Origin of the sequence: Streptomyces sp. NPDC058662, assembly GCF_042716255.1 — a bacterium.
Taxonomy (GTDB): domain Bacteria; phylum Actinomycetota; class Actinomycetes; order Streptomycetales; family Streptomycetaceae; genus Streptomyces.
In genome coordinates, this window is record NZ_JBHXRU010000027.1 from 1 (window position 1) to 57,671 (window position 57,671).

Sequence of the window (57,671 nt, forward strand, 5' to 3'; positions counted from 1 at the left end):
GTCCCTTGAGGGGGCCGCGGCCGCCCTGTCGTGCGCCCCGGGGCGGGCGGCCGCGTGCGTAGGGCCGGCCCCCGGGCGGGCGGCGCGCGGAGCCGGGTCCCACGCCGACGACCGCGCGGCGCACGGATCGGCGCTCCCAGCGGACACAATGGACGGGTGAGTACCACCAGCCTTCCCTCGTCCGCCCGCGCCGCCGAGCTCCGCACCGCTCTGCTCGCCGCCGGGTTCACCGCCGACGGACTGCTCGACCTGCTCGGCGCCCCCGCCTACGCGGCCCTGGCCCGCAGTGAGACGGTGCCCGCCCTGCGGGCCACCCGCGCCGCGGGCGACGCCCCCCTCGCGAGCCTGGTCCGGCTGTTCCTGCTCCAGCAGCCCGTGGCGTACGCGCACGCCGCCGCCGCGCTGCCCGTCGAGACCGCCCTGGCCGACGGCTGGTTGCGGCGCGAGGGCGACGAGGTGCGCGCCACCGTCGATGTGCGGCCCTACGGCGGCCCGGACGGCGAGGACTGGTTCATCGCGTCCGACCTCGGCTGCGCCGTCGGCGGGGCCGGCGGGATCGGCAGCCGCGAGGAGGCCGTGGTCCTCGGCGTCGGCGGCGCGTCCACCACCCTGGCCGGGATCACCGTGCGCACGCCGGTCGGCTCCGCCCTCGACCTCGGGACCGGCTCGGGCATCCAGGCGCTGCACGCCGGCCGGCACGCCACCCGGGTCACCGCCACCGACGTCAACCCCCGCGCCCTGGAGTTCACCCGCCTGACCCTCGCCCTGTCGGGAGCCCCCGAGGCCGAGCTGCTCACCGGCTCGCTCTTCGAGCCGGTCGGCGACGCGACCTTCGACCTGATCGTGTCGAACCCGCCCTTCGTGATCTCCCCGGGCGCCCGGCTGACGTACCGCGACGGCGGCATGGGCGGCGACGACCTGTGCCGGACGCTGGTGCAGCAGGCCGGCGCCCATCTGCGCCCGGGCGGGTTCGCGCAGTTCCTCGGCAACTGGCAGCACGTCGAGGGCGAGGACTGGCGGGACCGGCTGCGCTCCTGGGTGCCGCGCGGCTGCGACGCGTGGATCGTGCAGCGCGACGTGCAGGACGTGACGCAGTACGCGGAGCTGTGGCTGCGCGACGGGGGCGACCACCGCACCGACCCGGCCGAGTACGTCCAGCGGTACGAGGACTGGCTGGACGAGTTCGAGGCCCGCAAGACCAAGTCCGTCGGTTTCGGCTGGATCACCCTGCGCCGGTCGGACGCGGACGAGCCCTCGATCGTGGTCGAGGAGTGGCCGCACCCGGTGGAGCAGCCGCTCGGCGAGACGGTGCTGGCGCACTTCGCCCGGCAGGACTACCTGCGCGACCACGACGACGCCGCGCTGCTGGAGGCGTACTTCGCACTCGCCGCGGACGTGGTCCAGGAGCAGGTCGGCGCCCCGGGCGCGGAGGACCCGGAGCACGTGGTGCTGCGGCAGCACCGCGGGATGCGGCGCGCCACCGAGGTCGACACGGTCGGGGCCGGGTTCGCCGGAGTGTGTGACGGCTCACTCAGCGCGGGCCGCATCCTCGACGCGATCGCGCAGCTGGTGCAGGAGGATCCGGTCGTTCTGCGGGACCGTACTCCGGAGGCCATCCGGCTGCTGGTCGAGCAGGGGTTCCTGGAGCCCGCGGCCGACCCGGCGCCGTAGCCGCAGCGGTCCGGAAAGCGCCCGCGGGAACGTCCGGGGCGGGGGCGGCACCCGGATGTCACCGGGGGTTCGCCGCCCGTTCCCCTACGGCTGTCATGCTCCTGCTGAGCGGGATCCGGGGGGGTCCCGACGGAGCGGCTCAGGGGTATGGGGAACGGCATGGACCAGGGCCCGGCGATCTTCGCAGCGACCGTGTTCCTGCTGTTCGGAGCCGCTCTGCTGGCCTGGACGGGGGCGCGCTCGCTGCACCGCGCGCCGGTGGCAGAGGGCGCGCGCCCCGTCGTGGCCGCGGCGCTCGCCCTGCTGTCCGGCGGCGTGTCGCTGGCCCTCGGCGTGTGGTGCATCACGCGGCTCTGACGCCGCGGCGCGGAGCCGCGTACGGCGGCCCGGGCACCGCCCGCGGACCCCGGCCGGGACCGGTGCGGGGCGGCTTACGGGGCGGTCGAGGCGCGACGCGCGGGAGCGGGGCCAGGTGGCCCCGCGGCCACTCGGCCCGGTGACCGGGAACGGTCCGGCGCGGCATCCGGGCGGCAGAAGTGGCACTTGTCGGGTTACCGTTCGAGTGGCCGTTGCGGGCTTGTGCCGTTTGACACGGGTGCGGGTTGTACCGTCACACTCCGCAGCGTCGCCGTACCGCGACCGAGTGCCGACCGGAGAGAAGAGCCAAGTTGTCCCCGACTAGCGAGACCGCACATGGCGGCCGCCGACTCGTCATCGTCGAGTCCCCTGCCAAGGCGAAGACGATCAAGGGCTACCTCGGCCCCGGATACGTCGTCGAGGCGAGCGTCGGGCACATCCGCGACCTCCCGAACGGCGCGGCCGAGGTTCCCGACAAGTACACCGGCGAGGTCCGCCGCCTCGGAGTGGACGTCGAGCACGACTTCCAGCCGATCTACGTCGTCAACGCGGACAAGAAGGCGCAGGTCCGCAAGCTCAAGGAACTGCTGGCCGAATCCGACGAGCTCTTCCTCGCCACCGATGAGGACCGCGAGGGCGAAGCCATCGCGTGGCACCTGCAGGAAGTCCTCAAGCCCAAGGTCCCCGTCCACCGGATGGTCTTCCACGAGATCACCAAGGACGCGATCCGCGACGCCGTCGCCAACCCGCGCGAGCTCAACCAGCGCATGGTCGACGCCCAGGAGACCCGCCGCATCCTCGACCGCCTCTACGGCTACGAGGTCTCGCCGGTCCTGTGGAAGAAGGTCATGCCGCGCCTGTCGGCCGGCCGCGTCCAGTCGGTGGCCACCCGCCTCGTCGTCGAGCGGGAGCGCGAGCGCATCGCCTTCCGTTCCGCCGAGTACTGGGACCTGACCGGAACCTTCTCCACCGGCCGCGCCGGTGACGCCTCCGACCCCTCGACGCTGGTTGCCCGCCTGAACACGGTGGACGGCAAGCGCGTGGCGCAGGGCCGCGACTTCGGCTCGAACGGGCAGCTCAAGAGCGAGGTGCTGCACCTCGACGAGGCGAATGCCCGGGCGCTCGCCGCCTCGCTGGAGGGTGCCTCGTTCGCCGTCCGCTCGGTGGAGTCCAAGCCGTACCGCCGCTCCCCGTACGCCCCCTTCCGTACGACCACGCTCCAGCAGGAGGCCTCGCGCAAGCTCGGCTTCGGTGCGAAGGCGACCATGCAGGTGGCGCAGAAGCTGTACGAGAACGGCTTCATCACCTACATGCGTACGGACTCCACGACGCTCTCCGACACCGCCGTCCGGGCGGCGCGGGCCCAGGTCACGCAGTTGTACGGCGCCGACTACCTGCCGGAGAAGCCGCGGGTCTACGCGGGCAAGGTCAAGAACGCCCAGGAGGCGCACGAGGCGATCCGCCCCTCGGGTGATCGTTTCCGCACGCCGGCCGAGACGGGCCTGACCGGGGACCAGTTCCGCCTGTACGAGCTGATCTGGAAGCGGACCGTCGCCTCCCAGATGAAGGACGCGGTCGGCAACTCGGTCACCGTGAAGATCGGCGGCCGGGCGAGCGACGGGCGCGACGCCGAGTTCTCCGCCTCCGGCAAGACCATCACCTTCCACGGCTTCATGAAGGCGTACGTCGAAGGCGCGGACGACCCGAACGCCGAGCTCGACGACCGCGAGAAGCGCCTCCCGCAGGTGGCGGAGGGCGACCCGCTCGCCGCCGAGGAGATCACCGCGGACGGCCACTCGACCAAGCCGCCGGCCCGCTACACCGAGGCCTCGCTGGTCAAGGAGCTCGAAGAGCGCGAGATCGGCCGCCCGTCGACGTACGCCTCGATCATCGGCACCATCCTCGACCGGGGCTACGTCTTCAAGAAGGGCACGGCGCTCGTGCCGTCCTTCCTGTCGTTCGCCGTGGTCAACCTCCTGGAGACGCACTTCGGGCGGCTCGTCGACTACGACTTCACCGCGAAGATGGAGGACGACCTCGACCGCATCGCACGCGGTGAGGCCCAGTCCGTGCCGTGGCTCAAGCGCTTCTACTTCGGCTCGGAGGACGCCACCGAGGTCGTGCCCGCCACGGGCGACCACCTGGGCGGTCTCAAGGAACTGGTCACCGACCTGGGCGCCATCGACGCCCGGGAGATCTCCTCCTTCCCCGTCGGCGAGGGCATCGTGCTGCGCGTCGGCCGCTACGGCCCGTACGTGGAGCGGGGCGAGAAGGACGCGGAGGGCCACCAGCGGGCCGACGTACCGGACGACATGGCTCCGGACGAGCTGACGGTGGAGTACGCCGAGGAGCTGTTCGCGAAGCCGAGCGGCGAGTTCGAGCTCGGCAAGGACCCGGTCAGCGGGAACGAGATCGTCGCCAAGGACGGCCGCTACGGCCCCTACGTGACGGAGATCCTGCCCGAGGGCACGCCGAAGACCGGCAAGAACGCGGTCAAGCCGCGGACCGCCTCCCTCTTCGCGTCGATGAGCCTGGACACCGTCACCCTCGACGACGCGCTGAAACTGATGTCGCTGCCCCGCGTCGTCGGCACGGACGCGGAGGGCGTGGAGATCACGGCCCAGAACGGCCGCTACGGCCCGTACCTGAAGAAGGGCACGGACTCGCGGTCGCTGGAGACCGAGGACCAGCTGTTCTCGATCACGCTGGACGAGGCCCTCGCCATCTACGCCCAGCCGAAGCAGCGCGGCCGCGCCGCGGCCAAGCCGCCGTTGAAGGAGCTGGGTACGGACCCGGTGAGCGAGAAGCCGGTCGTCGTCAAGGACGGCCGCTTCGGCCCGTACGTGACGGACGGCGAGACGAACGCCACCCTGCGGCGCGACGACGACGTAGAGACCATCACGCCGGAGCGCGGGTACGAGCTGCTCGCGGAGAAGCGGGCCAAGGGCCCGGCGAAGAAGGTCGCGAAGAAGGCACCGGCCAAGAAGGCACCGGCCAAGAAGGCGCCCGCGAAGAAGGCGGCGGCGACCAAGACCGCCGCCGCGAAGAAGACGACGACGGCGAAGAAGGCGACGGCCGCCAAGACCGCCGTCAAGAAGACGCCTCCGAAGAAGGCGGCGGCGACCGCTTCCTCGGAGGACTAGGCCGAGGGGCTCGGGCCGGGGAGGTTCGGGTCGCGGAGGTCCGGGCCGGGGAAGTCCGGGTCGCGGAGGTGCGGGTCGGGAGTGACCGCCCGGCTGCAGATGATCGGTACGGGGCCCCGCGCGGTGCGCGGGGCCCCGCCCGTGCTCCCGGCGGACGTCCGGGCCGCAGGTGGGGGAGGGGTCACAGCGGACCTCGTCCACAGGCCTCCGCGCCCGCCAGGCACAGCGGATAGGCTGGGCGGATGACGCGAGCCGAGCAGCCGACGGTCGTGACCGCCGAGGCCAACATGACCTACGACGAAGCCCTAGCCGCGGATTCCCGCGAGAGGGCGGTGCGCGCGCTGCTGCGCACCCCCCGGCTGCGCCGGCTGTGGAGCGCCCAGGTGGTGAGCGGCATCGGCGATGCCCTCGCCCTGCTGGTCCTGGTGCTGCTGGCGCTCCAGGCCGCCCTCTCCGAAGGAGCCTTCGGCGGCGGCTACCGGGGCGCGGCCCTCACCGTCGCCGTCGTCTTCGGCGTCCGCATCCTCGCCACCGTGGTCTTCGGCGCGGCCCTCCTCGGCCCGCTCGCCGGCCTGATGGCCCCCGACGGCAAGCTGGACCGCCGCTGGACGATGATCGCCGCCGACGGGGTCCGCCTCGGGCTGTTCGTCGTCGCGCCGCTCTGGCTCGACTGGATTCCGGCCCACGCGCTCACGGCGCTGCTGGCCACCGTCTTCGTCTCCGGCGCCGCCGAACGGCTGTGGACGCTGGCCAAGGAGAGCGCCGCTCCCGCCCTGCTGCCCGCGCCGCCGCCCGAGGGGGCGACGGTCAGGCCGCTCCCGGACCACATGGACGCGCTGCGCCGGCTGACCCTGCGTACGGCTTTCGCGGCCCTGCCCGTCGCGGCGGCCGCCCTGCTCGCCGCGACCCTGGTCGGCAAGGCCCTCGGCCTCGGCGTGGACTGGTTCGCCGCGAACCAGGCGGCCCTCGGCTCGTACGTGGCCGCCGGCCTCTTCGCGGCATCGATCTCGCTGCTGCTGCCGCTGGTACTGCCCGGTGACAAGACCCCCCGCCCCCGGTCCCCGCTGGAGGGCCTGCGCGCCCCCAAGGCCGGCGACCGCCCCGACAAGGGCCGTACGGGCGCCATCCCGCTCCTCGTACTGGCCTGCGCCGCCGTCGCCGGAGCGGTGTCCTGCGCCGTCGCGGTGGCCGTGCTGCACGCCTTCGACCTGGGCGGCGGTCCGGCCTCCTTCGCACTGTTCGTCCTGGCACTGGTCGGCGGCGCCGCCGCCGGCATCCGCGCCACCCAGGCCGGCAAGGTCCTGCCCGCCCTGTCCCGGCGCCGGCTGCTGGCCCTCGCCATAGCGGTCACCGGCCTGGCGCTGCTGCTGGCCGGGCTGGTCCCGGACACCGCGACCGTGCTGTTCCTGTCGCTGCTCGCGGGCACCGCCGCGGGCGTGGCGGCCAACACCGGCCACACCCTGCTGGACCAGGAGACCGAGGAGTTCCGCCGGGCCCGCCTCACCGAGCACCTCCAGGCGGTCGTACGGGTCGCCCTGGCCGTCGGGGCCGTCGTCGCCCCGGTCCTGGCCTCGGCGATCGGCCCGCACCGGCTCACCGGCGGCGACGTGGTCTTCGCCCACGGCGGCGCCGCCTTCACGCTGATGCTGGTCGGCGCGCTGCTCCTGCCGGTCGCCGTGGTGGTGCTCACCAAGGCGGACGACCGGAGCGGCGTACCGCTGCGACGTGACCTGCGCGAGGCGCTGCGCGGCGGCGAGCCCGACCAGGCGCCGTCCGCCACGGGCTTCTTCGTCGCCCTGGAGGGCGGCGACGGCGCCGGCAAGTCCACCCAGGTGCAGGCACTCGCCGACTGGATACGGGGCAAGGGCCACGAGGTGGTCGTGACGCGCGAGCCCGGCGCCACCCCGGTGGGCAAGCGGCTGCGCTCGATCCTGCTCGACGTCTCCTCGGCGGGCCTGTCCGACCGCGCCGAGGCGCTCCTGTACGCGGCCGACCGGGCGGAGCACGTGGACACGGTCGTCCGCCCGGCGCTTGAGCGCGGCGCGGTCGTCATCTCGGACCGCTACATCGACTCCTCGGTGGCCTACCAGGGCGCCGGCCGCGACCTGTCGCCGACCGAGATCGCCCGGATCTCGCGCTGGGCCACGGACGGCCTCGTACCGAACCTGACCGTGCTGCTCGACGTGTCGCCGGAGGCGGCGCGGGAGCGGTTCACGGAGGCCCCGGACCGGCTGGAGTCGGAACCGGCGGAGTTCCACCAGCGGGTGCGGTCCGGGTTCCTGACGCTGGCCGCCTCCGACCCCGGGCGCTACCTGGTGGTCGACGCGGGCCAGGACCCCGACTCGGTGACCACCGTCGTACGGCACCGCCTGGACCGGATGCTTCCGCTCTCCGAGGCCGAGGTGGCCGCCCTGGCGGAGGCCCGGCGCCTCGCGGAGGAGGAGGCCCGGCGCAAGGCCGAGGAGGAAGCGGCGCGCAAGGCCGAGGAGGAGCGGCTGCGGGCCGAGGAGGAGGCCCGCCGGGCCCGCGAGGCCGAGGAGGCGCGCGTCAGGGCCGAGGCCGAGGCCGCCCGCAAGGCGGAGGAGGAGCGGCTGCGCGCCGAGGAGGAGGCCCGGGCACGGGCCGAGGCCGAGCGCCTGCGCGCGGAGGCCGAGGAGAAGGCACGCGCGGAGGAGCGGGAGCGGCTGCGGCGGCAGGCCGAGGAGGAGGCCCGGCTGCGGGCCGAGGCCGAGGAGCGCCGGCTGGAGAAGCAGCGGCGGGCCGAGGAGGCCCTGCTGAAGGCCGAGCAGGCACGGCGGCTGGCGGAGGCCGCGGCGGCCGAGGTGGCGGCGAAGACCGCGGCTGCGGCGGCGGCTGCAGCGGCTTCGGCTCCTGCCGCGGCGCCGGCTGCGGCTCCGGCCCCCGCTCCGGCGGCGCGTCAGGAACGGCAGGAACGGCAGGAACGGCAGGACAGCGAGGTGACGGTCGAGACGCCCGTGACCCGGCAGAACCCGCCGGACCGGCGGGTCCTGCAGCCGGACGACGTCACCGAGACGGTTCCGGTCCCCAAGGTCGACCCCGCCCGGCCGCGTACCGGCGCAGCCGACGAGACGGCCGTGCTGCCGCCCGTGCGCCTGGCCGACGAGACGGCTGTGCTGCCCCCCGTGCGCCCGGACACCGCTCCGCCGGCGGCGACCGCGCCGCCCGCGGCGAGCGCGCGGTCGGCCTCGCGGCCGACGGCCCGGCGCTCGGAGGAGAACCCGGCCGACCGGGTACCGCCCGGCATCTTCCGCGACACCGGCAACGACCGGACGCGGGAGCTCCCGCTGCTCGACGAGGACGGCCGGCAGCGCCGGACCCGCTCGGACTGGGCCGAGGAGACTCCGCTGGACGACCTCCCGACGCTGGCCGACGAGCTGCTGGGCCGCCACCGGGACGAGGGCGACGAGGACGAGGACCGTCCGCGCCGCCGCCGCTGACGGGGGCCGCACCGGATTGTCAGTGGCGCGCGCCACACTGTGAACAGGCGCGCACGGACGGGAAGCGGACGACGGCGGAGAGCGGAAGGCGGTGGGCGGCATGCCCGTATGGGACGACCTGGTGGGACAGGAGCGGGTCCAGACGCAGCTCGCCGCCGCCGCCCGCGACGCCGACGCGCTGGTCACGGCCGTGGCGGATGGCACCGCGCCGCCCGCCGCGTCCAAGATGACGCACGCCTGGCTGTTCACGGGCCCGCCCGGTTCCGGGCGGTCCACCGCCGCCCGGGCCTTCGCCGCCGCCCTCCAGTGCACCAGCCCCGACCGCGCCCTCGGCGGTGAGCCCGGCTGCGGCTTCTGCGACGGCTGCCACACCACCGTGATCGGCACGCACGCCGATGTGGAGATCGTCCGTACGGATCTGCTGTCCATCGGTGTGAAGGAGACCCGCGACCTGGTGCGCAGGGCCCAGCTCTCGCCGGCGGTGGGCCGCTGGCAGGTCATCGTCCTGGAGGACGCCGACCGGCTCACCGAGGGTGCGGGCAATGTGCTGCTCAAGGCCGTCGAGGAGCCGGCGCCCCGGACGGTGTGGCTGCTGTGCGCCCCCTCGCTGGAGGACGTGCTGCCGACGATCCGCTCCCGCTGCCGGCACCTGACCCTGCGTACCCCGCCCGTCGAGGCCGTCGCCGACGTCCTGGTCCGGCGGGACGGTATCGAGCCCGAGGTCGCCGCGGTCGCCGCGCGCGCGACCCAGGGGCACATCGGACGGGCCCGCCGTCTCGCCACCGACCCGGCCGCCCGCGCGCGCCGGACCGCGGTCCTGCGCCTCCCGCTCCGCGTCGACGACGTGGGCGGCTGCCTCAAGGCCGCGCAGGAGCTGGTCGACGCCGCCGCTGAGGACGCCAAGCAGGTCGCGGAGGAGGTCGACACCAAGGAGACCGAGGAGCTGCGGGCCGCCCTCGGCGCCGGGGCGGGCGCGGGCAGCAGGATGCCGCGCGGTACGGCGGGCGTCATGAAAGAGCTGGAGGACCGGCAGAAACGCCGCCGCACGCGCACCCAGCGCGACAGCCTCGACCTGGCCCTGACCGACCTCACCGGCTTCTACCGGGATGTGCTCGCTCTGCAGCTCGGCTCCTCCGTGGCCATCTCGAACGAGGAGATACGGCCCGACCTCGACCGGATCGCCCGCGCGTCGGGCCCCGAGCGGACGCTGCGCAGGATCGAGGCGATCATCGCCTGCCGGGACGCCCTCGACCGGAACGTGGCCCCGCTCCTCGCGGTCGAGGCGATGACCATGTCGCTGCGGTCCGGCTGAGCCCGCCGCGGCGCGACCCGGCCCGACCGGACCGACCTCACCGGCCCGACGCGACCGACTCGCCCCGACAGGCCCGGCCTGACCGCCTCGCCCCGACCGCCTCGCCCTGACCGTCCCGGCCCGACCGCTTCGCCCCGACCGTCCCCGCCCGACCGTCCCGGCCGCGGCCGTCTCGCCCCGGCGGGCCCGCCGGGCTCGGCCGCGTGCGCCCGGTTGACCGGCTCACCCGTACGAGCGGACGGTCCGCCGTGTCCGGGACGCACCCGGCCCGGGCCGGGCCCGCCCGCCCCAGGCCCGGGCCGCCGGAAGGCGGGGCGGCCGTCCGGCGGCACGGACGCCGACAGGTCGGCGCCGGCAGCGATTACGCTCCTGGAATGGACACCAGTCGCGTGCTGCGTACCACCGGGACCGTGATCGCAGCCGCCGGGCTGCTGCTCTCCGGGTGCAGCTCCGGCGGTACGGGCGGCCCCCGGGCCGCCGCCTCCGCCACCGGGACGTCCGCCACGCCGACCGCGCGGCCGGCCCCCGACGCGGCCACGCTGCGCCCGTACTACGAGCAGAAGCTGACCTGGCGCGACTGCGGCGTCGTCGGCTTCCAGTGCTCCACGATGAAGGCCCCGCTGGACTACGCCGCCGCGGGCTCCGGCCAGGATGTCGACATCGCGGTGGCCCGCCGCCCGGCCACCGGCCCCGGCAAGCGGCTCGGCTCGCTCGTGGTCAACCCGGGCGGCCCGGGCGGTTCCGGCCTCGGCTACCTGCAGGCGTACGCGGGCATCGGCTACCCCGCGCCCGTCCGCGCCCAGTACGACATGGTCTCCTTCGATCCGCGCGGCGTGGACCGGAGCAGCCCCGTCGAGTGCCTGACCGGCCCCGCCATGGACACGTACACGCAGGTGGACCAGACACCGGACGACGCGGCGGAGCGGGCGCGGCTGGTGGCGGCGTTCAAGGAGTTCGCGGCCGGCTGCCAGAAGCGCTCGCAGCGCATCCTGCCCTTCGTCTCCACCGTCGACGCCGCCCGCGACATGGACCTGCTCCGCGGGGTGCTGGGCGACCGGAAGCTCACGTACGTCGGCGCCTCCTACGGCACGTTCCTCGGCGCCACGTACGCGGACCTGTTCCCGGACCGGGTCGGCCGACTGGTCCTGGACGGCGCCATGGACCCGTCCCGCCCGGCGCTCGACCTGAACCGGGACCAGACGGCGGGCTTCGAGACCGCCTTCACGGCCTTCGCCGTGGACTGCGCGAAGCAGCCCGACTGCCCGCTCGGCAGGGGCGGTCCGGCCGCGGTGGGGGCCCGGTTGAAGGAGTTCTTCCGCAAGGTCGACGCCCAGCCGGTGCCCACGGGCGAGGCCGGACGCCCGCTGGGGGAGTCCCTGGCGACGACCGGGGTGATCGCGGCGCTGTACGACGAGAGCGCCTGGCCGCAGCTGCGCGACGCACTGGCCTCGGCCATGGACGGCGACGGGGCGGGCCTGCTGTCCCTCGCCGACAGCTACTACGAACGCGAGCCGGACGGCACCTACGCCAACCTGATGTTCGCGAACGCGGCCGTCAACTGCCTCGACCAGCCGCCCGCGTTCAACGGCCCGGAGGCGGTCGACGCGGCTTTGCCCTCCTTCGAGAAGGCGTCCCCGGTCTTCGGCGCGGGCCTCGCCTGGGCCTCACTGAACTGCGCGTACTGGCCCGTGAAGGCGAAGGGCACGGCGAAGCCGCTGACCGCCGAGGGCGCCCCGCCGATCGTGGTCGTGGGCACCACCCGCGACCCGGCCACCCCGTACAAGTGGGCCCAGGCGCTCGCCGCCCAGCTGACCTCGGGCACGCTCCTCACCTACGACGGCGACGGCCACACGGCCTACGGCCGAGGCAGCTCGTGCATCGACTCCGCAATCAACGAATACCTCCTCCAAGGCACTCCCCCTACCCCCAACACGAAGTGCTGACCCCCGCCGCTCCCGTCTTCATAAGGCTGCGACGCATACGGGGCGGGGGCGAGGAGGCGTCGGAACGGCCCTGTCGCCGTCAGCCTGTCGGACCGCCGAAGAGCGTGCTCCGGTATCCCTGCGGCATGGGAAGGCCCAGCTCCTGCAGGTAGGTCAGACGCGCGTTTATGGCGGCCGAGAAATGCCGCCAGTCCAGGCTGCGGACCGGCTCGGTCGGCTTGGGGTCATCGGCCGACGAGGTCACATAGCAGACGGCGTCATAGAGCTGCTCGGCCATGAGGCGCTCGCAGAAGATTCCGAATCGGTCCTGATAGGAGGTGCCGTGCCAGATTTCGTCAACCGGCAGGGCGCCTGCGGCGGTCCGCACGGGCCGCCGCGAACCCTCGTCGTCCTGCATGATGAAGAAGTAGCCGAGCCAAGGCTTCTCACCCGGGTACAGGCCGGCAAGTGCCGCCCTCCGCAGATCGACGGCGCTGCCGAGCGCTTCTTCGACACGGTTGTTGTAGTTGTTGCCGAACGAGGGTCCGCCGAGTGCCTTCAACTCGAAGGCCGCAACAAGGGTGTCCTCGTAGGCCACGACCACATCCCATTGCTTCTGCGGCCTGTAGTAGCCCGGTAGTTCCAAACCCTGCGGCTTCGTGATCCTGATGCTTTCGGGCGGGTATCCCGCATCGAGGAAGAACTTCGCCAGGAGCACGGCGATGGGGTCGAAGTGCTTGCCGCCCCGCACGGATCCTGCCGTACCGGCGCCGACCGCGGCTCTGATCAGAGACTGATCGATCTGGGTCTGCTTGGCGCCCCAGTACGCCGCGACGGCGTCCTCGAAGTCCTGGCGGGTGACCGTCACGGTCCGCTCCTCCTAGTCAGGCAGCTCGGCGAGGCCGTAGACGCGCAGCGCGGCCTCGGTCGCCGCCTGGACATCGCGCTTGTCGAAGGCTTCCTGGAGGGCAACCCGATCGCTCTCGTCGATCGCCTCCGGGTCGGGCACGCGGATCTTGCGGAGGTACTGCGCCTGGAAGCGAAGGGTCCCGCCGCGCATCTTGACCGCGTACGCCTCCACGAATGCCTCCGCGACCTTGGACAGCAACAGGCCACCGAGTACGCGCATGTCCCAGACGTCCGAGACGATGTAGTACAGGTTGTGATGAGGGTACAGGCGGCCCTCGTCGAGGACCGGATGAATCCTCAGCTTCATATCCGGAAACAGCAGCTTGTGACGACGCGTGAGGCGGTGGTCGACCTTGTCGATGGTCTTGTACCAGCGCGCCGGCTGCTTGACCGCGACATACCGCTTGCGCAGGACTTCGCTGTGTTCCTCGAAGTACGCGGCGAGACGGGGGTAGGCGGCGAGGTCGATTAGATCCCCCCTGGCAGTCCAGGGATTGACCAGGTGCGTACCGTCCCAGCTGAGTGTGCCGCTGGTGGTGTCGCGGACCATGGCCAGGGGCAACAGCCGTTCGTCCTCGACGAGGTCCGAGTCCTTGGTGAGGAAGACCTTGTCGGCACCGGTGGCGATGCCGATGCCCACCTTGGTACCGGTCTCGGTGTCCTCCAGCAGCCGGAAGCGCTCGGTGAGGTCTTCGAGGACGGCCAGCCTCGCGGGGGAGGCCGCCGGCCACGAGTCCTCTTCGGGGAACCAATGAGGCATGCGGGCAGCCTGGAACGAGTCTCCCGTGATCGACGCCGGCCCGTCGGCCGCGTACCAGGCGGCGAACTGCCGGGCCTGCTCGGCTCCGAAGGACCGTGCGGTGTCCGCGGCAACCGCGCGGCCCTGCGCGCTGTTCGAGATGATGGTGATCGCGGGGTAGGCCGAGACCTGGTCAGCGAACGCGTCGACGTCATGCATGACGAGGGCTAGGTCCATGCTGAACTGCTTGGTCACCAACTGCCGGAGTCGTCGGCCGTACTGGTTCCGCATCCACCGGTCGGCGCAGATGAAACCCAGGCGTCCAGCGGGGTTGAGGCTTCGGAGTGCGATCTCGTAGAAGCCGACGTAGATGTCGGCGCGGCCGCCCATGGTGGAGCAGATGCTGCGGTAGGCCGCCATGCGGTCGTCCGGTACATCCTCAAGTCGGATATAGGGGGGGTTGCCGACGACGAAGTCCGCCTGGTACCCCGGGTCCGGCTGCAGCAGGTAGTCGCCCTGCCCGATCCAGGCCTCGGCTACCTTCCGCGCCTCCTCCGGGAGTCCTCCCGCAGCAAGCAGCTCGGCCTCGACGAGGGCGCGGCTGTCCCGCACGTTCCGGTCCAGGAGGTCGTATGCGTGCACGGCGCCGAGCGCGTCCGTGATCGGCCGCTTGCGGGCACGGCATGAGGCACCGATCCGCGAGGCGATCGCACCCAGGAAGGCGCCCCCGCCGCAGGCCGGCTCCACGATCTTCAAGTTGCAGAGGTCTTTGTCGGCCGTGTAGCCGATGAGATCGAGAATGAGATCGACCACCCACCGCCGCGTGAAGACCTCGCCGTGCTCCACCGCCGCCGCTGTGAGGTCCGGGAGGTGCTGCAGGTCGTCGGGGAGCGGGGGAGTTGCCACGTGGCGACCTTACAAGGGTTCCTTCACCGGTCGCCTTTGGCGCGAGACCGCAGCTCAGCTCCCTGTTTTCGGCGGCCGCGCGTGTACTGGGCGTCGGAGCCAGGGAGCCCGTCCGCTCGCCGTGCGACGGGGTGATGCCGGCCTCTTCGTGCGGCGGGGCACCAGGCTTGGCGGGTCAGGCGCTACCGCCGCTGGAAATAGCAAAACCCCCAGGTCACGGCGAGTGAGTCCTGGGGGTTCTACAGAGCCGCCTTCGGGATTCGAACCCGAGACCTACGCATTACGAGTGCGTTGCTCTGGCCAGCTGAGCTAAGGCGGCGCCGCTGGTCAGACAAGTGTTCCCTCGGAAGGGAGCGCTCATCAGCAGCGGCGCCAAGTCTACAGGCTGTGGAGGGGTGCCCAGAACCGGGTTCTGCAGGGGTGGGATATAGACCCTTTAAGGGGAGGAAGCGGTGGGAATCGGTGCGGCGTCGGGGGTGGGTAGTGGCCCGGTCGCCGGGGGTGGGGGGTCGGGCTAGGTTGGTTTGGATGGTGTCCTCGGGGCCAGTGCGGAGGAGGCCCGGCATGACGGCACGGTTGCGCAAGGCGGCGGTGGGTGCGGCCGCGGCAGGGCTGCTCGCGGTGCCCCTGGGGTCCGGAGCCGGCCCCGCCTGGGGCGCGGCAGCGCCCGGGACCGTCCCCGCCGTGGCTCCAGCGTCCGCCCCCGGCGCGGTGGCGCCCGGGTCCGGCGCCGGTGTGGCGGCGCCTACGCCTGGGGTGGGGGAGTTTCCGCAGGTGGATGCGGAGGTGGCGCGGAAGCTGGACGACGCCGTCAAGAAGGTGATGGAGGAGGCCGAGGTGCCCGGGGTGATGGTGCACCTGTCGGCGCCCGGCAAGGGGGAGTACGTCCGGGCCTTCGGTGTCGCGGACAAGGCGACCGGCACGCCCATGACCACCGACCTGTACTCGCGGATCGGCAGCGAGACCAAGACCTTCACCGTGACCGCCCTGCTCCAGCTGGTGGACGACGGGAAGGTGGGCCTCGACGACCCGATCGGCACGTACGTCGACGGGGTCCCGAACGGTGACCGGATCACCCTGCGCGAGCTCGCCGGGATGCGGAGCGGGCTGTTCAACTACTCCGCGGACGAGGGGTTCTTCAAGGCCCTGACGAGCGACCCGTACCGGCAGTTCACCCCGCAGGAGCTGCTCGCGTTCTCCTTCGACCACCCGGTGGTCTTCGAGCCGGGCACGCAGTTCCAGTACTGCAACACCAACCTCGTCCTGCTCGGCCTCGTGGTGGAGAAGGTCTCCGGGACCCCGCTGGCCGAGTACATCAACCGCGAGGTCGTGGCCGAGGCCGGCCTGAAGCACACGCTGTTCCCCGTCGGCGCGGAGTTCCCCAGTCCGCACGCCCACGGCTACACGAACCAGACGGCCTCCGGCAGAACCGAGGACTCCACCAACTGGAACCCCTCCTGGGGCTGGGCGGCCGGAGCGATGATCTCCGACCTCGCCGACATGAAGTCCTGGGCGAAGACCCTGGCCACCGGCACCCTGCTGACGCCCGCCACGCAGGCGCAGCGGTTGAAGGTGTCCCCGGCCGGGGACCTGCCGGACACGGGCTACGGCCTGGGCATCTTCAACGTCGACGGCTGGATCGGCCACAACGGCTCCCTGCCCGGCTACCAGTCGCTCACCGTCTACCTGCCCGAGGCGCAGGCCACGCTGGTGGTGCTGCTCAACACCGACATCACCCACGAGGGCGCCGATCCCGGCACGCTGTTCGGCGAGGCCATCACGGAGATCGTCACCCCCGACCACGTGTACCGGCTGCCCGCCCAGCCCCCCGCCGGGAAGACCGGTTGAGCGGGTACCGCCCCCACGCCCCGGCCCGCACGCCCCACCCAAGGCCCGAACGCCCCCGCCCCGCACCGCCCCCACGCCCCCGGCCCGCAGGCTCAGGACCGCCCGCCGCACAATGATCTCCGTCGTGAGGGAACGGACGAGGGACAGGGGACCGGCATGACAGACAGGGCAGACGCGACCGCGGAGGTCGTGGTCCGCGTGGCGGGCGCCGCGGACGTCGAGGAGGCCGCCGCGCTGTTCCGCGGCTACCTGGACTTCTACGAGGTGCTCCCCGAGGACCCGGACCTGCCGGGCGCCTTCCTCGCCGAGCGGATCGCGAAGGACGAGTCCCTGGTGCTGCTGGCGGCGGTACCCGGCGTCGGGACGGTCGGCTTCGCGCAGGTGTACCGGACCTTCTCCTCCCTCGCCCTGCGGACGGCCTGGGTGCTCAGCGACCTGTACGTGGCGCCGGAGGGCCGCCGTACGGGGGCCGGGCGGGCGATGCTGCGCGAGGTGCTGCGCCGGGCGCGCGAATCCGGGGCGTCCGGGGTGCAGTTGGAGACGGCGTACGACAACACGGTCGCGCAGGGGCTGTACGAGGCGGAGGGCTTCGTCCGCGAGGAGTTCCACGTGTACTTCCACGGGTTCGGCTGACCGGTTCTGTCGAGGGTGAAACATTTCCGCGCCCCACCGCGTCATTGGGGTGGGACGGACGCGAGGGGGAAGCGGATGCGGCAGGGGCGCACGGACGGGTTCCGTGAGTTCGCGGCGGGCCGGTCGGGGCATCTGTACCGGTCGGCCTGCCTGCTGACGAGCGGGGACACGCACCTCGCGGAGGACCTGGTGCAGGAGACGCTCGGGCGGATGTACCTGCTCTGGGGGCGGATCTCCCGTATCGACAATCCGGCGGCGTACGCGCAGACGGTGCTGGTACGGGCCTTCCTCACCCACCAGCGCCGCCGCTCGGCGGGGGAGCGCCCGGTCGGGGAGTTCCCCGAGCCGGGCGCGGCCGCGGCCGCCGATCCGGCGCTGCGGCTGACGCTGCTGGAGGCGCTGGGGCGGCTGGCGCCGAAGGACCGGGCGGTGCTGGTGCTGCGGTACTGGGAGGACCGCAGCGTCGAGGAGACCGCCGACGCGATGAACGCCAGCTCGGCGGCCGTCCGGACCCGCACCACGCGGGCGCTGGCCCGGCTGCGTGGGGAACTCGGCGGCTCGTCGGCCGAGTTCGCTGCCACGCACTGAGCGGAGAGAGCCGCCGGGCCGCGGCGGCGGGGCCGGGGCTCTCCCCCGGGCCCGTACCGGCCGGTCCTGTCCCGTCACACCTGTCACCTCTGAACAGAAGGTCTGGTTCCCCATGTCCTTTGAAGACGAGCTCGGCGAAGCCCTCCGGCGTACGGGGGACGGGTTCACCGCCGACCGGCACGCCCTCGCGGAGGCCGGTGAACGGCGCGGGCGCAGGCTGGTGGCCCGCCGCCGGGCCGCGGTGGCCGGCGGATCGGTGCTGGCGATCGCCCTGATCGGTACGGCCGGCGCCTATACCGGCGGTCTGATCGGCCCCTCCGGCTCGGCGCAGGTCGCCGCGCCGCCGACCCCGAAGAGCACCGCCCCCCACCGCGACGGGCCGCCGGGCGCCGGCGGGGTCAGCGCCGACGACATGCTCGCCGACCTGGAAGCGCTGCTGCCCGGCGGGAAGTTGAGCGGCGGCGAGGCTCGCGGGACGGACAGTGAGCTCTACCCGATGGCCTCGGGCATCTACGACGACGGGAAGGGCAGGGCGGCCGTCAGCGTGAGCCTCTCCCAGGTCGATCCGCTGGGGAGCCACGCCCATGAACTGACCTCCTGCGGGGACAGGAAGGTCGTCGGGTACGACGACTGCACGGTCGAGAACCTGCCCGACGGTACGAGGATCCTGCTGGAGAAGGGGTACGAGTACTCCGACCGCCGGGTCGACACCAAGGCGTGGCGGGCCGTCCTCGTGAACCCGCGGGGTTTCATGGTCACCGCCACCGAGTGGAACGCCGCCTCGGAGAAGGGGTCCCCGGTCACGCGCACCGATCCGCCGCTGTCCACCGTCCAGTTGAAGGCCCTGGTCACCTCCACCGTCTGGCACAAGGCCCTGAACGCGGTGCCGGCCGCCCCCGCGGAGGCGGCGGCCCAGCGGGCCCGGTCGACCGGGGTGTCCGGGAAGGACGCCCTCGTGGAGCTGCTGGAGAAGTACGGGATCCCGCTCGCCTCCGCCAAGGGGCGCGACCAGTTCGGCCAGGCCGTGCTCCACGACGGCAAGGGCCTGTCGCTGGTCCAGCTCAGCCACACCAAGGGCGACAACCGGCCGGCCCTCACCGGCCCCGGCGTCACCACGACGGACGACGGGACAAGGATGCAGGTCATCCGCAAGGCCGCCGAGCACGGCAGGGGCGTGGTCGAGTGGACGGTGGAAGCCGTGCGTCCGAACGGGCTGCGCGTGGTGGTCACCGCGTACAACACGGGCGAGCAGTTCGGCGCGGCCACCCGTCCGGAGCCCGCGCTGTCGGTGGCGCAGCTCACTGAGATCGCCCTCGCACCGCGGTGGAGCGCGATCCCGTAGGGCGGGCGGGGATCACTTGGCGTCCGCGTAGCACTCCACGACGGCGGTGGTGAAGGGGAACCGGACCGGGGTGTCGCCGAAGGTGAGGCGCCCGGCCCGGTCCCCGGCGGCCCGGATCGCCTCCGCGACCGTCTCGGCCTCCTCGGCCGGGCAGTGCACGATCACCTCGTCGTGCTGGAAGAACACCAGCTCGGCCCGCATCCCGGCGGTCGCCTGCCGCAGCGCGGCGAGGAGCAGCAGCGCCCAGTCGGCGGCGCTTCCCTGCACGACGAAGTTGCGGGTGAACCGGCCGCGGGCCCGGGTGCTGGTGGAGGCGTGACTCGGGGTCCAGCCGTCGTCCCGGTCCTGCGGGATCCCGGCCTCGCCGCCGCCGTCCTCCCCGTCGCCGGACCCGGCGGGCGGCGGACAGGTGCGGCCGAGCCAGGTCCGTACGAGCCGGCCCTCCTCCCCGGCCCGGGCCGCCTCGTCCACGTAGGCCACGGCCAGCGGGAAGCGGCGGCGCAGGGCGGCCAGGTTCTTCAGGCCGTCCCCGGAGGTCTGCCCGTAGACGGCGCCGAGGACGGCGATCTTGGCCTTGTCCCGGTCTCCGGAGAAGCCCTCGCGGGAGACGGCGGTGTAGAGGTCCTCGGGGCGGCCGGCCACCTCCATGAAGGCGGGGTCGCGGGAGATCGCGGCGAGTACGCGCGGCTCCATCTGGTCGGCGTCGGCGACGACGAGCCGCCAGCCGGGATCGGCGACCACCGCGCGGCGGATCACCTTGGGGATCTGCAGGGCGCCGCCGCCGTTGGTGACCCAGCGGCCGGTGAGGGTGCCGCCGGGGATGAACTCCGGGCGGAAGCGGCCGTCGTGCACCCAGTCCGCGAGCCAGCCCCAGCCGTGGGCGGTGTAGATCCGGTACAGCTTCTTGTACGCGATCAGCGGCTCGACGGCGGGGTGGTCCAGCTCCTGGATCTCCCAGCGCCGGGTGGACTTGAGCTTGATCCCGGCCTCGGCGAAGGCCTTGATGACGTCGGCGGGCAGATCGGGGCGGACGCGCCGGCCGAAGGCGGCGGAGACCCGGTCGGCCAGCTCGGCGAGGCGCCGGGGCTCGCCGCCGCCCGCGTACCGCTCGCCGAGCAGGTCGGTGAGCAGGGCGCGGTGCACGTCGGCCCGCCAGGGCAGGCCCGCGCGGTTCATCTCGGCGGCGACGAGGAAGGCGGCGGACTCGGCGGTGGTGAGCAGCCGCATCCGGTCCGGGTGGGCGGTGGCGTCGATCCGCTCCGCCTGGCCGGCGTGGACGGCGAGCAGCGCGTCGAGGGGCAGTGGGGCGGGCCGCGGGTCGAAGAGCGAGGACTGTGTGCCGGGGGAGGCGGACCGCTGCGGCGGATCGGGCGGTACGGGTCCACCCGTCAGCCGGGCCCACGCGGCGGCGGCGGAGCGGGGCTCCCCGAACCGGCCCTCGTGGCCGAGCAGCAGGAGCTCGGCGTCCTCGACGTCGTAGCAGCGCTCGACGCGGACGCCGGACGCGAGGAGGCGGGGGTAGACGGCCGCGGTGGCGGACCAGATCCAGCGGGTGTCGGAGGGAGCGGCGCGGATCGCCTCGGCGGGGTCGCGGACGCGGAGCCGGGCCCCGGGGTGGGGGGTGGCGGGTGCGGGTGCGGCGTGCCACCAACCGTCGCCGTCCTCGGCGAGGGCCCACCGGGGGGTGCGGTCGCTCATGGGTGCGAGTGTCCCACCGGGGTCTGACAGTGCGGCGGCGCCGGGCCGGGGGTCGGAGGCCGGGGCCGGGGGGCGGGGCCGTGCGGTGTGCGGCGGCGCGGGCCGGCCGGGCTCAGGGATCGGGGCTCCGCCCCGGACCCCGCGCCTCAAACGCCGGCGAGGCTGGTAGTTGCCCCGGCGGGGGGAGGTGGTCCGCGGGGCATTTGCGCTGGCGGGGCGGGGGGTGGTCGCGGTGGGGTGGGAAGGTGCTGGGAGGGGGTGGGGGTGGGCGTGCCAAGCTGAGGGGGTGAGAGATCTTTCCGACGTGGTCGACCGGGCCTTTGCCGCCGCCCTGTACGCGCAGGACGACGGCGGGCTGGACACGGGCGCCTCGATGCTCGTCGCCGAGCCCGGGCAGTGGCCCGGGGTGGGGCAGGAGCTGCTGGCGCGCGGGGAGACGTACGTACGGCAGGGCTGGGAGCGGGGCTGGCGGCCGGCCGACGTGCTCCGGCTGGTCCGGCGGGACCTCGACGAGCGGCACCTGCGGATCGCCGGCGACCTGATCGCCGCCGAGGCGCGCCGCTACGCCCGGCTCCCCGAGCGGTGGACCGGGGCCGAAGCCTGGTGGGGCGAGGACACCGCGTACGCCGAGCGGGTCGCGGAGCGCGAGCGGACGGACCGGTTCACGCTGGTCACCGCGTTCCTGGAGGTGTTCCGGCTGCTGGTCCGGCTGCCCTCGATCGAACCGGTGGGCCCGCTGCCGGGCGACCCGGTGGACCCGGTCGAGCACGCGCACATCGAGCCGCGGATGCTGGGCCGCATCCGGGCCCTGCTGGCGAAGGCGGAGGCGACGACCTTCCCGGAGGAGGCGGAGGTCCTCAGCGCCAAGGCGCAGGAGCTGATGGCCCGGCACACCGTGGACGAAGCGCTGCTGGCGGTGCGGACGGGGTCCTCGCGGACGCCCGGGGCGTGCCGGATCGGCGTGGAGCCGCCGTACGAGGAGGCCAAGGCGGTGCTGCTCGACGCGGTGGCGACGGCCAACCGCTGCCGGGCGGTGTGGAACAGCGCGTTCGAGTTCTCCACGGTCGTGGGCTTCGAGAGCGACCTGGAGGCGGTGGAGCTGCTGTACACCTCGCTGCTCGTGCAGGGCACGGCGGCGATGACCCGCGCGGAGGCCGCGCAGCGCTCGGGCGGGCGCAAGCGGACGAAGACCTTCCGGCAGTCGTTCCTGCTCGCGTACGCCAGTCGGCTGGGCCAGCGCCTCGCACGGACGGCCGAGCACACGGCCGCGCAGGCCCCGGACTACCTGCCGGCGCTGGTCGCGCGGGACGTGGCGGTCACCTCGCGGGCGGAGGAGATGTTCCCCCGGACCACGACGACGCGGCTGCGCGGGGCGACCGACCACGCGGGGTGGGAGGACGGGACCGCCGCCGCCGACCGCGCCCACATGGGCGGGCGGCGCAAACCGCTGACGTGAAGACCCCGTTACCCTCCGCCCCAGTAGATCCCCCCTCTGTGGCTCCCGCCCATGCCCCGTGACCGACCGCCCCCGCCGACCGCCCCCGCCGACCGTCGCCACTGACCGGCTGACCGGCTGACCGGCTGACCGGCCGACCGGCCGCGCGCGGCCCCCTCCCGAGCGCAGCGCGACCCGCGGCCGTCTGCGCCGACCGTCGCCCCTGACCGGCCGACTGGTCGCGCGCGGCCCCGCGCCTGACCGCAGCGCGACCCCCGACCGCAGCGCGGCCCCCGACCGTCCCCGCCGACCGTCGCCCCTGACCGGCCGACCGGCCGCGTGCGGCCCCGCCCGACCGCAGCGCGACCCGCGGCCCGCCCGACGAGCCGCCCCCACCGGCCGCAGGGTAAACCGGGCGAAGCGGCGGAAACCCTACCGAAGACCCCCAGCGGATACGCTCGGCGCCATGAGCTGGCTGCGGGCCCTGAAGGACTCCGTCCGGTCGGGCCTGGCGGTCGAGCGGGCCTCCCTGGAGCCGCTCGTCGCGTTGCGCGCCACGGTCGGCCTCGCGATCGTCATCGGCGCGGGGCTGGCCCTCCTCGGGCCCGGGGCGGCGGTCAGTTCCGCTTTCGGGGCCTTCATGGCGGCCGTCGCCACCTTCCAGAAGAGCTGGCGCCCGCGCCCCGCCCTCGCCCTCTCCTCCGGTCTGACCCTGGCCGTGTCCACCTTCACCGGGTATCTCGTCGGGTCCTCGCACACGGTGCTCTTCCTGGCCCTGCTCGCCGTGTGGACCTTCGCGGCGGGGATGATGTGGGCGGCCGGACCCACCGCCGGGGTCATCGCCTCCAGCAACGTCGCGATCATGCTGGTCACCGTCACCCTGCCGGCCTCGGTGCCGCAGGCCGCCGGGCACGCCGCGATGATCGCCGCGGGCGGGATGGTCCAGGCCCTGCTCATCGTGCTCTTCCCGGTCCGCCGCTGGGGCGCCCGGCGCGACGCCCTCGCCGACGCGCTGGCCGCCGAGGCCGACTACGCCCGCCGGCTGCGCCACGACCCCGTCGCCCCCTTCGACCCGCAGCCGCTGATGCGGGCCCGCGCGGCGGCCGCGGTGACCCCGCGCGAGGCCCGCCGCCGTCCCGCCGAGCTGCACGGGGCCCGGGGGTCCGCGGAGCGGATCCGGCCGGTGCTGGCCTCGCTCGCCGACCCGGCGGTCGGCGCCCCGGCCGAGGGCCCGGCCCGGGACCGGGTACGGGAACTGCTGGCCGCCGCGGCCGCGGTGCTGGACGCCGCCGCGCGGGCGATCCGGCGCGGGGAGCCGGTGCGGGCGCCCGCCCCCGCCCTCGCGGTCCTGAGGTCCCCCGACACGGCGGGCCTCCTGGACGGCGCCCCGCTGCGGGCCGCCCACCGCCTCGCCGCCCTGCTGGACGACGTACGGGAGACGGCGGAGCCGGTGTCCGGCCGCACCGCCGACCCGGGTGAGTCCCTGCTGCGGCCCACCCTGCCGGGATCGGTGCCGCCCGCGCTGAAGGCCGTACGGGCCGAGTTGCGCCCGGGGTCCCCGGTGCTGCGGCACGCCGTGCGGGTCACGGCCGTGGCCTGCGCGGGGTACTTCCTCGGGCACGCGCTGCCGTTCGGGCACGCCTACTGGGCCCCGATGGCCTCCGTCATGGTCATGCGGCCGGACTTCAGCCAGACCTACGCGCGCGCCGTGGCCCGCTTCTCCGGCACCCTCGTCGGGGTCGCCGTCGCCACGGCCGTCGTGCAGAGCGCCCAGCCCGGCATGTACCTGTCCGGCCTGCTCGCCGTGGTCAGCGCGGGCCTGATGTACGCGCTGATGCGCACCGGGTACGCCGTGACGCAGGTGTTCGTCTCCGCGTACGTGGTCTTCCTGCTCGGCATGGGAGGGGCGCGCTGGGACCAGACCGTGCCCGACCGGGTCGCGCTCACGCTGGTCGGCGGCCTCCTCGCGATGGTCGGCTACGCCGTCTACCCGGCCTGGGAGACGCCGAGGCTGCGGGCCCGGCTGGCGGACTGGCTCGCCGCCGTCGGGGGGTACGCGGCCGCCGTGCTCGGGCAGTACGCGGATCCGGCCGGGGCCCGGAGGGCCGACGTGCGGGAGGCGCTGCTGGCGGCCCGCGACGCCCGGATCGCCTGGCAGGAGGCGCTGGCACGGGCCGCCGGGGAACCCGTGCGCCACCGGGGGCTGTCCCGAACCGCGGCGGAGGGGGCGGGCGACGCCCTGGCCGCGCTGGGGCGCAACGCCATGCTCCTGGAGGCCCACCTGCCGGACCGCGCGCACCCCCCGGTCCCGGGCGCGGCCGCCCTGGCGCGGGCCCTGCGCGAGGCCACGGAGGCGGGGGCGAAGGCGGTGCGGGAGCGCCGGGTGCCGCGGTGGGACGGGGTCCGGGCCCTGCTCGCCGACGGGAACGCCCCCGCCCCCGCAGCCACGCCCCGGCCGCACCCCGCCCCGGCCGCGCACCCCGCACCCGACGCGCACCCCGACCCCGCCCCCGACCCCGGCGCGCCCGCGCGGGACGTGCTGCGCGGTGCGGCCGGGCAGATCCTGGACTCCCTCGACGAGGTGTCACGGGCCCTGCGGCCCTGATCCGTCCGGCGGATGACCCGTGAGTGATCAATGGACCACCGCGCGTGCACGTGCATCTGCCCATGCATGCGCTTATGAACACAGCTATGATCCGGTGCAGTTGACATCTGCACTATCGGGGGCTTCCTGTGGACCACGCGTACAACGGGATAGCAGCTGCAGAACTCGCTTCCTTGTATCAGCTGACCTGGCAGAAGAGCCGACACAGCAACTCGCAGGGTTCCTGCGTGGAGTTCGCGAGGCTGCCGGGCGGCGACGTCGCCATGCGCAATTCGCGCTTTCCCGACGGCCCGGCGCTCGTCTACACGCCGGCCGAGATCGAGGCCCTGCTCCTGGGCGTCAAGGACGGGGAGTTCGACCACCTGATCAGCTGACGGGCGAGCGCATCGATCGCGCCGTGCACGTGCACCGGCCGGAACCGATCCATGGATCGGTCCCGGCCGGTCGTCGTGGGCGTCGTGGTCGCCGCGGTCGTCGTGGTCGCGGAGGTCGGCCCCGCTCAGTCCTGGAGCAGGAACAGCGCCCAGACCACCTTGCCGGTCAGCCGCCCCGCGAGCGGGTGCCAGCCCCAGCTGTCGCTGTACGAGTCGACCAGGAACAGGCCGCGCCCGGACTCCAGGTCGACGTTCTCCTCCGTGCACTCCGGCGAGAACGCGCCGCCCGGCCGGTCCTCGCTCGGATCGCGCACCGCGCACACGAGCCGGGTGCTCCACCGCATCAGGTGCAGCCGCACCGGCGGCTCAGGCTCGGCGCCCGGACCCCGCGCGTCCTCGGGCAGGGCATGGCGCAGCGCGTTCGTGACGAGCTCGGACACGACCAGGGCCACGTCGTCGAAGCGTTGGTCGAGACCCCACTGGGAGAGCGTGGACCGGGTGAACGTACGTGCGCCGCGCACCGCCTCGAAGCGGGCGGGCAGAGCGCAGGACGCGGACCCGGAGACAGCCGTGGGGTCGACCGGGGGAAGCCCCTGCCGTAACGGCTCCAGCATGGTCGATCCATTCGTCCCCATGCGAGGCACTCCCGGGATTCGCGGACGGAGCGGCGGCTTCCGTCCAAAGAGAACTGCGGGGTGGGTCCGGCGCCGGCGCGAGAAGCACGCAGGTGCGCGGCACCATCGTTCCGAATGGCAGAGCCGGATGCAAGGGCAGATGCACGTGCACGCGCCGGACGTGTCCGCTCCCGTGATGGTTCTTGCTCATTTCTCCCTACGCATCCTTACGGACTTCTTTCCCCGTGCGCGGGATTCCGTTACAGAACGAGTACGGGCCGATGCGTTTTGGTGGCAGACTGCGGCCTCTGGGGTGCGGGGGCCCCGCGACGCACGCGTACGCCATGGCGATGGGGAGGGCAGTACTAGTGACCGCAGAAGCGAGCGGTTCTGTGGTGCGCCGCATCCTCCTGGGCTCACAGCTCAGGCGACTCCGTGAATCCCGCGGCATCACCCGTGAGGCGGCCGGTTACTCGATCCGCGCGTCCGAGTCGAAGATCAGCCGCTTGGAGTTGGGAAGGGTGAGTTTCAAGGCACGGGACGTCGAGGACCTCCTCACGCTCTACGGAGTCACGGACAGCGCGGAGCGCGAGTCGCTCCTCGGGCTGGTCCGGGAGGCCAACGCGACGGGCTGGTGGCACAGTTACGGCGATGTGCTGCCCGGCTGGTTCCAGACCTACATCGGCCTGGAGGGCGCGGCGTCGCTCATCAGGATCTACGAAGTGCAGTTCGTGCACGGCCTGCTGCAGACGGAGGCCTACGCCCACGCCGTGGTCAGCCGCGGTATGCCGGGGGCCACCGCCGCCGAGATCGACCGCCGCGTCGCGCTCCGCCTGGAGCGGCAGAAGGTCCTCGTCTCCGAGAACGCCCCGGTCTTCCACGCGGTCCTCGACGAGGCCGCGCTGCGCCGGCCGTACGGCGACCGCGACGTGATGCGCGGGCAGTTGGAGCACCTCATCGAGATCTCCCAGCGGCCCAACGTCCACCTCCAGGTGATGCCCTTCTCCTTCGGCGGCCACGCGGGCGAGAGCGGAGCCTTCACCCTGCTGCGCTTCCCTGAGTCCGATCTGCAGGACATCGTCTATCTGGAACAGCTGACCAGCGCCCTCTACCTGGACAAGGAAGAGGAAGTGGGGCAGTACGGGCGGGCGATGGAACGGCTCCAGGCGGACAGCCCCGAACCCGACCGGACCCGGGATCTTCTCCGTGGTCTGCTCCAACTGTCTTGATTCGCACGTAGTATGACGCCTGATCAGTGCATGACGACCGATCGGTCTCCGGTGCAGCGCACGGGTGCGCGCTCGCAGTAAGGGATGGCATGTCCATATTCAGCGACCTGGCTCACCAGTACATCGACGGCGAATGGCTGGCCGGTACCGGTTCGTGGGACATCATCGACGTCAACCCCTACAACGGCGAGAAGCTCGCGGCCATCACCGTGGCCACCGTCGAGCAGGTGGACCGGGCGTACCGGGCCGCCGAGCGGGCGCAGAAGGAGTGGGCCGCCACCGGCCCCTACACCAGACGCGCCGTCATGGAGCGCGCCCTGCGGATCACCGAGGAGCGCGAGAAGGAGATCGTCGAGGCGATGATCGACGAGCTCGGCGGGACCCGTCCCAAGGCCGAGTACGAGATCCACCTCGCCAAGGAGTTCCTCCGCGAGGCGATGCAGCTCGCCGTCCGACCCGAGGGCCGCATCCTGCCCTCGCCGGTCGAGGGCAAGGAGAACCGGGTCCAGCGCCTGCCCGTCGGCGTGGTCGCGGTGATCAGCCCCTTCAACTTCCCCTTCCTGGTCACGATGAAGTCGGTCGCCCCGGCGCTCGCGCTCGGCAACGCCGTCGTGATCAAGCCGAACCAGAACGCCCCGGTCGTCGGCGGCGGTGTCATCGCCAAGATCTTCGAGGAGGCGGGCCTCCCGGTCGGCCTGCTGAACGTCCTGGTCACCGACATAGCCGAGATCGGCGACGCACTCCTGACCCACCCCGTGCCCAAGGTGATCTCCTTCGCCGGATCGGACCGGGTGGGCCGGCATGTGGGCGCGGTCGCCGCCCGCCACTTCAAGCGGACGGTCCTTGAGCTCAGCGGCAACAGCGCGCTCGTCGTCCTCGACGACGCCGACCTCGACTACGCGGTGGACGCGGCCGTCTTCAGCCGCTTCGTCTACCAGGGCCAGGTCTGCATGGCCGCCAACCGGATCCTCGTCGACGCCTCCGTGGCGGAGGAGTTCACCGAGAAGTTCACCGCCCGCGTGCGCGCCCTGCGCACCGGCGACCCGCACGAGGCCGACACCCACATCGGCCCGCTGATCAACTCCTTCCAGGCCGACGCCCTGACCGCGCTCGTGGACCGGGCCGTGGAAGAGGGGGCCCGCGCCCTCGTCCGGGGTTCTACGCGCGGCAACCTGGTCGAGCCGACCGTGCTGGCCGGGATCCCCGAGGACTCCCCGCTCCTGGGGCAGGAGATCTTCGGTCCGGTCGCCCTGCTGGTGGTCTTCGACGGCGAGGACGAGGCCGTGCGGCTGACCAACGCCACCCCGTACGGGCTGAGCGGCGCCGTGCACACCCGGGACGTCGAGCGGGGGGTGCGGTTCGCGCAGCGGATCGAGACGGGGATGATCCACGTCAACGACTCGACGATCGGCGACGAGCCGCTGGCCGCCTTCGGCGGCGAGAAGGCCTCGGGCCTCGGCCGGCTGAACGGCGAGGCCACGATCGAGGCGTTCACCACCCAGAAATGGATCTCCGTGCAGCACGGGCGGACGCGCTTCCCGTTCTAGGCCGCGACCGCTCTAGACTCGACCGGGCGTAGCGCAGCCGCCGCCCGGGGGAGATTCAGAGTTTGAGCAACATACCGGAGACCGGCCGGACCCCTCGGGTCCAGAACCGTCTCGTCGTGATCCAGATCGTGGTCTTCTCGCTGCTCCTCACCCTGGGCGGGCGTCTCTGGTACCTCCAGATACGCAACGGCCAGGAGTACACCGACGAGGCCAAGAACAACCATGTGCAGCGGGTGGTCCAGCCCGCCGTGCGCGGCTCGATCCTGGACGCGCGCGGGGTGCCGCTCGCGGACAACGCCACGCACCTCGTCGTCTCCGCCAGCCGTACCGAGCTCCTCAAGATGAGCGACAAGGGCAAGGGCGTCCTGACCCGCCTGGCCGGAGTCCTGGGGATGAACCCGCAGGACGTCATCGACAAGGTGCGGCTGTGCGACGACAAGACCCCGCAGCCGTGCTGGAACGGTTCCCCTTACCAGCCCATCCCGGTCAGTGACGAGGCCACCACCGAGCAGGCCCTCCAGCTGCGCGAGCACGCGGAGGACTTCCCCGGCATCACCGCCGAACCCACCGCCCTGCGCCGCTACGCCGGGCCGGACGGGGCCAACACCTCCCAGGTGCTCGGCTACCTCTCGCCGGTCACGGACGAGGAGATCACCAAGGCGAAGAACTCCGACTCGCCCTACCTGCGCTCCGACCAGGTGGGCCGCTCCGGCCTGGAGCGCACGTACGACAAGGAGCTGCGCGGCAAGGCCGGGATCACCCGCTACGAGGTGGACAACCTCGGCCGGGTCACCGGGCAGGGCCAGACGGACCGGGCGCAGGCCGGTTCGAACGTCGTGACCTCGATCGACTCCCGGGTGCAGGCGGTCGCCGAGCGCGAGCTGAACAACGCGATGATCGAGGCCCGCCGCACGATCGACAAGAACAACACCCGCCGCGCCTACGAGGCCGACTCGGGCGCGGTGGTGGTCATGGAGAACAAGACGGGCCGCGTCGTGGCGATGGCCTCGAACCCGACCTACGACCCCAACGCCTGGGTGGGCGGCATCTCGGGCAAGGACTACGCCCGGCTCACCGACAAGGAGTCGAACTACCCGCTGCTGAACCGGGCGATCCAGGGCCAGGCGGCCCCGGGCTCCATCTTCAAGGTGGTCACCTCCACGGCCGCGGTGAACGCGGGCTACCCCTTCAACCGGCGCTACCCCTGCCCCAGCGCCTACTCGGTCGGGAACCAGACCTTCACGAACTTCGAGTCGCAGGGCTACGGCGACATCACCATCGGCCGGGCCCTGGAGGTCTCCTGCGACACGGTCTACTACGCGATCGCCGACCAGGAGTGGAAGAAGGACGGCGGGATCAACCCGAAGAAGACCCCGAACGACTGGTTCCTCAAGACGGCGCACGAGTTCGGCCTCGGCAAGCGAACGGGGATCGACCTGCCGAACGAGGTCCCCGGCCGGGTGCCCGACCGCAAGTGGAAGCAGGACTTCTTCGAGGCGAACAAGGCCGCCTGGTGCCGGGACGGCAAGAAGAACGGCACCTTCGCCGAGAAGATCGCCTACGAGAACTGCCGCCAGGGCAACCAGCTGCGCGAGGGCGACGCCATCAACTACTCCATCGGCCAGGGCGACACCTTGGTGACGCCGGTCCAGATGGCCTCCGTGTACGCGGCCATCGCCAACGGCGGAACGCTCCACCAGCCCAGCGTCGGCAAGGCGGTGGTCAGCGCCGACGGCGCCACCGTGCGCCGGATCGAGCCGAAGGTGCTGGGCAAGCTGCCGATGGACGCGAAGACGCGCGACGACATCGACGGCGCGCTGGCCTCCGTCGCCACCACGGGCAGCGCGGCGTGGCGCTTCGTCGGCTGGCCGCACAAGCAGATCCCGATGCACGCCAAGACCGGTACGGCGGAGGTCCAGGGCAAGCAGACCACCTCGTGGTTCGCCTCGTACACCGAGGACTACTCGATCGTCATGACGATCTCCCAGGGCGGCACCGGCTCGGGCGCCTCGGGTCCGGCCGTCCGCAAGATCTACGAGGCGATGTACGGGCTGGACGAGACGGGCAGGCAGGACCTGGCCAAGGCCCTGCTGCCGAAGCCGGCGACGGAGCTGCCGGCGGTCCGTCCGGACGGGGAGATCGCCGCGCAGTGAGGAGCGCGGGAGGCGCGGGCGAGAGCCGGGGGAGCTGAGGACGGAAGCCGGGGGAGTTGAGGACGGAAGCTGACCGCAAGCCTCCGTAGTGTCCTTCCTGTCGGCGGGGAGAGGGACGGACCCCGCTGCGCATCCCACACCACGGAAGAGGCGGTCGGACATGGCTCAGGCAAGCACAGAGGTCCCCGGTGACGAGCGCGGCACGCTCCTCGCCTTCGTGGAGGCCCAGCGCACGGCGATCCGAGAGTCGCTCCTCGGGCTGACCGAGGAGCAGGCCGCGAGCAGCCCGAGTGCCAGCGAGCTGTCGCTGTCCGGGCTGCTCAAGCACGTGGCCGAGTGCGAACTCAGCTGGCTGCGGATGGCCCAGCAGCAGCCGAACGAGCGGGTGCGCGACGAGAAGAGCTGGGGGGAGATGTTCCGCCTCGTCGAGGGCGAGAGCATCCCCGGCCTCCTGGCCTTCTGGGACGGGGTCGCGGAGCAGACGGCCGCCTTCATCGCCGAGGTCCCGAGCCTGGACGACAGCTTCCCGCTCCCTCCGGCGCCCTGGTTCCCGCAGGACGCCAAGGTGTCGATGCGCTGGATGCTGCTGCACCTGGTGGAGGAGTTCGCCCGGCACGCCGGTCACGCGGACATCATCCGCGAGACCGTCGACGGCACCCGCGCCATGGGGTAGGGGCCCCGGCCTTAGTACCGTGGCCCCATGTCAGCGATCCGGCTTCTCGTCCTCGGCGCGGTCCGTCAGCACGGGCGGGCGCACGGGTACCAGGTGCGCAACGACCTGGAGTACTGGGGCGCGCACGAGTGGTCCAACACCAAACCCGGGTCGATCTACCACGCGCTCAAGCAGATGGCGAAGCAGGGCGTCCTGCACGCCCACGAGGTGGCCCCCAGCGCCGCCGGCGGGCCGCCGCGCACCGAGTACGAGGTGACGGACGCGGGCCGGGCCGAGTACTTCAAGCTGCTGCGCGAGGCCCTCGCGGCGTACGACCAGAAGTCGGACCTGCTCTCGGCGGCGATCGGCTTCATGGTCGACCTGCCGAGGGCCGAGGTGCTGGCCCTGCTGCGGGAGCGGCTGGGCAAGCTGTCGCTCTGGCGGTCCTCGGTGACGGACTACTACACGCCGGAGGGCGGCCCGGGGCAGCTGGGCCACATCGGCGAGATCATGCACCGGTGGGTCCACTCCGCGGACGCCGAGGCGGAGTGGACGCGGGGCCTGATCGCCCGGATCGAGGGGGGCGCGTACTCCTTCGCGGGCGAGGGCGGCGCGCCGTTCGTCGGCGTGCTGGCGGAGGGCGAGGAGAACCCGTACGCGACCCGGTGACCCCGCCGGGCACGGGGAGCGGGCCGATTCCGCGCGCACGTATTCAAGTTTGACTACCTGATGGTCCGGTTGTACCGTGGCCGCCTCAGCTAATCAAACTTGACTACGCGAGGAGCGGGTGTGGTGGCGATATCCGTCGAAGGCGTCCACAAGCGGTACGGCGACAAGCACGTCCTGGCCGGGCTCGACCTGGAAGTCGCCCGCGGCACCGTCCACGCGGTGCTCGGCCCCAACGGCGCCGGCAAGACCACGGCGGTCCGCGTCATGAGCACCCTGCTGCGCCACGACGAGGGAACGGTCCGCGTCGCGGGCCACGACGTACGTACGGAGCCGGCGGCCGTCCGCGCCCGGATCGGGCTGCTCGGCCAGCACGCGGCCCTCGACGAGGAGCTGGACGGCCGGCAGAACCTGGAGATGTTCGGCCGCCTCCACCACCTCGGCGCCCGGCGGGCCGGAGCGCGGGCGGCCGAGCTGCTGGAGCGCTTCGGCCTCGGCGACACCGGGCGCAAGCCCGTACGCCGCTACAGCGGCGGCATGCGGCGCCGGCTCGACCTGGCCGCCTCCCTGATCACGGACCCGGAGGTGCTGTTCCTGGACGAGCCCACCACCGGCCTCGACCCGCGCGGCCGCGCCGAGGTGTGGGAGGCGGTCCGCTCGCTCGTGGGCGGCGGCACGACCGTCCTGCTCACCACGCAGTACCTGGAGGAGGCCGACCGGCTGGCCGACCGCATCGCGCTGGTGGACGGCGGCCGGGTGGCCGCCGAGGGCACGGCGGACGAGCTGAAGTCCCTGGTCGGCTTGGACCGGATCGTCGTCGTCCTGCGCGATGCGGCGGGACTCGACCGGGCGGCGCGGCTGCTGCCGGAGCCGGAGCTCGCCGTCGACGCGGACGCGCTGACGCTGAGCTTCCCGGTGCGGGAACGGATGGCGGGCCTGGCGCTGACCCTGCGCGCGCTGGAGGACGCGGGCGTCGAGGCGAGCGACCTCTCGGTGCGGCGGCCCACGCTGGACGAGGTCTTCCTGCGGCTGACCGGCGGCGCGAAGCGCGCGGAGGCGGCCGCGTGAGCGCGGTGGCGTGGATGGCGGCCGACTCCTGGACGATGACCCGGCGCGAGCTCGCTCACTGGGCGCGGCAGCCGGTCCAGGTGCTCGTCGGGCTGGTCTTCCCGGTGATGATGCTGCTGATGTTCGGCTTCCTGGTGGGCGGCGGGCGGGGGGTCGACGGCGAGTACGTGGAGTTCCTGGTGCCGGGCATGCTGGCGCTGACCATGGCCTTCGGCCTGGAGGCGACCATGACGGCCGTCACCCGGGACCTGGACAAAGGGGTGATCGACCGGTTCCGCTCCATGCCGATGTCCTCCGCGGCGGTGCTGGTCGGCCGCAGCGCGGCGGACATGCTCCAGTCGGCCGCGGGCCTCGCCGTGCTCGCGGGCGTCGGACTGCTGCTGGGCTGGCGCTGGCACGGATCGGCCGCCGCCGCGCTGCTCGCCTTCGCGCTGCTCCTGCTGCTGCGTTTCGCCATGCTGTGGATCGGGATCTGGCTGGGCATGCTGGCGGGCCGGCCGGAGCTGGTGCAGGCGGTGCAGATCCTGGTGTGGCCGGTGGGCTTCCTCTCCAACGCCTTCGCCACGCCCGCCTCGATGCCGGGCTGGCTGGGCGCGGTGGTCGAATGGAACCCGATGTCGGCGACGGCGACAGCCGTGCGCGACCTGTTCGCCAACCCGGCGGCGGCCTCCTCGTCCTGGGCCTCCGAGCACGCCACGCTGCTGGCGGTCGGCTGGCCGCTGCTGCTGGTGGCGGTCTTCCTCCCGCTGGCGGTCCACCGCTTCCGCGGCCTCAGCCGTTAGCGGGCGGGACACCGGGCCGCGGGCGGGCTTGCACCTCACGCGGCGTGAGGAGCCACAGTGGGGGGCGTAACCGACCAGAGGGGCGGAAGGCGATGAACTACTCGGTGGGCCAGGTCGCCGGATTCGCGGGAGTCACGGTGCGCACCCTGCACCACTACGACGAGATCGGACTGCTCTCCCCGAGCAGCCGCAGCCACGCGGGGCACCGGCGCTACGACGAGGCCGACCTCGACCGGCTCCAGCGCATCCTGTTCTACCGGGAGCTCGGCTTCCCCCTCGAAGAGGTCGCGGTCCTGCTGGACGATCCGCGTTCGGACCCGGGGGAGCACCTGCGCCGGCAGCACGCCCTCCTGTCCGAGCGGATCGCCCGGCTCCAGCAGATGGCCAAGGCCGTCGAGCACGCCATGGAGGCGAAGAAGATGGGCATCAACCTCACGCCCGAGGAGAGGTTCGAGGTCTTCGGGGACCACGACCCCGAGCAGTACGCCGAGGAGGCCGAGCAGCGCTGGGGCGACACCGACGCCTACGCGCAGTCGCAGGCCAGGACGGCCGCCTACACCAAGGAGGACTGGCGGCGGGTCCAGGACGAGGCCGCCGACTGGAGCGCCCGGTACGCGGCCCTGATGGAGGCCGGCGAGCCCGCCGACGGCGAGCGCGCGATGGACCTGGCCGAGGAGCACCGCCTGCACATCCACACCCGGTTCTACGACTGCTCGTACGAGATGCACACCTGCCTCGGCGAGATGTACGTCGCGGACGAGCGGTTCAAGGCGCACTACGACGCCGTCAGGCCCGGTCTGGCGGAGCACCTCCGGGACGCGATCCTGGCGAACGCCGTCCGCAAGGCCTAGCGCGGGCCGGCTCGCCGAGATCATCCGTACGACCCCCTTCCGGTACCTGGAACCGGGCGGGGGTCGTGTGCGTTGATAATTGAGAACCGCACCGTCACACCTGCCGTCACACCTGCCGTCACGCCCCCCTATCCAGGAGAGTCCGGAACCCGTGTACACGCTTGCGCTCGGCCCTGAGTGGCTGTCCCCGGACTATCTGATCTCGCACTTCGGCCTGATCGGAATCCTGGTCATCGTCTTCGCGGAGTCGGGACTCTTCGCGTTCCTCCCCGGTGACTCCCTGCTCTTCACCGCCGGCCTGCTGGTCGCGGACGGGCAGTACATCAAGCAGCCGCTGTGGCTGGTGTGCACCCTGATCGTGGCCGCCGCCATCATCGGCGACCAGGTCGGCTACATGATCGGCAAGTACTTCGGTCCGAAGCTCTTCAACCGGCCGAACTCCAAGCTCTTCAAGCGGGAGAACCTGGACAAGGCGCACGAGTTCATGGACCGGCACGGTCCGAAGGCCATCGTGCTGGCCCGCTTCGTGCCGATCATCCGCACCTTCGCGCCGATGGTCGCGGGCGCAGGCTCGATGAAGTACCGCACCTTCCTGACGTTCAACATCATCGGCGGCATCGGCTGGGGCGCGGGCGTCACGGTCGCGGGCTACTGGCTCGGCCAGATCGAGTTCATCAAGACGAACATCGAGCCGATCCTGGTGGGCATCGTCCTCGTCTCGGTCATCCCGGTGGTCTTCGAGGTCCTCAAGGCCCGCAAGGAGAGCAGGCAGAAGGCGGCGGAGGCGCCCGCCCCGGCCCTCGCCGAGGACGGCAACGGCCCGCAGGCCCCGGGCGCGCGCGGCCGCCACGCCAAGCGCTGACCCCTTCCGGCACCGCACGCACGCCCCGGACGACCCGCGAGGGTCCCGGGGCGTACGTGTGCCCGCGTGCGGAGCGCGGGGGCGTACGTGTGCCTCGCGTACGGGCGCGGGGGCGTACGAGGCGCGCAGAGGGCGCGTACTGCGGCGTACGGGGGGCGCGCGGTCCGGCTGATCCGCGCTAGAAGCCGCGGGTCCGCTTCGCCGCCCGGCGCTTGGCGGCGCTCGCGGCCCCGGGGATCCGCATGAAGAGCCGCGAGGTCTCCGACCCGAGGTTGACGCCGATCGCGATGGCGAGGGCGATGGCCGCCGCGTTGGTCAGTGAGCCCAGCCCCTCGTTCAGCCTGTTCTCGGCGATCAGCAGCAGCCCGTAGTACGTGGCGGAGCCGGGCAGCAGCGGGCCGATCGCGGCCGTCACGTACGGCAGGGCCGAGGCGAAGCGGTAGCGGGAGAAGAGCTGCCCGAACAGGCCCACCAGCCCGGCGGCGACCGCCGTGGACGGCACGGCGGGGATCCCGCCCGCGTAGTGCAGGGCTCCGTAGGTCACCCAGGCCACCCCGCCGTTCAGCGTCACGATCCACACGGTGGAGCGCTCCTGCTGGAGCAGGATCGCGAAGGTGAACACCAGCACCATCGAGGCCGCGATCTGGATCAGCGGCCGCTGCTGGATCTGCAGGACCTCCTCCGGTCGCGGGGAGGCGTCGAACTGCAGGCCGACGTACAGCACGACCAGCACGCCCATGATGATGCCGATGAAGAGGTACATGACCTCCAGCAGCCGGGCCGAGGCGGTGATGTAGAAGCCGGTCAGGCCGTCCTGGACGGCCGCGACCAGGGCCCGCCCCGGCAGCAGCGCGAAGAGCCCGCCGGTGATCACGGCCGAGGCCTTGACGTCGATCCCCGTCATGTTGAGCGCCACGCCGAGGGCGGCGGGCGGCATCGCGGCGACCACGAACTGGTAGAACTCGGGCAGTCCGCGCCCGGCGCACAGCCATGCGAGCCGGTCGCCGAGGACGGCGCCGATCGCGGCCGCGAAGAAGACCAGGACGCCACCGCCCACGAGCGTGGACGCGGCACCGGCGAGCAGGCCGGCCGCGCACGTCAGCATCCAGCCGGGGTACGGGTGCCGGTTGCGCCGGATCTCGGCCAGGCGGCGGTAGGCCTCCTCCAGCGAGATGTCGATCTCCGGGGCGCTGATGTCGTCCACCAGGCGGAACACGGCCGCGAGGCGGTTGTAGTCGGTGCCGCGCCGGCGCACGGTGCGGTTCGCCGAGACCGGATCGTCCACCAGCGAGGGCTGGTGCGTGATGGACAGCATCGTGAAGGTGACGGTCGGCTCGCAGCGGTCCAGCCCGTAGGAGCGGGCCACCGCGAACATCGCGGCCTCCACGTCCTCCGCGCCCTCGCCGCCCGCCAGCAGCAGCTCTCCGATGCGGAGGGTCAGGTCGAGCACACGGCCCACGGCGGGCCCCGTCTCGCTGTGCTTCTGCACGAGGTCCGGGACGGGCCGCACGTCCACCGGCATGCGCAGCATCGTGCGCATCCGGTCCTGCCAGGGGGACTCCTTCATCCGCGCCACGGGGAAGCCCTGCCCCGGGGTGTAGGCGGCCGGGGAGTGCTGCGCGCTGTACGTGGCCGGGGTGGCGAAGGCGGAGCCCTCGGGAGCGGGGGCGAGTGGCCCGGCTCCCCCCGGGCGGGCGAACTCCGAGGTGGGCTGGTCCTCCTCGGGGACCTCCGGTTCCATCCCGGGCGGCGGCGTGAAAGCGCTGTGCGCCTCGTCGGACGTGGGCTTCCTGTCCTCCGCCCCGTCGGCTTCCGCCACGCGCCCTCCAGTCCGTGATCACCTTCCGTACCAGTATGCGGAATCGTTTCATCCACGGCGAAAGCAGGCCGCCCCGGGGGCAGGGCCGTGGTCCGGGCCCCGGCATGCGGCAGCGGGCGGCACCCCCGAGGGGTACCGCCCGCTGCCCGTGCTGACCGGCGGAGCCTAGTGGTGGCCGCCCTGCGCCTGCAGGCGCTTGTACGAGGCCTCGATCTCGGCCTCGGCCTCGGTGCGGCCGACCCAGTTCGCGCCCTCGACCGACTTGCCCGGCTCCAGGTCCTTGTAGACCTCGAAGAAGTGCTGGATCTCCAGGCGGTCGAACTCGGAGACGTGGTGGATGTCGCGCAGGTGCTCGACACGCGGGTCCGAGGCCGGCACGCAGAGCAGCTTGTCGTCGCCGCCCGCCTCGTCCGTCATGCGGAACATGCCGATGGCGCGGCACTTGATCAGGCAGCCGGGGAAGGTCGGCTCGTCCAGGATGACCAGCGCGTCCAGCGGGTCGCCGTCCTCACCGAGGGTGTTCTCGACGAAGCCGTAGTCGGCCGGGTAGCTGGTCGAGGTGAAGAGGCGACGGTCCAGACGGATCCGGCCGGTCTCGTGGTCCACCTCGTACTTGTTCCGCGAACCCTTGGGGATCTCGATGGTGACGTCGAACTCCACGTCCTGCTCCTCCATGATCAGCTTCATTGCTTCGAGCCTGCGTTGACCCAAATACGTGCGCGTCCGGCCCAGCCCTGCCGGGTGGGGTGCCATGCTCGCGGCAAGACGCAGTGGTTAAGTGTCCCTCACGCATATGTGTGATCGCGAAAGGGGCTGGTCCGAGGTGCCATTGGTCAAGACATGGCAGCTCATCGCGGGCTCGGCCGTCGCCGGCCTCGCCCTGTCGGTGGCAGCGGTGACCGCCTCCGGCCCGTGGGACTCGGGCCAGCGTAAGGCCGAGCGGGACAGGGTCGCCTCCCAGGGCCCCACGGGTGGCGCAGATCACGGCGGCGAACCCCTGCCGCAGGCCGCGCCCAGCGCTCCCGGGGTGCTCGGCGCCATCGGCCCGGGGGCCCCGCGCCCGCAGACCGCCACCGGGTCCGAGGACGCCGACGAGCGGCTGGCGGCCGTCCTGGGGCCGCTGCTCGCCGACCCCGCGCTCGGCACCGCCCGTACCGCCTCCGTCGTCGACACCGCCACCGGCCGGGTGCTCTACGCGTCCGGTCCGCGCGAGGCGATGACCCCCGCCTCCACCATCAAGATCGCCACCGCGGCCGCGGCGCTCGCCGCCCTCGGACCCGAGCACCGGATCCGCACCACGGTGACCCCCGGCCCCGGACCCGGGCAGATCGTCCTCGTCGGCGGCGGCGACCCCTCCCTCACCGCCAAGAAGAAGAGTCCCGCCGGATCCGGCGGCAGCCTCGTCGCCCTGGCCGCCGACACCGCCCAGGCGCTCAAGGCCGCCGGGACCGACCGGGTGGCCCTGGCCTACGACGACAGCCTGTACACCGGACCCGCCCGCCACCCGATCGGCGCCAACCCCAACATCGCCCCCGTCACCTCCCTCGCCGCCGACCAGGGCCGCCGCGGCGATTCCGTCTCCGGCCCCGCGGACCGCACGGACGACCCGGCCGGGGACGCGGCCCGTGCCTTCGCCGCGCTGCTCACCGACCGCGGCGTCCAGGTCGACGGCGCCCCCGCCCGGGGCCGGGCGCCCGCCGGCGCCCAGCCGATGGCGACCACCCTCTCGACCCCTCTGGCGGGTCTCGTCGAGCGGATGCTGACCCACAGTGACAACGACATCGCCGAAGCCCTCGCCCGGCAGACCGCCCTGGCCTCCGGCCGCCCCGCCAGCTTCGAGGGCGCCGAGCAGGCCGTCCGCGACCGGCTCGCCGCGCTCGGCGTCGACGTCGGCGGCTCCCGGTTCGCCGACGGCAGCGGACTCGGCCGCGCCGACCGCGTCAGCGCCGGCCTGCTCACCGGCATCCTCGCCAAGGCCGCCGGCCCCGAGCACCCGCAGCTGCGGCCCGTCCTCACCGGACTGCCCGTCGCCGGATTCACCGGCACCCTGCGCGCCCGCAACGCCGGCGACTCGCCCGCGGCCGGTCTGCTCCGCGCCAAGACCGGGACCCTGAGCGGCGTGAACTCCCTCGCCGGCACCGTCGTCGACGCCTCCGGCCGGCTCCTGGCCTTCGCCTTCCTCACCGCGAACACCCCCGGACCGGAGGGCGCCGAGAAGGCCCTCGACAGGCTCGCCGCCGCCGTCGCAGGCACCGCGGCGCCCGCGACCCCGTAACGGGGGCCCGCCCCGACAGCCGCGCGGGGGGTCCGCACGGGAGCCGTCCCACGTACGGTTGACGCATGACGAGCATCAGTGGTGCGGAGATGGTCGACTGGAACCTCGCGGTGGCGACCGCGACCCGACTGGTGCGGCCCGGCCCGGAGATCGGCCGGGACGAGGCCCGGGCCGTCGTCGCGGAGCTGCGGCGGCACGCCAGGACCTCGGAACGGCACGTGCGCGAGTTCACCCGGATGATCCCCGAGGGCGCGGAGGTCCACGACACCCCGGTCCTCGTCGTCGACCGGGCCGGATGGATCAAGGCCAACGTGGCCGGCTTCCGCGAGCTCCTCGCCCCCCTGCTGGGCAAGATGCAGGACCGCCGCGCCGGCGCGCCCGGCGGCGCCGTCCTCGGCGCGGTCGGCGGCAAGGTCACCGGCGTCGAGCTGGGCATGCTGCTCAGCTTCCTGGCCTCCCGCGTGCTCGGCCAGTACGAGACCTTCGCGCCGGTCTCCCGCGACCTCCCCGGCTCCACCGCCGGCGGCGGCCGGCTGCTGCTCGTCGCCCCGAACATCGTGCACGTCGAGCGCGAGCTGGAGGTGAACCCGCACGACTTCCGGCTGTGGGTCTGCCTGCACGAGGAGACGCACCGTACCCAGTTCACGGCGGTCCCGTGGCTGCGCGACCACCTTGAGGGTGAAATCCAGACGTTCCTCCGAGCCACCGAAGTGGACCCGATGACGGTCCTGGAGCGCATCCGCGACGCCGCCCAGTCCTTCGCCGGCGCCCGCCCCGACGCCGAGCGCGGCGAGGAGGGCCGCTCCCTCGTCGAGCTCGTGCAGACCCCCGAGCAGCGCGAGGTGCTGGGCCGCCTCACCGCCGTCATGTCCCTGCTGGAGGGCCACGCCGACTACGTCATGGACGGTGTGGGCCCGCAGGTGGTGCCCTCCGTCGCGGAGATCCGGGAGAAGTTCCAGCAGCGCAGGGCCAGTGGCGCGGGGCGCCTCGACGCGGCGCTGCGCAAGCTGCTGGGCCTGGACGCCAAGCTGCGCCAGTACCGCGACGGCGAGCGCTTCGTACGCGCCGTCGTCGAGCAGGTCGGCATGGACGGCTTCAACCGCGTGTGGACCTCTCCGAACACGCTTCCGACCAAGGCGGAGATCGCCCGTCCCGCGGACTGGGTGGCACGCGTCCACCGCAAGGGGAGCGAGGAGAGCGAACGGGGGTGACACAGGGGGCGCGGGCCCGCCGGACGCCATGGGCGGACAGGCCTGAACATGTCTCACTGGGGGAAGCAGCGTCACCCGTCCGAGGGACCGTAGGCCGTTGAAGGGCGTGCGATGCTCGGGGAACCGCCCGGTTCTGTCACCATCGACGCACTCTGAGTGACAGCCCCCGTCCCGCGGGGGCTCCCGGGCAGCACCGCCGGCATGCACCGGCACGAGACACCCCAACGCCTTCGAGGCATCCGAACACCACCGAAGGGCACCGGACATGGGTCCCCATCCTGCGGTCGCGGCGATACGCCTGGCGGTCCGCCGCGTACTCCACGACGTCCTCACCGATCTCACCGACCGTCCCGCCGCCACCGCGCCGCTGGTCCTCGTCGCCTGCTCCGGCGGCGCCGACTCCATGGCCCTCGCCTCGGCGCTCGCCTTCGAGGCCCCCAAACTTGGCATCCGGGCCGGCGGCATCACCGTCGACCACGGACTCCAGGCCGGCTCGGACCTGCGCGCCGCCGAAGTCGTCACCCGCATGACCGCCCTCCGCCTCGACCCGGTGGAGTCCGTCGCCGTGCGCGTCGGCCGGGACGGCGGACCCGAGGCCGCGGCGCGCGACGCCCGCTACGGCGCCCTGGACGAGGCCGCGGAGCGGCTGGGAGCCGCCGCCGTGCTGCTCGGCCACACCCGGGACGATCAAGCCGAAACCGTCCTGCTGGGCCTCGCCCGCGGCTCCGGGATCCGCTCGCTGTCCGGCATGCCCGAGGTCTCCGCGGGGCCCGGCGGCCTCTCCCGCCACCGGCGCTACCGCCGCCCCTTCCTGCGGATCGACCGGCAGACCGCCCGCAAGGCCTGCATGGTCCAGTCCCTCCCCGTCTGGGACGACCCGCACAACATCGACCCCGCCTACACCCGCTCCCGGCTCCGCCACGAGGGGCTGCCCGCCCTGGAGAAGGCGCTGGGCAAGGGGGTCGTCGAGGCGCTCGCCCGCACCGCCCAGCTCTCCCGCGACGACGCGGACGCCCTCGACTCCTGGGCCGCCGACGCGGAGGCCCGCGTACGGGACGACGACGGCCGCCTGGAGTGCGCGAAGCTGTACGCCCTGCCCCCCGCCGTCCGGCGTCGTGTGCTGCGCAGGGCCGTCGTCGCCGCGGGCTCCCCCGCGGGCTCGCTCTTCGCCCGTCACATCGAGGAAGTCGACCGGCTCATCACCGGATGGCGGGGCCAGGGCGCCATCAACCTGCCCGGCCGGGTCGAGGCCCAGCGGCAGGGTGGCAGACTGGTCATCCGGCAGGGCTGATTGGCGCTGAACCACGGCCGAGTCCTCCGGGGACGCCCCCGGAGCTGCGGCCGTCGACGAAAGTGATGCGGGTGGACGAGAAGGACATGGGCGACGACCTCCAGTCGGTGCTCATCACCAAGGAAGAGATCGACGCGAAGCTGGCCGAGCTGGCCGCGAAGATCGACGCGGAGTACGCGGGCAAGGACCTGCTCATCGTCGGCGTCCTCAAGGGCGCGGTGATGGTGATGGCGGACCTGGCGCGCGCCTTGTCCACCCCCCTCACCATGGACTGGATGGCGGTGTCCTCGTACGGCGCCGGGACCCAGTCCTCCGGTGTGGTGCGGATCCTCAAGGACCTGGACACCGACATCAAGGACAAGCACGTCCTGATCGTCGAGGACATCATCGACTCCGGTCTGACGCTGTCCTGGCTGCTGTCGAACCTCGGCTCGCGCCAGCCGGCCTCCCTGGAGGTCGTGACGCTGCTGCGCAAGCCCGACGCCGCGAAGGTCGCCATCGACGTGAAGTGGGTCGGCTTCGACATCCCGAACGAGTTCGTCGTGGGCTACGGCCTCGACTACGCGGAGAAGTACCGCAACCTGCCGTTCGTCGGCACGCTCGCCCCGCACGTCTACGGCGGCTGACCCCTCCGCAGGCGCCCGTCCGCGCCCCCGGGTGTTCCCCGCCGAACGGGCGGGGAACCTGGAGGCGGTTCCCGCCGTTGGAGCAGGGGAAGCGGGTCTGTCAGCCGTCCCACGAGGCCGCGGGTGACAATACAGGGGTACATTCCGAAGAACAGTCTTTACTCACAGCAGCATTTACCTACGGGCAGGAGGGACGGGGCGCCTGGCGCCCCGTATGGATGGACGTGAAGCGATACTTCCGTGGGCCGGTCATGTGGATCGTGCTGGCCGTCCTCGCCGTGGTCGTGTTGATGAATGTCGTCGGCTCCGGCGGCGGCTACAAGTCGGTGGACACCAGCGAGGTCATCAAGGCGATCAACAGTGGCCAGGTGGAGCAGGCACGCCTGACCACCGGCGACAGCCAGATGATCAAGATTGATCTGAAGGACGACCAGAAGCTCGGCAAGCACGACGGCACCAAGTTCCAGGCCAACTACATCGGGGATCAGGGCGTTCAGCTCGCCCAGAGCCTCCAGACCAAGTACGAAGCCGGTCAGATCCCGGACGGCTACTCCGTCGCTCCGGACAAGACCAGCCCGTTCCTGAGCGTGCTGCTCTCGCTCCTGCCCTTCGTCCTCATCGTCGTGGTCTTCCTGTTCCTGATGAACCAGATGCAGGGCGGCGGCTCCCGAGTCATGAACTTCGGGAAGTCCAAGGCCAAGCTGATCACCAAGGACACCCCGAAGACGACGTTCGCCGATGTCGCGGGGTCGGACGAGGCCGTCGAGGAACTCCACGAGATCAAGGAGTTCCTCCAGGAGCCGGCGAAGTTCCAGGCCGTCGGCGCCAAGATCCCCAAGGGCGTGCTGCTCTACGGCCCGCCCGGCACCGGCAAGACCCTGCTGGCGCGCGCCGTCGCGGGCGAGGCCGGTGTCCCCTTCTACTCGATCTCCGGTTCCGACTTCGTCGAGATGTTCGTCGGCGTCGGTGCCTCGCGTGTCCGCGACCTGTTCGAACAGGCCAAGGCCAACGCTCCGGCGATCGTCTTCGTCGACGAGATCGACGCTGTCGGCCGGCACCGCGGTGCGGGCCTCGGCGGCGGTCACGACGAGCGCGAGCAGACCCTCAACCAGCTGCTGGTCGAGATGGACGGCTTCGACGTGAAGGGCGGCGTGATCCTGATCGCCGCCACGAACCGTCCGGACATCCTCGACCCGGCGCTGCTGCGCCCGGGCCGCTTCGACCGGCAGATCGCGGTCGACCGGCCGGACATGCAGGGCCGTCTGGAGATCCTCAAGGTTCACCAGAAGGGCAAGCCGGTCGCCCCGGACGTCGATCTGGGCGCGGTCGCCCGTCGCACGCCCGGCTTCACCGGTGCCGATCTCTCCAACGTCCTGAACGAGGCCGCGCTGCTCACGGCCCGCTCGGACAAGAAGCTGATCGACAACCACGCGCTGGACGAGGCCATCGACCGTGTCGTGGCGGGCCCGCAGAAGCGGACCCGGATCATGTCGGACCGGGAAAAGAAGATCACCGCGTACCACGAGGGCGGCCACGCCCTGGTCGCGGCGGCCTCCCCGAACTCCGACCCGGTCCACAAGATCACGATCTTGTCCCGAGGCCGGGCCCTGGGTTACACCATGGTCCTGCCCGAGGAGGACAAGTACTCGACCACGCGCAACGAGATGCTCGACCAGCTGGCATACATGCTGGGCGGGCGCGCGGCCGAGGAGCTGGTCTTCCACGACCCGACGACGGGTGCGGCGAACGACATCGAGAAGGCCACCGCCACGGCGCGGGCCATGGTCACGCAGTACGGCATGACCGAGCGTCTCGGTGCGATCAAGTTCGGCGGCGACAACACCGAGCCGTTCCTGGGGCGCGAGATGGCGCACCCGCGGGACTACTCGGAAGAGGTCGCGGCGCTGGTCGACGAAGAGGTCAAGAAGCTCATCGAGACCGCGCACAACGAGGCCTGGGAGATCCTCGTCGAGAACCGCGACGTCCTCGACAACCTGGTCCTCGCGCTGCTGGAGAAGGAAACGCTGAACAAGGAGCAGATCGCCGAGATCTTCTCCACCATCGTGAAGCGCCCGGCCCGCCCCGCGTGGACCGGCTCCTCCCGCCGCACCCCCTCCACCCGTCCGCCGGTGCTCTCTCCCAAGGAGCTCCAGCTGACGAACTCCGCGAACGGCACGTCGGCCACCGCCGCCGCGCCGGTCTCCACGGAGAAGGGCATCGAGGTGGCCCCGGAGGACCCGGTCGAGTAATCGGCACCCTCGACCCACCCGGAATGGAAGCCGCGCCCCCCAGGTTCTAGCCTGGGGGGCGCGGCACATGTGTACGACCGCTTGCGCGGACAGGAACGAGGATGAGATGACCGACCCGGTGACCTTGAGCGGTGACGAGGGCACGATCCGCGAGTTCGACGAGAAGCGCGCCGAGGCGGCCGTCCGCGAACTCCTGATCGCGGTCGGCGAGGACCCGGACCGTGAAGGCCTCCTGCAGACCCCGGCGCGGGTGGCGCGGGCGTACCGGGAGGTGTTCGCGGGCCTGTGGCAGAAGCCCGAGGAAGTGCTGACCACGACCTTCGACATCGGCCACGACGAGATGGTCCTGGTCAAGGACATCGAGGTCATGAGCAGCTGCGAGCACCACCTGGTGCCCTTCCACGGAGTGGCCCACGTGGGCTACATCCCGTCCACGGACGGCAAGATCACCGGCCTGTCCAAGCTGGCCCGGCTGGTGGACGTGTTCGCGCGCCGCCCCCAGGTGCAGGAGCGCCTGACCACGCAGGTCGCGGACTCCCTGATGGAGATCCTGGACCCGCGCGGGGTCATCGTGGTCATCGAGTGCGAGCACATGTGCATGACGATGCGCGGGGTCCGCAAGCCCGGCGCGAAGACCATCACCTCGGCGGTACGCGGCCAGCTCCGCGACCCCGCCACGCGCAACGAGGCGATGAGCCTCATCATGGCCCGCTAGCACCTCGGACGCCGCGCGTCCCCCCGCGCCCGGACGGCCGTCACCTCGGTGGCGGCCGTCCGCGCGTCCGGGGGCGCTCCCGGTCAGGCGCGGGCCGTGGCCTCGGGGGAGTCCTCGTCGTCCTCCGGGAGCTTGAGCACATGCTCCAGGAAGAGAGCGGCGGCGACGACCGCCGCGCCCGCCAGGACCGAGAAACCGGCGTACCAGGCCTGGTCGCGGCGGGCCGGGACGTCGAGGTACTCGGTCAGCAGGAAGACGCCGGTGCCGCCGTACATCCCCGCGACGAGCGCCGCCACCAGGGCGCTGGCCTGCGCGAAGACCGCCGCGCGGGCGGCCATCAGCGGCTCCACGCCCTTGGCGCCGGGCCGCCGCTCGCGCTGGGCCCTCAGGCGCGACCGCAGGGACAGGGCCGTCGCGAGCAGCACCGCGGCGATCACGGCGAGAACCACGGGCGCGGCCAGCGGGACCCCCGGCAGGATGCCGTACGCGTCCCACAGCCGGGCGCCCGCCCAGGACAGGACCCCGGCGACGACGAAGATCCCCACCAGGACCGCCGGCCTCAGTTGCTTCACTTGCCCGTTCCCCGCTCTCTGCGCCGATCCGTCAGCAGTCCACAGGCTAACGACTACTCGGGGAGGCGGAGTTCCAGGTCCGGGCGCGGCGTGACGCCCGTGGTGCCGAGGGCGGTCAGGAGGGTGGTGACCGGGCCGTGCCCCGGGAGCTGGGCCTGGGGGTCGACGTCGTGCCACGGGGCCAGGACGAAGGCGCGCTGGTGGGCGCGCGGGTGCGGGAGGGTGAGGACGGGGTCGTCGGAGACCACGTCGGCGTACGCGACGATGTCGACGTCGATCGTGCGCGGGCCCCAGCGCTCCTCGCGGACGCGGTCGAAGGCCTCCTCGATGGCCTGGCCGCGCTCCAGGAGGGAGGACGGGGGCAGGGTGGTCTTCACGGAGACGACCGCGTTGAAGTACGCGGGCTGCGAGCCGGGGTCCACGCCCCACGGCTCGGTCTCGTAGACGGCGGACACGGCCTTGACCCGCAGGCCCGGGGTGTCGCCGAGGGCGTCGATGGCGCCCTGGAGGGTCTCCAGCCGGTTGCCGAGGTTCGCGCCGAGCGCGATGACGGCCCACTTGGGGTTCGACAGGGTGACGTCCGCCGCGTCGACCGTCTCGACGACGGAGGCGGGTACCGGCTGGACGGTGGGGTCGCTCTGTGCGTTCAGTCCGTTGTTCATGCGCGGCTCCGGGTGATCGTGATGGTCACGTCGTCGAAGGGGACGGTGATGGGTGCGTCCGGCTTGTGCACGACGACCTCCACCTGTGCCACCGCTTCGTGCTTGAGGCACTGCTGGGCGATCCGCTCGGCGAGGGTCTCGATCAGGTCGACGGGCTCTCCCTGGACCACGTCGACGACCTCCTCGGCGACGACCCCGTAGTGCACGGTCTTCGCCAGGTCGTCTCCGGCCGCCGCGGGGCGGGTGTCGAGGTGCAGCACCAGGTCGACGATGAAGGTCTGCCCCTCCTCGCGCTCCCGGGGGAAGACGCCGTGGTGCCCGCGAGCCTTGAGGCCGCGCAGCGCGACACGATCCACGCGAATCACTCCTGCTTCCGTAAGTCTTCCGGTCCCGGGGACTCCCCGGGGCCATGGCCCTACGCCGAGTGCGGTCGGCGTCGTCCGGCTTCGAATTTACCCGCGAAATACTCCCGCTCCCGCCGGAGGGGTCAGGAGGGATCGTCCTCGTCGTCCTCGTCGGAGTCCGTGAGGACGGGAGAACCGTGGTGGGACCAGAGCCGCCAGCCCTCGGATGTGCGTCGGAACACATTCGTGGCGACGACCAGCTGGCCGACGAGCGGGCCGAGTTCTCCGCCGTCCTCCGCGGGCCCGCCGCTGAGGATGTTCTCCGTACAGGTCACCAGGGCGGTGTCGGCTATGACGGCCACCTTGGTGTCGGTGAGGAAGAACTGGATGTACTCGGTGTGGGACATGATCAGCGCGTACGAGCGCAGGACCTCGCCGCGGCCGGAGAGCACCGGCCAGCCGGGGTGGACGCAGGAGATCTCGTCCTCCAGCCACAGTGCCGACAGCGCGTCGAAGTCCCCCCGCTCCATGGCCTCGTAGAAGGCCGTGTTGACCTCTTCGACGGCCTCGATGTCGGTTCTGCTCACAGGGCTCCTTCTCGGGGCGTGGCCGTCGCGCGGGTCACAGCGCTCCTTCCACGGCGCGGGCCACCCGAACCGCGTCGGCGGTCGCGCGGACCTCGTGGACCCGTACGGCCCAGGCGCCCTGGTGGGCCGCGATGGCGGAGACGGCGGCGGTCGCGGCGTCCCGTTCGCGGGCGGGCGGCGGGGCGCCGCCGTCCCCGCCGGCCAGTACCCGGCCGAGGAAGCGCTTGCGGGACGCGGCGACGAGCAGGGGGAAGCCGAGGGCGCGCAGCTCCGCCAGATGGGCCACCAGCGCCAGGTCGTGCTCGGCGTTCTTCGCGAAGCCCAGGCCCGGGTCGACGACGAGCCGTTCGGGTGCGATCCCGCCGGCCACGACCGCCTCGACGCGCGCCCGGAGCTCGGCGGTGACCTCGGCGAGGACGTCCTCGTAGACGGCGAGGGCGTTCATGCCGGCGCTGAAACCGCGCCAGTGCATGACCACGAAGGGCACCTCGGCGGCGGCGACGGCGGGGATCATCCCGGGGTCGGCGAGCCCGCCGCTGACGTCGTTGACCAGGGCCGCGCCGGCGGCGACGGCCCGGGCGGCGACCTTCGCGCGCATGGTGTCCACGGAGACGACGACACCCTCGGAGGCCAGTCCGCGCACCACGGGCACGACCCGGCGCAGCTCCTCCTCCTCATCGACGCGGGAGGCGCCGGGCCGGGTGGACTCGCCGCCGACGTCGACGAGGTCGGCGCCCTGGGCCGCGAGGTCGAGGCCGCGCTTGACGGCCGCCGTGGTGTCGAAAAAGCGTCCCCCGTCGGAGAACGAGTCCGGGGTGACGTTGACGACGCCCATGACTCCGCAGCGGTCCCAGTCCGGCAGACCTGCGACCCGGCCCCTGCCGGCGGCTCCGCGCTTCGTGTTCATGGGTCCAGGGTAGGGCTGACCTGGATACGGCAGGGCCCCGGCGCCTTCCGGCGGCCGGGGCCCGGGCCGCGCACGCAGCCGCGGCGGTGGTGTGCGTTCCGGGCGTCGCGAGCCCGGCAAGATCCGCAAGAGACGCCCTACGCGGCCCGGACCTCGCGCTCGGTCTGCTGGGGGACGGCGCTCACCTGGTGGTGGGCGCAGGTGCGGACCGGCTTGGGACGGCGGCGGCCGGCGAACAGCCGGGGCAGGGCCAGCGTGACGAAGCCCTCCGCCTGCATCGCGGCGAAGCCGATGCGGGGCAGGTCGCGGGTGGTGCGGAAGACGACGAAGCGGGGCTCCCAGCGGGGCCGGAACTTCGCGTTGAACTTGTACAGCGACTCGATCTGGAACCAGCGGGACAGGAAGACGAGCAGGCCCCGCCACATCCGCAGGACCGGCCCGGCCCCGATCTTCTCGCCGCGGGCGAGGGCGGAGCGGAACATCGCGAAGTTGAGGGAGACCTTCTCGATCTTCAGCCCGGGGGCGGCCTCCAGGGAGGCCACGATCAGCAGTTCGTTCATGCCGGGGTCGGCGGCGCGGTCGCGGCGCATCAGCTCCAGCGACATGCCGTCGGCGCCCCAGGGGACGAAGTGCAGGACGGCCTTGAGGTCGCCGAAGGGGCTGGTGTCGCCCTCCTCGACGCGGTGGGCGGTGGCGATGAAGCAGTCGCCGTCGCCCGGGTCGCCGACCCGGCCCAGCGCCATGGAGAAGCCGCGCTCGGTGTCGGTGCCGCGCCAGGCCTCCGCGGCGCCGCGGACCTGCTCCAGCTCGGCCTCGGTGAGCTCGCTGACGCGGCGGACCTTGGTGGTGTAGCCGTTGCGCTCGATGCGCTTCACCATCTGGCGGACGTTGCGCATGGCGCGGCCGGAGAGGGAGAAGTCTTTGACGTCGACGATCGCCTCGTCACCGAGTTCGAGGGCGTCGAGGCCGGTCTCGCGGGTCCAGACCTCGCCGCCGGTCTCGCTGCACCCCATGACGGCGGGGGTCCAGGAGTGGGCCTTGGCCTCCTCCATGAAGCGCTCGATGGCGCCGGGCCAGGCCTCGACGTCGCCGATGGGGTCGCCGGAGGCCAGCATCACGCCGGAGACCACGCGGTAGGTGACGGCGGCCTTGCCGCTGGGGGAGAAGACGACGGCCTTGTCGCGGCGGAGCGCGAAGTGGCCGAGCGAGTCGCGGCCGCCGTGCCGGGCGAGCAGCTCGCGCAGCTTGGACTCGTCGTCCGTGGTGAGCCGGGCGGCCGGGTGCTCGGGGCGGAAGGCCAGGTAGATGGTGGTGAGGGCGGTCAGCATGCCGAGGGCGCCGAGCGAGTAGCCCACGGTCCAGGACACCCGGCCGGCGTAGTCGACGGGGCCCTCGAAGCCGAAGAGGCCGTAGACCACGTGCGTGACCTGCTCGTACAGGCTCGGGTTGCCGACGACCTTGCCCGGATGGACGTTGACGATGACCAGGCCGAGCCCGATGGAACCGGCGCTCATCAGGAAGAAGTTCGCGGCCGCCTTCCAGCGGCTGCGCGGATCGGGCAGCGCCTTGAATTCACTCTGATGGCGCAGCAGCAGCGCCAGCAGGACCGCGGCGATGATCACACCGATGACCGAGTGCCGGTACGTGAACTGCGCCGCGGCGCCCGCGGGCAGCAGCACCACGGCGGCCCGCCAGGCTCGCCGCTTGTGCCGCTTGAGCCCGTGGGCGAGCAGCAGCAGCAGGACGCCCGCGCTGATGGACAGGGCCGCCGCGAAGGGGCCCAGGGAGCCGGGCAGCACCTCGGTGACCGCGTGGATCCGGCTGTGGCGGAACCGCGGGAACACCCCGGCCGCGATGTCCAGAAGGCCGACGATCATGACGGCCGTACCTACCAGGCCGGGCACCGACTCCGGCCGTGGGCCGCTGAGGATTCGGCGGACCCCGCTCGGAACCTGTCCCGACTTATCGCCATCTATCCTGCTAGACATCGCTTCCCGTTGCTCCGCGAGAGATCATGTGGCCGAAGACCGCGACAGCCTCCGGTGTGTGGTGCGTCCATTAGGACGACAGCGAGGAGGAGCGGGTTCACTCTTCCGTCGGAAAAAACTAGTCCTGCCATCAGAAAGTCGACTGACTGCTCATGGGTCTCACCAGTAATACGGTTCTGGCGCTGGCCATCATCGCCGGTGTGCTGCTGTTCGCCGCCACCATCTGGTTCTGGCCGAAGCTCTCGGGCCGCACCGGGCGTGCCGTCCTCGGCCGGATCGGCCTGCTGCTGGCGACGCAGTTGGCGCTGTTCTCGGCTGTGGGGCTCGCGGCCAACAAGTCCTTCCTGTTCTACGGTTCCTGGGCCGACCTGCTGGGCCGGGAGACGTCCATCGGCAAGGTCGTCGACCACTCGATGAGCAGCAAGGACATCAAAGTCGTCGACAAGCAGGAGCTGGACGTGCCCGGCGGCGGCAAGCCGCAGGTCGGCGGTCAGATCCTGAAGGTCGCGATCACCGGGCAGAAGTCGAAGATAACCACGCCCGGCTACGTGTGGCTCCCGCCGGAGTACTTCCAGCCGCAGCACAAGGACGAGAACTTCCCCGCGTCCATCGTCCTTACGGGTTACCCGGGTACCGCCGAGAACCTGATCAAAGGGCTCGACTACCCGATGAAGGCCTTCAGCATGTCCAAGGCCGGCAAGATGAAGCCCATGATCCTGGTCATGCTGCGCCCGACCGTCGCGCCGCCGCGGGACACCGAGTGCGTCGACGTACCGGGTGGACCGCAGACCGAGACCTTCTTCGCCGTGGACCTCCCGCAGGCCGTCACCGACACCTTCCGGGTCGGCAAGAAGGCGGAGAACATGGGGTTCATCGGCAACTCCACGGGCGGGTACTGCGCGTTGAAGATCGCCGCGCACTACCCGCAGACCTTCGGCGCCGCCGCGGGCCTGTCCGCGTACTACGAGGCCCCGGACGACCCGACGACCGGCGACCTGTTCCACGGTGACGAGAAGCTGCGGCAGCGGGCCGACGTGCTGCACAGCATCGGCAACAAGAAGCCGACGGGTACGTCCTTCCTCGTCACCAGCAGCGAGGTCGGCGAGCCGAACCTCGACGGCACCAAGAAGTTCGTCAAGCTGGTGAAGAGCCCCGACCGGGTGTCGTCGATCATCCTCGACAGCGGCGGCCACAACTTCAACACGTGGCGGCGCGAGATCCCGCCGATGCTGACGTGGATGAGCGGCCGCATCCAGGCCTGACGCCGGGCGGCCCTGTGCGTCAGGCCTCCTGGAGCTGGGCCCGGCGCAGTGCCCGGTGCACGCCCTGCGGAGTGAGTACGCCGACCAGCGCGCCGGAGTCCGGATCGGTGACCCCGATCCGCCCCGAGTCCCCCTGGAGCAGCGCCGCCAGGGCCTCCCGCAGCGACGCGCCCAGCGCCACCGTGGGCTCGGCCCCGGCCGGGGGGTGGCCGCCGGGTGCCGGGGCGGAGGCGGCCGCGTGCTCCGCGGGCTCCGCCGCCGACCCGGCGGGGCCGGTGACGGCCTCCAGGTCCGCCGTTCCCACCGGGGTGACCGCGAGCCGCTTGAGCCCCCGGTCGGCGCCGACGAAGGAGGCCACGTAGTCCGTGGCCGGCGAGCCGAGCACCGCCGCCGGACGGGCGAACTGCTCGATGGTGCCGCTTCCGTAGACCGCCATCCGGTCGCCGAGGCGGATGGCCTCCTCCAGGTCGTGGGTGACCAGCAGGATCGTTTTGCGCACGGTCTTCTGCAGCGTCAGGAACTCGTTCTGGAGCCGCTCGCGCACCACCGGGTCCACCGCCCCGAACGGCTCGTCCATCAGCAGCACCGGCGGATCGGCGGCGAGCGCGCGGGCCACCCCGACGCGCTGGCGCTGCCCGCCCGACAGCTGCTGCGGGTACCTGCCCCCGTACACGGCCGGGTCCAGGCCGACCAGTTCGAGCAGTTCGGCGGCCCGCGCGCGGGCCCTGGCCCGGGGAGTGCCGATCAGCTGGGGCACGGTCGCCGTGTTCTCCAGCACCGTCTTGTGCGGGAACAGGCCGACCTGCTGGATGACGTACCCGATACGGCGGCGCAGCTCGACCGGGTCGGCGCCGGCGATGTCCTCGCCGCCCAGCAGGATCCGGCCGGAGGTGGGCTCGATCAGCCGGTTGACCATCTTCATCGTGGTCGTCTTGCCGCAGCCCGACGGACCCACGAGCGTGACCAGCTCGCCCTCCGCCACCTCGAAGGACAGGTCCTCGACGGCTGTCGTCCCGTCGGGGTACCGCTTGGTCACGTGCTCGAATCGGATCACGCCACCATCCTCGCCTACCGGCCGCCGCCGCGGGCGACGGGTTTGTGAGGGGAGTGTTGCGTGCGTGCGAACGGTTTCGGCCATTGACGGCGCGCGGCCGGTCGGGGGTTAGGGTCGCTTGTGGCCGCGGCCGCACAAGGACGCGTGTTCGGGACGGGGGTGAGCGGTATGGCCGGGCGGAACTGCCTGGTGGCGAACGACTGGATCTGCTGGGAGTACGTCACCTCCCGCTCCCAGGAGCTCACCGACGCCACCGTCGAACACCTCTGGATCACCGCCGTGTCCGTCCTGATCGGGGTCCTCGTGTCCCTGCCGCTCGCCCTGTTGGCCCGCCGCGGCCGGCGCTGGGCGGCGCCCGTGCTCGGCCTCACCACCCTGCTCTACACGGTCCCCTCGCTCGCCATGTTCTCCCTGCTGCTGCCGGTCTTCGGGCTCTCGGCGTCCCTGGTGGTGACCGGCCTGGTGCTGTACTCGCTGACCATCCTGGTCCGCAACGCGATGGCCGGGCTGGAAGCCGTCCCCGAGGAGGTGCGGGAAGCCGCCCGCGGCATGGGGTACGGGCCGGGCCGGCTGCTGTGGCAGGTGGAACTGCCCCTGGCGCTGCCCGCGCTGCTGGCGGGCGTGCGGATCGCGACCGTCTCCACGGTCGCGCTGACCACCGTCGGCTCCATCGTGGGCAAGGGCGGCCTCGGAAACCTCATCGCCCCCGCCGTGACCAGCTCCTTCAAGGCGCAGGTGCTCACCGCCTCCGTGCTGTGCGTGCTGCTCGCGCTGGCGGCGGACCTGCTGCTGCTCGGCGTGCAGCGGCTGTGCACGCCGTGGACCCGGGCGGCGAACCGCCCCGCGAAGGGGAGGTGACCGTGGGCGTCCTGGGAGAGGCCTGGAACTGGCTGGCCGACGGTGCCAACTGGGCCGGTGAGAGCGGGGTCTGGCACCGGCTCGGCGAGCACGTCTACGTCAGCGGGATCGCCCTCGCCCTCGCCTGCGCGCTGGCGCTCCCCCTCGGGCTGTACCTCGGCCACCTGGGCAGGGGCGGCACCCTCGCGGTGAACGTGTCCAACATCGGCCGCGCCGTGCCCGTCTTCGCGGTGCTGGCACTGTTCATGGTCTCCCCGCTGCGCAACACCGGCTACCTGCCGACCGTCGCCGCGCTCGTACTGTTCGCCATCCCCCCGCTGTTGACGAACGCGTACGTGGGTATGCGGGAGGTGGACCGCGCGGTGGTGGAGGCGGCCCGGGGCATGGGCATGTCCGGGACGCAGCTGTTCTTCCGGGTCGAACTGCCGCTCGCGCGCGGCCTGGTGATGACCGGCCTGCGCTCGGGAGCCGTGCAGGTCATCGCCACGGCCACGATCGCGGCCATGGTGGGCCAGGGCGGTCTCGGCCGGATCATCACCGCGGGCTTCAACACGTACAACACCGCGCAGGTCGTCGCGGGCGCCCTGCTGGTGGCCGCGCTGGCCCTGCTGGTGGAGGGCGCGCTGGTGGCGGCCGACCGGCTGCTGCTGCCGCGGCCGGCGGCGTCCCGCTGACCCCCGTCCCCCGACGTCCCGTCCCCCGACCTCCTGTCCATCGCCTCGAACGGAGTACCCCCATGAGCAAGAGCAAGCGCGTCCTCGGCGCGTCCCTGGGCGCCCTCGCGCTGACGGTGTCCCTGGCCGCGTGCGGCGGCGACAGCCTGGAGAAGAGCAAGGACGCGGGCGCCCCCTCCGACACCTCCGCGTCGCAGGGCGGCAAGGGGAGCCTGGTGATCGGTGCGGCCGGCTTCACCGAGTCCAACGTGCTCGCGGAGCTGTACGCGCAGGTGCTGGGAGACGCCGGCTACAGCACGTCCGTCAAGACGGTCAACAACCGCGAGCTGTACGAGCCGTCGCTGGAGAAGGGCGAGATCGACGTCGTCCCCGAGTACGCGGCCACGCTCGCCGAGTTCCTCAACGCCAAGGTGAACGGCCCCAAGGCGGCGGAGGAGAAGCCGGTCGCCTCCAGCGACGCCGCGGCGACCGTGGCGGCCCTGGAGAAGCTCGCCGCCCCGCTCGGCCTGAAGGCGCTGCCGGCCGGTTCCGCGGTCGACCAGAACGCCTTCGCCGTGAGCGGGGAATTCGCCCGCAAGAACAATCTGAGGACGCTTTCCGACCTCGGCGCCTCGGGCCTCAAGGTGAAGATCGCGGCGGGCGACGAATGCGCCGTACGGCCCTTCTGCGCACCGGGTCTGACCAAGACGTACGGAATCCAGGTCTCCGGTATCGACCCGAAGGGCGTGGGCACCCCGCAGGCCAAGCAGGCGGTCAAGGACGGCACGGACCAGGTCGTCCTGACCACGACCACGGACGCCACCCTCGACAGCTACGGACTGGTCCTGCTGGAGGACGACAAGAAGCTCCAGAACGCCGACAACGTGCTGCCCGTGGTCAATGCCAAGGACGCGGGCGCACCCGAGGTCGCGGCCGCGCTCGACAAGCTGACCAAGGTGCTGACGACGGCCGACCTGGTCGAGCTGAACCGCAAGGTGGACACCGAGCGGGCCAAGCCGGCGGACGTCGCGAAGGCCTATCTGGAGTCCAAGGGCCTGTTGAAGAAGTAACGGGTGCCGGGTTGTCGGGAAATGCGGGGTAACTGCTCGGGAACAGATTGCCGAGGGGGTTCCCCAAGGCCCGTCCACGCCCTGTAAATTTCAGGCCATGCCCCGTGGACGCCACCGCAATCCCGAACCCCTGCACCGGCTGCTCACGCCGACGACCGTCGGCGCCGTGTCCGTCGCCGGCGCCGGCGCGTCGTGGCTGCTCGCGGAGCCCGTGACGCTGCGCCTGCTCGTGGCGCTCACGGCCGCCGCCGGCGTCGCCGGCGCCGTCGTGATGCGCGCCTGGGACCGCTCCGCGGGCCGCCGCGTCGCGGAACTCGCGCGCGAGCGGGTCAAGGACGAGTGGAAGACGGACGAGCGGATAGCCGAGCTCGAATCCGATCTGGAAGAGGCCCGCGTGCTGCGCGCGCGGCTCGACGCCAAACTGCGCGCCAAGCGGGTCGAACTCGCGGGCCTGCGCGGCGAGCACGCCGCCCTGCTGCGCCGGTACGCGACGGCCGAGACCGAGCGGGCCAGCGCGCTGGAGGGCCGCCGACTGCTCGCCATCGAGGCCTCCTCGGCCCCGGCGCCCAAGGAACTCCCCGCGGTCTCGCAGGAGCGCACGGCCGCCGGCGCGCCGACCCCGGTCGGCTACGCCCGGGCCCATGCGGCGCTCTCCGCGCTGGCCCGCTCGGCGGGGGAGCGGACGCGGGCGCTGCCCGCCCCGGCCGCCGCCCCGGCCCTGGGTCCCGCCCCCGCGGCTTCCACCCCGGCCGGCACGCCCGTCGCCAAAGGCGGTCACGACCGACCGGCCGTGACCGGCCCGGCCGCGGCGGTGCCCGCGCGCCGGCAGGTGACCGCCGTGGCCCCGTACGCGTCCCGGCGCCGCCCCGCCTCCCGGGTCGAGGGCGGCTTCGACTTCTTCGGTACCAAGAACGCGGCGCAGGCCCGTGCCGTGATCGAGTCGGTCCAGAACGAGGACCTGGCCGATGTGGTCGGCGCCGAGGCCCTCGCCGTCCACAAGGCGGAGTCCGCGCTCGGGCCCGCCGGGCCCGAGTACAAGCCGGCCACCCCCGAGACCCGCGCCGCGGGCCAGGTCATCGACCTGACCGCACACGACGAGACCGCGCCGATCGACGTGGCCCCCCTGCGCACCGCGATCTCGTAGGCGCCGCGCCCTCCCGCGGAGCGGCGTCAGAACAGCGGGAGCTGTCCCGGGTGCCGGGGCAGTACGAAGCCGTCCAGCGTCGGCGCCGAGGCACCCAGCACCACGCGGGCGCGCGAGCCGGGGCAGGAGACCAGATCGCCCCGGCCGCGCCCGGCGGGAGGGTCGTGGCGGGCGATCCGGCCGGCGGTGACGGCGCAGTCGCGGCCGCAGGCGGGGCAGGCGCGGCGGGGGGAGAGGGACATGGCCCCAAGTCTGCCCTGCGGCAACGACATCGGGCCCGCCCGCGGCGGCACGGACGGCGCGCGGAGCGCTCGTGACGGCCTTCTCGCCGGTGCCGCCCCTCCTGGCCGGTGCCGACCCCTACTTGTCGATGTCGCCGACCACGAAGAACAGCGAGCCCAGGATCGACACCATGTCCGCGACCAGCTGCCCGGGCAGGAGGACGGCGAGGGCCTGGATGTTGTTGTACGAGGCGCTGCGCAGCTTGAGCCGGTACGGGGTCTTCTCGCCCTTGGAGACGAGGTAGTAGCCGTTGATGCCCAGCGGGTTCTCGGTCCACGCGTACGTGTGGCCCTCGGGCGCCTTCAACACCTTGGGCAGGCGCTGGTTGACCGGCCCCGGCGGGAGCTCCGCCATCCGGTCCAGGCAGGCCACGGCGAGGTCGAGGGCGTTGTGGGTCTGTTCGAGGAGCACCTCGAAGCGGGCCAGGCAGTCGCCCTCGGTGCGGGTGACCACCCTCAGGACGTCCTGGAGCTCGCCGTAGGCCAGGTACGGCTCGTCGCGCCGCAGGTCGAAGTCGACGCCCGACGCGCGGGCGATCGGGCCGGAGACCCCGTACGCGTGCACGGCCTCGGCGGACAGTACGCCGACGCCCCGGGTGCGGCCGCGGAAGATCTCGTTCCCGCGGACCAGCTTGTCGTAGACGTCCATCCGGGTCCGGACGTCCGCGACGGCGGCGCGGGCCCGGCCGAGCCAGCCGGCCGGCAGGTCCTCCTTGAGGCCGCCGACACGGTTGAACAT

Annotated in this window: 47 protein-coding genes, 1 tRNA gene and 1 pseudogene (1 of these 49 running past the window's edge); 33 read left to right on the forward strand and 16 right to left on the reverse strand. The window is 72.6% G+C overall.

Annotated features, from left to right (window positions below):
• Positions 1-156 precede the first annotated feature (156 nt).
• From ACFWUQ_RS12685 to ACFWUQ_RS12710, 6 genes are all read left to right on the forward strand, one after another.
• Positions 157-1,671 (forward strand): methyltransferase, encoded by a 1,515-nt coding sequence (locus ACFWUQ_RS12685; RefSeq protein ID WP_384536749.1) that lies wholly within the window; start codon positions 157-159, stop codon positions 1,669-1,671.
• 159 nt (positions 1,672-1,830) lie between these two features.
• Complete coding sequence (locus ACFWUQ_RS12690; RefSeq protein WP_384536752.1) at positions 1,831-2,028, forward strand: hypothetical protein; 198 nt, start codon at positions 1,831-1,833, stop codon at positions 2,026-2,028.
• 311 nt (positions 2,029-2,339) lie between these two features.
• Positions 2,340-5,171 carry a type I DNA topoisomerase gene (topA, locus tag ACFWUQ_RS12695; protein WP_384536755.1) on the forward strand — a complete coding sequence of 944 codons (2,832 nt, stop codon included), beginning with the start codon at positions 2,340-2,342 and terminating at the stop codon, positions 5,169-5,171.
• 242 nt (positions 5,172-5,413) lie between these two features.
• Positions 5,414-8,629 carry a dTMP kinase gene (gene tmk / locus ACFWUQ_RS12700; protein ID WP_384536758.1) on the forward strand — a complete coding sequence of 1,072 codons (3,216 nt, stop codon included), beginning with the start codon at positions 5,414-5,416 and terminating at the stop codon, positions 8,627-8,629.
• Between the two features lie 100 nt (positions 8,630-8,729).
• Positions 8,730-9,941 carry a DNA polymerase III subunit delta' gene (locus ACFWUQ_RS12705; protein WP_384536761.1) on the forward strand — a complete coding sequence of 404 codons (1,212 nt, stop codon included), beginning with the start codon at positions 8,730-8,732 and terminating at the stop codon, positions 9,939-9,941.
• Positions 9,942-10,315: 374 nt separating this feature from the next.
• Positions 10,316-11,884 (forward strand): alpha/beta hydrolase, encoded by a 1,569-nt coding sequence (locus ACFWUQ_RS12710; protein WP_384536764.1) that lies wholly within the window; start codon positions 10,316-10,318, stop codon positions 11,882-11,884.
• A 79-nt stretch (positions 11,885-11,963) separates the two neighbouring features.
• On the opposite strand, the gene ACFWUQ_RS12715 is transcribed toward ACFWUQ_RS12710, so the two are convergent.
• From ACFWUQ_RS12715 to ACFWUQ_RS12725, 3 genes are all read right to left on the reverse strand, one after another.
• The gene (locus tag ACFWUQ_RS12715; RefSeq protein WP_384536767.1) at positions 11,964-12,731 is read right to left on the reverse strand and encodes a PaeR7I family type II restriction endonuclease; all 768 of its coding nucleotides are present in this window, start codon (positions 12,729-12,731) and stop codon (positions 11,964-11,966) included.
• A 12-nt stretch (positions 12,732-12,743) separates the two neighbouring features.
• Positions 12,744-14,417: an Eco57I restriction-modification methylase domain-containing protein gene (locus ACFWUQ_RS12720; protein WP_384536770.1), complete on the reverse strand. Its 1,674-nt coding sequence runs from the start codon at positions 14,415-14,417 to the stop codon at positions 12,744-12,746.
• Between the two features lie 245 nt (positions 14,418-14,662).
• Positions 14,663-14,736: transfer RNA gene (locus ACFWUQ_RS12725), tRNA-Thr, on the reverse strand.
• Between the two features lie 467 nt (positions 14,737-15,203).
• Here ACFWUQ_RS12725 and ACFWUQ_RS12730 point away from each other — a divergent pair.
• From ACFWUQ_RS12730 to ACFWUQ_RS12745, 4 genes are all read left to right on the forward strand, one after another.
• On the forward strand, positions 15,204-16,265 hold the full coding sequence (locus ACFWUQ_RS12730; RefSeq protein WP_384536773.1) for a serine hydrolase domain-containing protein: 1,062 nt from the start codon (positions 15,204-15,206) through the stop codon (positions 16,263-16,265).
• A gap of 156 nt (positions 16,266-16,421) precedes the next feature.
• Complete coding sequence (locus ACFWUQ_RS12735; protein WP_384536775.1) at positions 16,422-16,898, forward strand: GNAT family N-acetyltransferase; 477 nt, start codon at positions 16,422-16,424, stop codon at positions 16,896-16,898.
• Between the two features lie 75 nt (positions 16,899-16,973).
• The gene (locus ACFWUQ_RS12740) at positions 16,974-17,486 is read left to right on the forward strand and encodes a SigE family RNA polymerase sigma factor (RefSeq protein WP_384536778.1); all 513 of its coding nucleotides are present in this window, start codon (positions 16,974-16,976) and stop codon (positions 17,484-17,486) included.
• Positions 17,487-17,598: 112 nt separating this feature from the next.
• Complete coding sequence (locus ACFWUQ_RS12745; RefSeq protein ID WP_384536781.1) at positions 17,599-18,828, forward strand: hypothetical protein; 1,230 nt, start codon at positions 17,599-17,601, stop codon at positions 18,826-18,828.
• A gap of 12 nt (positions 18,829-18,840) precedes the next feature.
• Here ACFWUQ_RS12745 and ACFWUQ_RS12750 read toward each other — a convergent pair whose 3' ends face one another.
• The gene (locus tag ACFWUQ_RS12750) at positions 18,841-20,526 is read right to left on the reverse strand and encodes a bifunctional 3'-5' exonuclease/DNA polymerase (protein ID WP_384536783.1); all 1,686 of its coding nucleotides are present in this window, start codon (positions 20,524-20,526) and stop codon (positions 18,841-18,843) included.
• A gap of 286 nt (positions 20,527-20,812) precedes the next feature.
• Here ACFWUQ_RS12750 and ACFWUQ_RS12755 point away from each other — a divergent pair, with 286 nt between their 5' ends.
• The 3 genes from ACFWUQ_RS12755 (at position 20,813) to ACFWUQ_RS12765 (ending at position 24,940) form a co-directional block, all read left to right on the forward strand.
• Positions 20,813-21,982, forward strand: a complete 1,170-nt coding sequence (locus ACFWUQ_RS12755) for a DUF2786 domain-containing protein (RefSeq protein WP_384536786.1) — start codon at positions 20,813-20,815, stop codon at positions 21,980-21,982.
• A 445-nt stretch (positions 21,983-22,427) separates the two neighbouring features.
• Positions 22,428-24,566: an FUSC family protein gene (locus ACFWUQ_RS12760; protein ID WP_384536789.1), complete on the forward strand. Its 2,139-nt coding sequence runs from the start codon at positions 22,428-22,430 to the stop codon at positions 24,564-24,566.
• 128 nt (positions 24,567-24,694) lie between these two features.
• Positions 24,695-24,940, forward strand: coding sequence for a DUF397 domain-containing protein (locus ACFWUQ_RS12765; RefSeq protein ID WP_384536791.1), 246 nt, complete (start codon positions 24,695-24,697; stop codon positions 24,938-24,940).
• 125 nt (positions 24,941-25,065) lie between these two features.
• Here the strand turns inward: ACFWUQ_RS12765 and ACFWUQ_RS12770 are convergent, their stop codons facing one another.
• Positions 25,066-25,575, reverse strand: a complete 510-nt coding sequence (locus ACFWUQ_RS12770) for an ATP-binding protein (protein WP_384536793.1) — start codon at positions 25,573-25,575, stop codon at positions 25,066-25,068.
• Positions 25,576-25,904: 329 nt separating this feature from the next.
• On the opposite strand from ACFWUQ_RS12770, the gene ACFWUQ_RS12775 reads away from it, so the two are divergent.
• The 9 genes and pseudogenes from ACFWUQ_RS12775 (at position 25,905) to ACFWUQ_RS12815 (ending at position 35,364) form a co-directional block, all read left to right on the forward strand.
• A complete protein-coding gene (locus ACFWUQ_RS12775; protein ID WP_384536796.1) occupies positions 25,905-26,783 on the forward strand; it encodes a helix-turn-helix domain-containing protein in 879 nt (292 codons plus the stop codon).
• Between the two features lie 89 nt (positions 26,784-26,872).
• Positions 26,873-28,330 (forward strand): aldehyde dehydrogenase family protein, encoded by a 1,458-nt coding sequence (locus ACFWUQ_RS12780; protein ID WP_384536799.1) that lies wholly within the window; start codon positions 26,873-26,875, stop codon positions 28,328-28,330.
• Between the two features lie 62 nt (positions 28,331-28,392).
• A pseudogene (mrdA, locus tag ACFWUQ_RS12785) lies at positions 28,393-30,477 on the forward strand (penicillin-binding protein 2); the annotation flags it as partial.
• A 166-nt stretch (positions 30,478-30,643) separates the two neighbouring features.
• The gene (locus ACFWUQ_RS12790) at positions 30,644-31,156 is read left to right on the forward strand and encodes a DinB family protein (protein ID WP_384536802.1); all 513 of its coding nucleotides are present in this window, start codon (positions 30,644-30,646) and stop codon (positions 31,154-31,156) included.
• A 27-nt stretch (positions 31,157-31,183) separates the two neighbouring features.
• On the forward strand, positions 31,184-31,804 hold the full coding sequence (locus ACFWUQ_RS12795) for a PadR family transcriptional regulator (protein WP_384536805.1): 621 nt from the start codon (positions 31,184-31,186) through the stop codon (positions 31,802-31,804).
• Positions 31,805-31,924: 120 nt separating this feature from the next.
• Positions 31,925-32,869, forward strand: a complete 945-nt coding sequence (locus ACFWUQ_RS12800) for an ATP-binding cassette domain-containing protein (protein ID WP_384536808.1) — start codon at positions 31,925-31,927, stop codon at positions 32,867-32,869.
• 14 nt (positions 32,870-32,883) lie between these two features.
• Positions 32,884-33,651 (forward strand): ABC transporter permease, encoded by a 768-nt coding sequence (locus ACFWUQ_RS12805; RefSeq protein WP_384536901.1) that lies wholly within the window; start codon positions 32,884-32,886, stop codon positions 33,649-33,651.
• 92 nt (positions 33,652-33,743) lie between these two features.
• On the forward strand, positions 33,744-34,502 hold the full coding sequence (locus ACFWUQ_RS12810) for a MerR family transcriptional regulator (RefSeq protein ID WP_384536811.1): 759 nt from the start codon (positions 33,744-33,746) through the stop codon (positions 34,500-34,502).
• Between the two features lie 151 nt (positions 34,503-34,653).
• Positions 34,654-35,364, forward strand: a complete 711-nt coding sequence (locus ACFWUQ_RS12815) for a DedA family protein (protein WP_384536812.1) — start codon at positions 34,654-34,656, stop codon at positions 35,362-35,364.
• A 178-nt stretch (positions 35,365-35,542) separates the two neighbouring features.
• On the opposite strand, the gene ACFWUQ_RS12820 is transcribed toward ACFWUQ_RS12815, so the two are convergent.
• Together ACFWUQ_RS12820 and ACFWUQ_RS12825 are read right to left on the reverse strand one after the other, a co-directional pair.
• Complete coding sequence (locus tag ACFWUQ_RS12820; protein WP_384536815.1) at positions 35,543-37,183, reverse strand: threonine/serine exporter ThrE family protein; 1,641 nt, start codon at positions 37,181-37,183, stop codon at positions 35,543-35,545.
• A gap of 165 nt (positions 37,184-37,348) precedes the next feature.
• Positions 37,349-37,843, reverse strand: coding sequence for an inorganic diphosphatase (locus ACFWUQ_RS12825; RefSeq protein ID WP_384536904.1), 495 nt, complete (start codon positions 37,841-37,843; stop codon positions 37,349-37,351).
• Between the two features lie 163 nt (positions 37,844-38,006).
• Here ACFWUQ_RS12825 and dacB point away from each other — a divergent pair, with 163 nt between their 5' ends.
• The 6 genes from dacB to folE all read left to right on the forward strand — a co-directional run bounded on the left by dacB (position 38,007) and on the right by folE (position 45,550).
• Positions 38,007-39,458: a D-alanyl-D-alanine carboxypeptidase/D-alanyl-D-alanine-endopeptidase gene (gene dacB / locus ACFWUQ_RS12830; RefSeq protein WP_384536818.1), complete on the forward strand. Its 1,452-nt coding sequence runs from the start codon at positions 38,007-38,009 to the stop codon at positions 39,456-39,458.
• A 65-nt stretch (positions 39,459-39,523) separates the two neighbouring features.
• On the forward strand, positions 39,524-40,669 hold the full coding sequence (locus ACFWUQ_RS12835) for a zinc-dependent metalloprotease (RefSeq protein ID WP_384536820.1): 1,146 nt from the start codon (positions 39,524-39,526) through the stop codon (positions 40,667-40,669).
• Between the two features lie 265 nt (positions 40,670-40,934).
• A complete protein-coding gene (gene tilS, locus ACFWUQ_RS12840; protein ID WP_384536823.1) occupies positions 40,935-41,960 on the forward strand; it encodes a tRNA lysidine(34) synthetase TilS in 1,026 nt (341 codons plus the stop codon).
• 65 nt (positions 41,961-42,025) lie between these two features.
• The gene (hpt, locus tag ACFWUQ_RS12845; protein WP_037794157.1) at positions 42,026-42,586 is read left to right on the forward strand and encodes a hypoxanthine phosphoribosyltransferase; all 561 of its coding nucleotides are present in this window, start codon (positions 42,026-42,028) and stop codon (positions 42,584-42,586) included.
• A 218-nt stretch (positions 42,587-42,804) separates the two neighbouring features.
• The gene (gene ftsH, locus ACFWUQ_RS12850; RefSeq protein WP_384536826.1) at positions 42,805-44,835 is read left to right on the forward strand and encodes an ATP-dependent zinc metalloprotease FtsH; all 2,031 of its coding nucleotides are present in this window, start codon (positions 42,805-42,807) and stop codon (positions 44,833-44,835) included.
• A 106-nt stretch (positions 44,836-44,941) separates the two neighbouring features.
• Positions 44,942-45,550 carry a GTP cyclohydrolase I FolE gene (folE, locus tag ACFWUQ_RS12855; protein WP_384536829.1) on the forward strand — a complete coding sequence of 203 codons (609 nt, stop codon included), beginning with the start codon at positions 44,942-44,944 and terminating at the stop codon, positions 45,548-45,550.
• Positions 45,551-45,633: 83 nt separating this feature from the next.
• On the opposite strand, the gene ACFWUQ_RS12860 is transcribed toward folE, so the two are convergent.
• From ACFWUQ_RS12860 to ACFWUQ_RS12885, 6 genes are all read right to left on the reverse strand, one after another.
• Positions 45,634-46,122, reverse strand: coding sequence for a DUF3180 domain-containing protein (locus tag ACFWUQ_RS12860; protein ID WP_384536832.1), 489 nt, complete (start codon positions 46,120-46,122; stop codon positions 45,634-45,636).
• A gap of 53 nt (positions 46,123-46,175) precedes the next feature.
• Positions 46,176-46,784, reverse strand: coding sequence for a 2-amino-4-hydroxy-6-hydroxymethyldihydropteridine diphosphokinase (gene folK / locus ACFWUQ_RS12865; protein ID WP_384536834.1), 609 nt, complete (start codon positions 46,782-46,784; stop codon positions 46,176-46,178).
• Positions 46,781-47,140, reverse strand: a complete 360-nt coding sequence (gene folB, locus ACFWUQ_RS12870; RefSeq protein WP_030010912.1) for a dihydroneopterin aldolase — start codon at positions 47,138-47,140, stop codon at positions 46,781-46,783. Before folB ends, folK begins: the two co-directional genes overlap by 4 nt.
• Positions 47,141-47,271: 131 nt before the next feature.
• Positions 47,272-47,715, reverse strand: coding sequence for a nuclear transport factor 2 family protein (locus ACFWUQ_RS12875; protein ID WP_384536837.1), 444 nt, complete (start codon positions 47,713-47,715; stop codon positions 47,272-47,274).
• Positions 47,716-47,749: 34 nt separating this feature from the next.
• Entirely contained in the window at positions 47,750-48,622 is an 873-nt protein-coding gene (folP, locus tag ACFWUQ_RS12880; protein WP_384536840.1) for a dihydropteroate synthase, read from the reverse strand.
• A 137-nt stretch (positions 48,623-48,759) separates the two neighbouring features.
• Positions 48,760-50,610: a phosphatidylglycerol lysyltransferase domain-containing protein gene (locus ACFWUQ_RS12885; protein WP_384536842.1), complete on the reverse strand. Its 1,851-nt coding sequence runs from the start codon at positions 50,608-50,610 to the stop codon at positions 48,760-48,762.
• Positions 50,611-50,762: 152 nt separating this feature from the next.
• Here ACFWUQ_RS12885 and ACFWUQ_RS12890 point away from each other — a divergent pair, with 152 nt between their 5' ends.
• Positions 50,763-51,872 carry an alpha/beta hydrolase gene (locus tag ACFWUQ_RS12890; RefSeq protein ID WP_384536845.1) on the forward strand — a complete coding sequence of 370 codons (1,110 nt, stop codon included), beginning with the start codon at positions 50,763-50,765 and terminating at the stop codon, positions 51,870-51,872.
• 19 nt (positions 51,873-51,891) lie between these two features.
• Here the strand turns inward: ACFWUQ_RS12890 and ACFWUQ_RS12895 are convergent, their stop codons facing one another.
• Complete coding sequence (locus tag ACFWUQ_RS12895; protein ID WP_384536848.1) at positions 51,892-52,926, reverse strand: ABC transporter ATP-binding protein; 1,035 nt, start codon at positions 52,924-52,926, stop codon at positions 51,892-51,894.
• Between the two features lie 168 nt (positions 52,927-53,094).
• Between ACFWUQ_RS12895 and ACFWUQ_RS12900 the strand changes: the two genes are divergently transcribed.
• The 4 genes from ACFWUQ_RS12900 (at position 53,095) to ACFWUQ_RS12915 (ending at position 56,651) form a co-directional block, all read left to right on the forward strand.
• The gene (locus tag ACFWUQ_RS12900; protein WP_384536851.1) at positions 53,095-53,784 is read left to right on the forward strand and encodes an ABC transporter permease; all 690 of its coding nucleotides are present in this window, start codon (positions 53,095-53,097) and stop codon (positions 53,782-53,784) included.
• A gap of 2 nt (positions 53,785-53,786) precedes the next feature.
• Complete coding sequence (locus ACFWUQ_RS12905; protein ID WP_384536853.1) at positions 53,787-54,458, forward strand: ABC transporter permease; 672 nt, start codon at positions 53,787-53,789, stop codon at positions 54,456-54,458.
• A 62-nt stretch (positions 54,459-54,520) separates the two neighbouring features.
• Positions 54,521-55,507 carry a glycine betaine ABC transporter substrate-binding protein gene (locus ACFWUQ_RS12910; RefSeq protein ID WP_384536856.1) on the forward strand — a complete coding sequence of 329 codons (987 nt, stop codon included), beginning with the start codon at positions 54,521-54,523 and terminating at the stop codon, positions 55,505-55,507.
• A 97-nt stretch (positions 55,508-55,604) separates the two neighbouring features.
• Entirely contained in the window at positions 55,605-56,651 is a 1,047-nt protein-coding gene (locus tag ACFWUQ_RS12915; RefSeq protein ID WP_384536859.1) for a hypothetical protein, read from the forward strand.
• Between the two features lie 26 nt (positions 56,652-56,677).
• On the opposite strand, the gene ACFWUQ_RS12920 is transcribed toward ACFWUQ_RS12915, so the two are convergent.
• Both ACFWUQ_RS12920 and ACFWUQ_RS12925 read right to left on the reverse strand, forming a co-directional pair.
• A complete protein-coding gene (locus ACFWUQ_RS12920; RefSeq protein ID WP_384536862.1) occupies positions 56,678-56,893 on the reverse strand; it encodes a hypothetical protein in 216 nt (71 codons plus the stop codon).
• 118 nt (positions 56,894-57,011) lie between these two features.
• Positions 57,012-57,671: the 3' portion of an NADH-quinone oxidoreductase subunit D gene (locus ACFWUQ_RS12925; protein WP_384536865.1), read on the reverse strand. It continues 483 nt past the right edge of the window; the window shows 660 of its 1,143 coding nt (coding positions 484-1,143); its start codon lies beyond the right edge, outside the window — the gene reads right to left on this strand; it ends in the stop codon at positions 57,012-57,014.

Bases quoted from the DNA above. Each gene is read 5' to 3' on its own strand.
- ACFWUQ_RS12775 (WP_384536796.1), top strand. From the start codon at position 25,905: ATGGGGAGGGCAGTACTAGTGACCGCAGAAGCGAGCGGTTCTGTGGTG.
- ACFWUQ_RS12805 (WP_384536901.1), top strand. From the start codon at position 32,884: ATGGCGGCCGACTCCTGGACGATGACCCGGCGCGAGCTCGCTCACTGG.
- tilS (WP_384536823.1), top strand. From the start codon at position 40,935: ATGGGTCCCCATCCTGCGGTCGCGGCGATACGCCTGGCGGTCCGCCGC.
- ACFWUQ_RS12705 (WP_384536761.1), top strand. From the start codon at position 8,730: ATGCCCGTATGGGACGACCTGGTGGGACAGGAGCGGGTCCAGACGCAG.
- ACFWUQ_RS12750 (WP_384536783.1), bottom strand. From the start codon at position 20,526: ATGAGCGACCGCACCCCCCGGTGGGCCCTCGCCGAGGACGGCGACGGT.
- ACFWUQ_RS12810 (WP_384536811.1), top strand. From the start codon at position 33,744: ATGAACTACTCGGTGGGCCAGGTCGCCGGATTCGCGGGAGTCACGGTG.
- ACFWUQ_RS12900 (WP_384536851.1), top strand. From the start codon at position 53,095: ATGGCCGGGCGGAACTGCCTGGTGGCGAACGACTGGATCTGCTGGGAG.
- ACFWUQ_RS12790 (WP_384536802.1), top strand. From the start codon at position 30,644: ATGGCTCAGGCAAGCACAGAGGTCCCCGGTGACGAGCGCGGCACGCTC.
- tmk (WP_384536758.1), top strand. From the start codon at position 5,414: ATGACGCGAGCCGAGCAGCCGACGGTCGTGACCGCCGAGGCCAACATG.
- ACFWUQ_RS12885 (WP_384536842.1), bottom strand. From the start codon at position 50,610: ATGTCTAGCAGGATAGATGGCGATAAGTCGGGACAGGTTCCGAGCGGG.
- ACFWUQ_RS12890 (WP_384536845.1), top strand. From the start codon at position 50,763: ATGGGTCTCACCAGTAATACGGTTCTGGCGCTGGCCATCATCGCCGGT.
- ACFWUQ_RS12920 (WP_384536862.1), bottom strand. From the start codon at position 56,893: ATGTCCCTCTCCCCCCGCCGCGCCTGCCCCGCCTGCGGCCGCGACTGC.
- ACFWUQ_RS12910 (WP_384536856.1), top strand. From the start codon at position 54,521: ATGAGCAAGAGCAAGCGCGTCCTCGGCGCGTCCCTGGGCGCCCTCGCG.
- folE (WP_384536829.1), top strand. From the start codon at position 44,942: ATGACCGACCCGGTGACCTTGAGCGGTGACGAGGGCACGATCCGCGAG.
- ACFWUQ_RS12835 (WP_384536820.1), top strand. From the start codon at position 39,524: ATGACGAGCATCAGTGGTGCGGAGATGGTCGACTGGAACCTCGCGGTG.
- ACFWUQ_RS12710 (WP_384536764.1), top strand. From the start codon at position 10,316: ATGGACACCAGTCGCGTGCTGCGTACCACCGGGACCGTGATCGCAGCC.
- ACFWUQ_RS12745 (WP_384536781.1), top strand. From the start codon at position 17,599: ATGTCCTTTGAAGACGAGCTCGGCGAAGCCCTCCGGCGTACGGGGGAC.
- ACFWUQ_RS12915 (WP_384536859.1), top strand. From the start codon at position 55,605: ATGCCCCGTGGACGCCACCGCAATCCCGAACCCCTGCACCGGCTGCTC.
- ACFWUQ_RS12770 (WP_384536793.1), bottom strand. From the start codon at position 25,575: ATGGGGACGAATGGATCGACCATGCTGGAGCCGTTACGGCAGGGGCTT.
- ACFWUQ_RS12735 (WP_384536775.1), top strand. From the start codon at position 16,422: ATGACAGACAGGGCAGACGCGACCGCGGAGGTCGTGGTCCGCGTGGCG.
- ACFWUQ_RS12740 (WP_384536778.1), top strand. From the start codon at position 16,974: ATGCGGCAGGGGCGCACGGACGGGTTCCGTGAGTTCGCGGCGGGCCGG.
- ACFWUQ_RS12795 (WP_384536805.1), top strand. From the start codon at position 31,184: ATGTCAGCGATCCGGCTTCTCGTCCTCGGCGCGGTCCGTCAGCACGGG.
- hpt (WP_037794157.1), top strand. From the start codon at position 42,026: ATGCGGGTGGACGAGAAGGACATGGGCGACGACCTCCAGTCGGTGCTC.
- ACFWUQ_RS12690 (WP_384536752.1), top strand. From the start codon at position 1,831: ATGGACCAGGGCCCGGCGATCTTCGCAGCGACCGTGTTCCTGCTGTTC.
- ACFWUQ_RS12760 (WP_384536789.1), top strand. From the start codon at position 22,428: ATGAGCTGGCTGCGGGCCCTGAAGGACTCCGTCCGGTCGGGCCTGGCG.
- folK (WP_384536834.1), bottom strand. From the start codon at position 46,784: ATGAACAACGGACTGAACGCACAGAGCGACCCCACCGTCCAGCCGGTA.
- folP (WP_384536840.1), bottom strand. From the start codon at position 48,622: ATGAACACGAAGCGCGGAGCCGCCGGCAGGGGCCGGGTCGCAGGTCTG.
- ftsH (WP_384536826.1), top strand. From the start codon at position 42,805: ATGGACGTGAAGCGATACTTCCGTGGGCCGGTCATGTGGATCGTGCTG.
- ACFWUQ_RS12780 (WP_384536799.1), top strand. From the start codon at position 26,873: ATGTCCATATTCAGCGACCTGGCTCACCAGTACATCGACGGCGAATGG.